Genomic DNA, 57,671 nt, shown 5'->3' on the forward strand with positions numbered 1-57,671 from the left:
GATCAGTCTCTCCAGAAAGGAGGTGTTCCAGCCACACCTTCCGGTACGGCTACCTTGTTACGACTTAGCCCCAGTCATCTGTTTTACCCTAGACCGCTCCTTGCGGTTACGGCCTTCAGGTACCCCAGACTTCCATGGCTTGACGGGCGGTGTGTACAAGGCCCGGGAACGTATTCACCGCGCCATGGCTGATGCGCGATTACTAGCGATTCCACCTTCATGAAGTCGGGTTGCAGACTCCAATCCGAACTGGGATCGGCTTTTGAGATTCGCTCGGCATTGCTGCCTCGCTGCCCTCTGTACCGACCATTGTAACACGTGTGTAGCCCTGGACATAAGGGCCGTGCTGATTTGACGTCATCCCCACCTTCCTCTCGGTTTACACCGGCAGTCTCGTTAGAGTCCCCGCCTTGACGCGCTGGTAACTAACAATAGGGGTTGCGCTCGTTATGGGACTTAACCCGACACCTCACGGCACGAGCTGACGACAACCATGCAGCACCTTGTACAAAGTCCCGAAGGAAATCAATCTTTCGACTGAATGCATCGTACATTTAAGCCCAGGTAAGGTTCCTCGCGTATCATCGAATTAAACCACATGTTCCACCGCTTGTGCGGGCCCCCGTCAATTCCTTTGAGTTTCAATCTTGCGATCGTACTCCCCAGGTGGCTCACTTATCGGTTTCCCTTAGCCGCTGACGATATATTGCCAACAGCGAGTGAGCATCGTTTACTGCGTGGACTACCAGGGTATCTAATCCTGTTCGCTACCCACGCTTTCGTGCTTCAGCGTCAGTGCTGGTTTGGTAAGCTGCCTTCGCAATTGGAGTTCTGTGTAATATCTATGCATTTCACCGCTACACTACACATTCCGCCTACCACATCCATACTCAAGTCTGACAGTTTCAAAGGCAATTCGATCGTTAAGCGACCGACTTTCACCTCTGACTTATCAGACAGCCTGAACACCCTTTAAACCTAATAAATCCGGATAACGCCTGCATCCTCCGTATTACCGCGGCTGCTGGCACGGAGTTAGCCGATGCTTATTCATGACATACTTGCAAATAACTACACGTAGCTATCTTTACTCTGTCACAAAAGAAGTTTACAATTCGTAGAACAGTCTTCCTTCACGCGGCTTGGCTGGTTCAGAGTTGCCTCCATTGACCAATATTCCTCACTGCTGCCTCCCGTAGGAGTCTGGTCCGTGTCTCAGTACCAGTGTGGGGGATCTTCCTTGCAGAACCCCTAACCATCATCGCCATGGTAAGCCGTTACCTTACCATCTAGCTAATGGTACGCATGCCCATCTGTATCCTCCGTAAATTTGATTATTCTACCATGCGATAAAATAATATTACGCAGTATTAATCCTCGTTTCCAAGGCCTATCCTCCTGATACAGGAAGGTTGCATACGCGTTACTCACCCGTGCGCCGGTCGTCAGCATTCCCGAAGGAACCTGTTACCCCTCGACTTGCATGTGTTAAGCCTGCCGCTAGCGTTCATCCTGAGCCAGGATCAAACTCTTCGTTGTAATTAAAATCTTAAAAAATTTCCTTTAAGACCGATCCTACCTTACAGGGTTTGCTACCTAATATTTTCAAAGATCATTTCCCGCTCCTTTCCCTTCAATTCCTTCTTTTGCGGGCTGCAAAGATAAAGCTAATTTATTCCGCTGACAACATTTTATTAAAGTTTTTTTAAAACTTTTTTTTACTGCCGCAGCCCCTCCTAATTCATCTAAACTCCAAGCTCTATCTCCTTCAAATATCTGCGCCTTTTCTATCAAAGCGGGTGCAAAAGTAGAAGATATATTTTTACATTCCAAATATTTTACGGAATAAAAATAACTTTTTTCAAAAAAAAAGAGGGACGCTCAATGGGCACCCCTCTTATGTGTCTGATTTAAAAATATTTATTTAAACTCCTCGTCAAATGCATTTTTCTTAAAATCTTTTTTTTCTTCTTTGAGATTTCTTCTTGCTTTTTCAATTCGGGCTTCCTTCCGAATTTCCTCGACGATTTTTTTTGGTATTCTAACTGAAACCCAATATTCGACATTATATTCTTTGAACTTATAAATCTCGAGATTTCTAAGCTTGGTGCTATTCAGTAAAACCTCAGCTTCATCAGTTGTTCCTGAAACCGTAACCCCGGCAACATTTTCGGCCAAATTTTTAATAGCCTTTTTTCGAGCCTCCTCTACATAATCATTCATATATTTTTCACCGGTCTGTTTAAAATGTGATCTGGGGGCTTTCTTTTTAAAACTCATTCCAACACCATAATAAAAATATTTATCTGAGGTTTTATCGGCCCATGGTGGTGTTTTTGAAATACCGGCAACAGTAAAAAGCACCAAGATTATTGTTAATATATTTTTCATATTCACGTATTATAGAATGCAATTTACATTAATTAAAGTAATACGACAAATAAATCACTTTGGTTTTAAAAAGTTTAACATACCTAATCGATTCTTAGTTTACCTTCCTCATATTGACGGAAATAATTGCTCAAATTCCGCAAAAAAAGACTAATGACTTTAACCGCTTCATGAGTTTCTTTGTTAATGTCTTTTTGTTTCATCTTCATTAGAACATAATAATAAAGGGCATTTAACGCAATATCAACTTCAGTGGTATAAGGTGACTTAAGCTTGTATTGAAACTCCAGGAGGTAGGGTTTAGCCTTTTCATAATCACTTTTATAAACTCCCAGGTCTTTTTGATTCATTAGCCAAAGATGCAAATCATTTACTTCTTCTGCCAGCGCGCGAAGAAAAGTCACATGGCCTTTTTCGTCTACATGATCTGCTTTCATTTGTTGCATTAAATCCTGGTACCAATTTCGTATCTCCGCTTTTTTCGGTTCATCAACTTTATACTGAGAAATTACTTTTTGTTCCAACTCATCAAGGTTAAATGAAACTGCTCTAATGGTATCTTCAATTTGATACATATAGAGCAAATACTCGATAATATTTTCTTCCCGTTTTTTCCTGGCTAAAAACATAGCGTTACTAAATATAAAAAGGGCTGTCTCCATTAGAGACAGCCCGTGATTGTCAATAATATTATTACTATTCCACTATTGATGTGAAAGTTGCGTCTTCTTTGTAGCGACGGAACTCTACATCTGTAGTAGCAGTTTGTTTAAGATCTGCATTTTTCTCGATTGCTGTACGAAGATTATTAAACAGCATATCTGAATCTTGCTTACGAGCACCAATTACAGCCTTAACATAATACAATAATGCGTTTTCTTTATTTTCAACTTTTTCAAGTATACCTAAAGCTGCGTCATACGCTTGCTCGTTTTGTGTTTCACTGTATTGCAACAGTTTTGCAAGAGCAAAGTTTACAGTTTGATATTTACTACTGGCATACATGTCGACTGCTTCTTCATAATTACCTTTTTTAGTAGCAATCAATGCCTGATTGTAGCTTGTTTCGTTACCACCAGCAGTAGCTGCCTTAAGGTATTCTTCAGCTTTTTCCATATCGCCTTGTGCAAGAGCTGCGGCTCCAAGATTGTTTAACACCTTACTATTATTAGGTTCAATTTCTTTTGCAGCTTCAAAACTTGCAGTTGCATCTGCATAATTACCATTCAGATGATTCACAACACCAAGGTTATTGTGGCCTCTCCAATCATCACTGTATTGTTCAGTTACTGTTGCAAAGATTTGCTTTTGCTCCTGAAGGTCATCAGTAAGTGTTGCGGCATAAAGAAGTTCTTCTACACTGAGTGTGTCTGGTTTCTCCATTGCAAATTTGGATATTTCTTCGTCAGACAGTCCAACAACAGCTACTTTCATACGGAATTCTGAACGACGCAATTGTGGTAGAACCTCATCTTTAAGTTCTTCAAATGCTGCTGAGATATTTTTGATTTCTTTCTCACGTACTTCAGGATCGTTGTACATAGAAAGCACTCTCAGGATAAGATCTTTGTCCTGCACATCTGATTTCTGAAGCTCTTTTTTGAAACCTTCCCAGTCTTCAGCAACAGATCTTGCATTATAGACATTTTTCTCGTCATCAATTTTAATATTGGCTTTTTTAACTGTATTACCAAGATACTTTTCTGTAACGTTTTTACGATCTTTTGAAAGTTCAGTATTTAGCTCAACTGTTCCGTCTGGAGAAGCATAAGCATCAATAGTGATGTTTTCAATGTTCATATTTTGTTTCTCAGCAACTTGCTTGATATAATCATTGAAAGTTTTGATTTCATCTTTACGCAATTCACGCCCACGGATATTGTAACGATTTATCAGGAACTGAATTTCTGCTTGTTTTGAGTCGTAAGTTACACGTTCGAAATTATTTGCAGCTTTAACAACTTTAGCATCACTAAAGTCAAGCAATGTGGCTGTAGCCATAACTCCAGGTGCAACTTCACGTTCCAGAACTACCATGCTCTCGTCTTTTACAGTAGCTGTTCCGCGTGCGATAAGTGTTGCCTGGCGCATTGCTGGGTCATATGCAATTTTATCAACGATTTCAAATGAGCCGCCACTTTCGAAAGGAATAACCTTATTGTTGGCTTCTACATCTTCACCTTGCAGTTTAATTGACTTGAATGCAACTTCCTGCCCATTATATTTCAGAACTGGTGTAATTTCCAATTGAGCTTTTTTCTGGAAAAATTTGGCAGGAAAAGAACCTGTTAGTTTGATTGCAATGCTATCTCCGTGCATTTCAACCGGACTTTTCTGTACATTTAAAGTAACCTGGTCAGCCATCTTCTGCATTTTCTCCAGCTCTTTACAGCCAGTAAAAAGCAGAATTGCCGCCATCACGATTGTTAAGTACTTGAAACTTGTTTTCATAGTTTTACAATAATTTTATGGATTTCTCATTTACTCTTACTTACAAAGCTACAAAGTTAAAATGTTTTTGAAAAAAAAAAAGGAAGTTTCTGTTTTTATTGTTACATATTTTTCTGAATATGAATAAGCTAAATGAAAATTAATTACTTGAGACGTTGCAAAACTCCTGACTCACAGCTGTAAAAAAGTCATCAAATGCGCTTAGTAGGCTGTTTTTCTCTTTCAACAACACTTCCTGTACGTATTCACTTTTTGCAGGTAATGAAGTATATCGGGGCATTCCGTTTAATGCTCTTACTAAGCCAGCGGGGCTACTATAAATTTCGGGCCAACGGTGTTTAACCCAAAAAGGCATCATCAGCTGTATTGGACGAGGCATTATATGAAACCATGCTAAAAGTGTTCTATTTACTTCATCTACATATTGCGACAAAGATTGATCGTGATACTTATCCCAATTACTTGCTAAAAAATGATCAAAAATCATGTCTGTTACTATCCCGGCATATTTCTTATAAGCAGGAGCAAAAACTTTATTGACATCAAGAACAATAGGATGATGGTCTGTAAAGTCATCTATACGTCTGTGAAGTCTAATACCTTTTTGTAAACCGGGAGCAAACTTCTCAAAATTGCGTCCTTTTACGGCATCACCAATAAAGTTACCGACTTTAATTTCATCATCATTGCCGGAGAGATAAAGATGTGCTAAATAATTCATAGATAAAGTAAAATATTAAACATAACCAAAAATTAGGAAATTTTGTTTAAACCGCTATATTTGCTTCGCAATTTTTAAAACTTAATTTATTCATAAAAAATAAAAAACGGAGGAATTGACTTATGGCAAAACGTAATGTCATTATCATTGGTGCTGCGGGTCGTGATTTTCACAACTTCAACACCTATTACAGAGACAACGATTCATTTAACGTTGTAGCTTTCACTGCAGCCCAAATTCCAGATATTGATGGCCGCAAATATCCGGCCGAATTAGCAGGCAGCCTTTATCCGGATGGAATCCCTATTCACGCAGAAGGAGATCTTGAAAAACTTATAGTAGATCTTAAAGCAGACGAGTGTGTATTTTCATACAGCGATGTACCTTATGAACATGTAATGCACATGGCTTCAAGGGTAAATGCAGCTGGTGCATCATTTTCCTTAATTGGTGGAAACGACACCATGATTAAGAGCACAAAACCCATGATTGCTGTTGGTGCTGTTCGCACAGGATGTGGTAAATCACAAACTTCGCGTCGCATCATTGAGTTATTAATGGAAGCAGGACTTAAAGTTGTAGCAATACGTCACCCAATGCCTTATGGTGATCTTGCAAAACAAAAAGTTCAACGTTTTGCTAAGATTGAAGACCTTGAAAAGCATGACTGCACAATTGAAGAGATGGAGGAATATGAACCTCATATCAGCCGAGGTAATGTAATTTATTCAGGTGTTGATTATGAGGCTATTGTAAGAGAAGCAGAAAAAGATCCTGATGGTTGTGACGTTATCCTATGGGATGGTGGTAACAATGATTTCCCATTCTACAAGCCAGACCTGATGGTAACTGTAGTTGACCCGCACCGTCCTGGTCATGAGCTGAGATATTACCCAGGAGAAACAACCCTGCGCTTGTCAGATGTTGTGGTAATCAACAAAATGGATAGTGCAGATGCTGACAACATTCAGATTGTTCGCGAAAACATTGCCAAAGTTGCTCCTGAAGCTATGGTAGTAGACGGTGCATCACCATTGACCATAGACAAACCAGAGATTATTCGTGGCAAAAAAGTTCTGGTTGTTGAAGACGGACCAACGCTAACACACGGCGAAATGAAAATTGGCGCAGGTACGGTTGCTGCACGCAAAGCGGGTGCTGCTGAAATGGTTGATCCCAGAGAATATGCTGTTGGAAGATTAAAAGATACTTTCCAGATTTACCCGGGCATTGGTAAATTACTACCTGCAATGGGTTACGGTGAAGAGCAGAAAAAAGACCTGGAAAAAACAATCAACAACACACCTTGTGATGCGGTTGTTATTGCTACTCCAATTGACTTAAGCCGTATTGTTAAAATTGACAAACCTACAGTAAAAGTAGGATACGACTTGCAGGAAATTGGCCAGCCTTCACTGGCACAACCTATTCAGGACTTCATTAAAAAACACAACCTGAAATAATATATTTATTAAACGTAAGAAAGGCTTCCAGAAATGGAAGCCTTTCTTGTTTTAATATACTTATGTATCTTAATTTCAACCTCTTACAACGACTTAATAAATAGCCGGCTCACAGATTGTCCATTTTGGTTAACCATTAAAATATATCTTCCCGGTAAAAGCTTTTCAACAGGGATGATGGCATGTTTACTATTTACCTTAAGTTGTTTTACTGGTCTTCCATCAATAGTGAATAACTTAATATTATTGATTAATTGATGCGACTCAACATGTAATACCCGGGTAGCGGGATTTGGATAAACCTTTCCCTTAAAAGAGGTGTTTTGTATTCCGCTTCCCCCTATTATCATAGCCAACCGCCAATTTACGGAATTTCCCTGATAATCGATAATATTGAAATTTACAAATGCGCTGTCTAAATCATCACGAAAGAAGTTAAAAAAGCTACTTGCTGTATCATTAATGCGGCTATAGTCGGGATCCCAACTCTCATTGAGAAACAGCCTTGCTCCCGGGCTTAACACAAAATCCAACAATTGATGAGCATCTTTTACCAATTGTAATTTTGCATATACGTCATTATTCTCGTAATCGATATGTGTATATAATTCGATGCTATTAGCAGAATCGATACTTGCTAATGGTTCATCTACCCAGCTGAATTGATAAAACTGCACTGAACTATCCTGAGAAGTAACTTTCACACGATAATTCCCCAGTTCATTTGTGGGCGTATCGAGATATTCAATCGTCTGGAATATATTCATGCCAGCAGCAAAATTATCCCAAACATGTGCTGAATCATGCATCATGTAATAAAAAACAGAATCTGGCAGGAAATCATCGATTCCAGCAAAAGATGAGAGTGCAGCATCAGCCATAATAGGTTCTACACCTACCTGACCATTACGGTACACATTATGAAGTTCTACTTGTGAATTTCCAGAAGCATCATTTACCGATGCAAAAACAAATTGCCCATTGGCCAATTTTGAATGGGTTTCTTTATCGGTACCAACTGGTATGATATTGAGTGAGTCGCTCTGTATATCGTAAATTGCCAATGCACCCTGGTTACTTCCTAACATTGATGGTAAAAACACTTTTCCATACTTTAGAGTACCATCTCCTACTCCGGTAAGTGTGTCAGAAATTATTAAAGCATTATTCTCAAATAATAAATTGCCTCCCTGACCTACTTTTTGAATTTTTGTAAGATTGTTTTCTTTGCTAGTGGGTGTTTCGTGCCACGCAAACATTACATTACCTTGCGGATCTTCACCCAGACATGATGGGTTGGTCTGATTCATTTGGTTGATAACAGAAAGATTCAATCCACCGGATGGGTAGCGCATATTGCCATTTACATTGATATGCTGGGTGAATACATCATTTAGGCCATTGCCATCCGGATCTCCATACCAGGTGATATAGATACCATTATCTGAGGCAGGGTGTAGTGCAAGTCTGCGGCCACTACCAATTCCGGAATTACTTGTGATTTCTAAAACAGAATCCCACACATTCTGCCCTGTTGTGTCAATTTGTTGCACCTGAATTTGCTTATCACCATATTGTCCATCCTGGTAAGTATAGACTAAATAGACAGTAGAATCTGTAGCAGGCATTAAATTGGGATTAAAAAGTCTGATATCCGTTTCAGCAATTGCCTTTCCATTTTCCCAAATTCTTTCTCCTGTAGCAGCCAACCATTGCATTCTGATTGAATAACCATTGGCACCCATCTGATTCCATGCAGCAACCACATCGCCATTAGGCATCAATGCTGTATTGGGAGAATATTCCGAATTGTAGTCTGCTGATACAATTAACTCTACTCCGGCATCGCCCCATAAGAACTCTCCCTGTGAATTGATCTTATATCCAAAAATATCTTTATCGGTTAATCCATTACGAGCATCATTAAAAAATACATAGGCGTTAACTCCATCGTTCATTAAGGAATAATCGCTGATCCATGAATCCTGCGGATAATCAGTCACAATCAAGGGGTTTGCCCATTGTGGTTCTCCCTTAGGATTGATATACTGCATGTACATTTTAAAATTTTGCGTTTCATCGTACCAGGTTACATAGTACCCACTATCACTGGCTGTAATTTGGGGATACAGATACGAAGCATTATCAAGTTGTTCACTGATAACCACTGGTGTCTCCTGGGAAAACTGAGCACATAATGTTCCACTTACTGCTAAAAATAGCAGCATAACATAAAATTTCTTCATAAAAAGTTGGTTTAAAAATTAAGTTCTTTCCGTAAAATTTGTAGTTCTTTATATCTACCTTCAAAGCCCGGTTTCTGCAATAAGGCAAACATATTGCGTTTATAGTCCTCTACTCCGGGTTGATTAAAAGGATTAACCTGAAGCATGAGCCCGCTTATGGCGCATGTAATCATAAAAAAGTAAAACAAGCCGCCAATATTATCTATTTCGTCGTTTTGAATTTTGAGCATAAGATTAGGCACCCCGCCACTGTTATGTGCCAGCATAGTGCCTTCCATTGCATTTTTGTTTACAAAACCCATTGTTTTCCCTTCGAGATAGTTCAAATTGTCAAGGTTTTCATCATCGTGGCCAATACTTTCATCTACTGCGTTTGTATTTTGAAATTTTACGACAGTTTCAAACAGATTCCTTTTTCCATCCTGAATGTACTGACCCATAGAGTGCAAGTCTGTTGTGAGATCGACACTTGCCGGGAAAACACCTTTTCCATCCTTACCTTCACTTTCGCCAAATAATTGTTTCCACCATTCGGCAACATAATGAAACTTATGATGATAATTCACCAACACTTCTGTTGTATTTCCATTTTGATAGAGCACATTTCTAATTGCTGCATAATCAAGCGCTATATTCTCATTCGTATCGCTCCATATTTGCTTTTCCATTTTACGTGCACCTTCGATTAGCTTATATACATCGAAGCCGGCAACAGCAATTGGCAATAAGCCAACCGGTGTAAACACTGAAAAACGGCCGCCTACATCATCGGGAATAACGAAAGACTGCAAATCATTGGCATCGGCGAGCTTACGAAGAGCACCTTTTGACTTATCTGTAATAGCAACTACGCGTTCCTTCAAAGCTGTTTCGCCAAAACGTGCAAGTAATTCGTTGCGTAAGTATCGAAATGCAATAGCAGGTTCCGTAGTTGTTCCAGATTTGGAAATAACGATAATACTCCATTTTTTATCTTTCAGATACTTTGAAAGTTCTGTCAAATATCCTGGCGACAAATGATGTCCCGCATATACGACTTCACAACCATCCTTATTGAAAGTTGACTTCTGCGATTCAATAACTGCGCGTGCCCCAAGGTAAGAACCACCAATACCTATTACAACAACTACATCACTGATTTTGCGAAGATTTCCTGCTACCTCATTTATTCTATCCAACTGCTCTGTTTTCAAAGTCGACGGCAAATCGACCCAGCCTAGAAAATCATTACCAGGACAGGTTTTATCCTGAATAGATTTCATAATGTCATCACCCATAGACCGATAACGTTCGTAATGATTTTGCACCATCAAATTCTTCACCAATGATTTTTCCAATGAAATTTGCATCTGCGTAATATTTATATTATTCATTTTTTAATATCGGGATAGTATTGTGGGTTACATTAAATTCCCCAAAAAGCACCTACAATTTACCGGTCCAAAATTAAGGATTGTTTACGGGTTAAGCAAAATTGAGATAAAATAATCTTTTTATATGTCGTATACGCAGCGACATCAATGAGGATACAAAATTCTAATTAATAATCCATTAAAACACAGAATCAACCTTTCAAGAAGGTTTCGAAACCAATATTCACATAATTAATAATTAAACCCATGATAAAATACTATTTTTGCAGCCCTAAACAAAAACCGAACAATGGCACATAGCCAAAATTCATACAAAAAAGTTGACGGAGAGGTGCTTGAAAAAGGCAAAAAGCTACCACTGGTCGAGTCTTTCTATAGTATTCAGGGAGAGGGGCACCACAGCGGGAAACCAGCATATTTTATCCGCGTAGGCGGCTGCGACATTGCTTGTCACTGGTGCGATTCAAAAGTAAGTTGGAATGCCGCTTTGCATCCTTTGGTTTCAGTAGAAGAAATTGTTGAACAAGTGCTTAAAACCCCAGCGCGTTCGGTAGTAGTTACAGGGGGTGAGCCTGCTATGTATCCGCTTGAACCACTGAGTAGACTAATTAGAGCTCATCAGATAAGCAATTTTCTTGAGAGTAGCGGCGCCTATGAAATTACGGGGCAATGGGACTGGATTTGTATAAGCCCTAAACATAACAAGCCCCCGTTAAAGCAAAATCTCGAAAGGGCAAACGAACTGAAAATTGTGATTTTCGATACTGAAGATTTTGTTTTTGCCGAAAAATGGAAAAATGAGGTACCTAAAACTTGTAAATTACTATTGCAACCGGAATACTCACAATTTAATCAAATGGCTCCACTAATGGTTGAATATGTAAAGACCCATCCGGAATGGAGTATTTCGCTACAGTCGCATAAATACCTGAATATTCCTTAAGTCAGAAGCGTTAGCTGCCCCTTAGATAAAAAACATTGCAACTCCGGCAACGGCTACAAATGCACCAATAACTTCCCGGGGAGTAACACGTTCCTTAAAAATAAATACTGAAGGTAAAATAATGATTACAGGCACTAAAGAAGTCAATGTTTGAGCAATACCGGCTGAAGTAAATTTAACCGCTACCAGTGATAGGGTTACGCCAAGAAAAGGCCCAAAGAATGCACCTCCTGATGTAAACAACATGCCTTTTTTATCTTTTAAAGCAGAAAACACACGGGCCCATCTTCGCATGAAGGTGAAAACAATCATAAAACCAATGGCACCTGCCATGACGCGTATATGTGTAGACGCAATTACATTATAATCCTCCATGCCTTTTTTGCTCAATACAAGGCCAACGGCCTGACCTGTGGCTCCGCCAAAAGCCAACAAAAGTCCCATAGGATTTTGAAACCAATCTTTCAACTTAGGTTTTTTTCCATTCTGTTCTCTGGCAGGCCGGTTTAACACCACCATCATAATGCCGCTTAGTGTAATCATCATACCAAGAAGTCCTTTGGTTGTCATGGCTTCGCCCAGAATAATCCATCCGGCAATGGCCGCAACAGGTGGTGCAAGGGCCATAACCAACATCGAAATACGGGCTCCCACTACCACGAACGCCTGAAAAAGTAATAAATCGCCAATTGTAAAACCAATTAAACCAGAAAGCGCGAGCCAGGTAATATTATAAGTAGTAGCATCGAGTGGTAGAAAATATCCGCGTGTAATCCACGTTACTGTTCCGAGAAGAAAAAATGCCATGAACAACCGGATAAGATTTACCGATAAGGAACCGATACGTTTTCCGGCTGCCTCAAAAAACATTGATGTAGCCGTCCAGCAAACGGCTGTAGCAATTCCGGCAATTTCCCCGTAATAATTTTCCATAAGCAATTAAAGATGCGCAAGATGGCAAAAAAAATATAAAATCAGGTAAAGAAATTCTGTTAAAGCTATTTATTATATGTATTTTCGTTATCATGGAAACTGGAGAGGATAGAATAAAAACAATTAAAGACAAACTAGCTGAAGCCCCCCTCTTTATTGGCACTCAAGGATACCAACTTGAGACCGTTATACGAGCATCGATGTTGGTTGAATACTCCGACGGACAAATAATTTTTGAAAAAGGTGATCGTGCCAATGGTTTTTTCATCATTTTAGAAGGGAAAGTAAAAATACACGCCAGACAAATAAAATACATAGAGCTGGGGCCAGGCAAGTATTTTGGTGAATATGCACTTATTGAAAACCAACCTCATTCATCAACAGTTACGGCCATCAACCATTGCAAGTGCCTTGTAATGCCACCTGACATTTTCAATAATTTACTGCAGCAAAGCCTGCCTTTTAGCAACAGGCTTTTACAAACACTTATCCACAGACTGCGATCCAAAGATAAGCTGGAAATATCGCTGACAGAGAAGAATGCAGAAATTAGCGAGCAGAATGAGAAAATCAGGGAACAGAATCAAAAAATCAGGGAGCAAAATGAGCGCATACAGGAGAGCATTGAGTATGCGGGCATGATACAATCGACCATGCTTCCCTCTACCAAACTTCTGGAGATGAAACTGGAAAACTATTTCCTGATATTTCACCCCCGCGAAAAGGTAAGCGGCGACTTTTACTGGTTTGCCCAGATTGAAAATAAATACTGTATAGCCATATCTGATTGTACAGGCCATGGCGTGCCGGGTAGCATGATCAGTATCCTTGGAATTTCTTTTTTAAACGAAATAATAAACCGGGTAGAGCAACCGGTTCCGGGAGAAATATTAACGCTACTTAACAATAAAATGCAAAATGCACTGAACCAGAATCATGAAAAATATCACTCTCACGATGGTATGGATATAGCACTTATTATTATTGATTTTGACAATATGGAGCTTTCTTTTTCCGGGGCGCAGAGCCCGATGTATTTGGTTCGGAACCATGAATTATCTGTATTTGACCCTGATAAAGTCAATGTAGGCACAGCTCCACACAACTATCACTTTACAACTCAGGACACTTTGCTTGACAGAGATGACATGCTATATTTTTTCACAGATGGCTTAGTTGACCAACTTGGTGGATATGAATATAAGCGATACGGTACTAGCAAGCTTAAAAAGCTACTTACGCAAATTGCTGAACAAAATACTCAAATTCAGCAACAGGCCATTTTAGATAGTTTCTGGGAATGGAAAGGAGAAAACAAACAGACCGACGATATTACTTTATTGGGGATTAAAGTATAAAAAAACTCCCGAAATAATTCCGGGAGTTTTTTTAATGTCTGATCTATTCAGACTATTATCGTTTTAAAATTTTACGGGTTTGCAATACACCTTCAGAGTTGACCAGTTTCACCATGTAAAGTCCATTGGCAAAATTACCCATACTAACCTGGTAATCTGTATCGGCTGAAACCTTGCGCACCTGCATAAGTTTACCCACAGCATCGTAGATTTCAATACGGGCATTTGGATCGACATTACCCTGATAGCGCACATTCAATGTGTTTTTTACCGGATTCGGGTAAAGCATAAATTCAGCCAATAATTTTTCTGATATACCAACAGGTGCAATACTATAATGCATATAAAAACTTAACATTTCTGCAGAATCGGGCATGGTGTGAAGGTTATATTTAATCAATGCATCGCCTGCATTACTCTGAGGCTCCAGGTCTGCATCAAAAATAATGGTTTCAGCCGCTGTAAGCGTAATCATATTACTTTCCATACTGTTAGGAGGATAGCAGTTCGTTCCAATGCAGAAATAAGTGCGCATACCTTCCGGCAAGGTTAAATCTTCGCGAGTTAACTGCAAATCTATATCTCCGGAAGATACATTCTCAATAATAAAATGACCTGCTATAACAAATTCATCGGCACTTCCATTTACATGAATGGTATCGCCATTGTTTACGAGTTCCTCAGAGTCACTAATCTGAAGCTCAAAAGACTGCGCATTCAGTGCGATTCCGGAAATCAAAAAGATAATTAAAAGGTAGATTTTTCTCATAGTTGTAAAATTTGGTTAGATAATAAATCGTATGTTATTCTGTAATAAGTTTGACTTGCTCTCCGGTATAAATCTCTTTGGTATTTTGATCAACAATAATGCCAACGACATAGAGATTTTCTACCTGCCAATCAGCATCTAAGGTGGTGTTAAAACCAAGCTCAGCCACACCATCGGTGAAATTCACCGTAGAACCGTTAATATTATTAATACATTTTCGAAGCACATGTCTGTGGTCGTATGGGTCGATATCTGTTCCGGCTTGCGGTCCAGGGATATGGTCTTCCAAAACAAAAGCATAAAACCTCAATGGGTTTTGCGCTTCTGCGCGCTCGGTAATTACAAACCGGGCCTCTAGCAAATTCTCTTGCAATTGAATATCGGGCGTAATAATAAAGTCCGTATAATCCGGAATTACACTACCAACCTCACCTTGCCAGGAAGTCGGGGCACCAGAAATAGCATCGTTTTCATTAAGGCTTGCGATTGAGGCCGCGGGCGTTGTGCTCAGTCCAAGATCGGTAAAGATTTTATCTCCAAAAGGAGTTCTAAAATCCGGTTCGCCAGGGTAAGGTTCTGCAAAAAAGCCGGCATGCACACTCAGAGTTATAACATGTCCATGATACACGGAATCGATTTCTTCTATGGCGGCATGGCCTGCCGGACAGTTTGTACAATGTATGCCTGTAAATTCAAAAATAACGGCTTTTTTTGTCAGCTCTGTCGCTTCGTCAATTTCAATTTGGTTGCCATAAGGTTCATTAACCTCATCGCACGAAAACATTGAGGACAAAGCAGCAAATAAAATTACATATATCAGTCGTATCATATCTTAACTTTATTTAAAACGTTGAAGTTAAGGTTACATAAGCACCGTAGGCTGATGGAACCTGACGGCAGACACCGCCAATACATACAATTCCCTCACGTTGCTTTCCAAAATTCAGCTGAACACGATTTCCTCCTTTATTATATCCCATACTCAGCGTATAATAGTGTACGCGTAAATCTTTATGATCATTACCATAATTGTATTGGTCCATAACAGAAAAAAACCAGTGAGGAGATATTGTATACTCGAGCATTACACTGTACCAGTCGCCGCGATCTTGTTCAGTCATTAATATTTGCTGTTCGAGCCTGATGGTATGGCGGCGTTTTATGCTATAACTCAAATCGAGTACACCTGTTTTGGCGTACACAGTGCCTCCCTTTCCTTCGATGAATTGCTGATTGTAGCTAACATATTGACCTATAAAGGTACCCTTAAATTTCCGTGAAAATTTACGCTCAATTATAAGGCTAAAATCATCATAAAGCAGCTCATCTGAAATGGCCAGGAACTTATCTTTATAGCCGAGGGTATCATTTTCAAGACCCGCTGTTTCTCGTTCAATATCGTGTACCCGTGAATAATTCAGTGTAATTAAAGTACCGTACTTCCCGCCAAGTGCTGTGTTCCGTTTTAGCCTGTAATAAAACTCGCCCTGCACTCCTGCTTCTCCGGTGAGCTGAGTGGCGTAAGGATACATAGCCGTGAGTGCATAGGCGTGATTTTTGGTTACAGCAGGCAAATAATTAATCAATAAGTTCTTATCCACTGCCTGATAATCTGATCGGAAGCTCATATTATCGACCCATTTACCACTGAGCATAGCACCAAATACTCCTTTAGACCATGTGCTATTAAGCAACAAAGCATCGCCGTCTTTATAAATCATACCGTTATCGGCCGATGGGTCATTGATCTTGTGCGCATATTCACCTTTCAAAGAGAACATGCCATGCTGAAAATTAAAACGGCCGGCAAAGGAGGCTACATTTTCAGGCAAATTGTATTGTACATTTTCGTCTTTCTGATATTTTGAAACCACACTACCACCTAAAACTAAACGTGTTTTAGCATACTTTAAAGTATCAAAAAGCTGGTTAATGTTTACCTCGCCGTCGAAACCCCTCACTATACCTTCACCTAAATCGAAGAATATTCTTTGCCTACCGTAAAGGCCTTTAAAATAGACACCTTTGTAGGGATTGTATTTTACGTGTATACCCTCAAAGGCATTATCGTAGTCAAGGTTTTTATCTTCCCATGCACGTAATACCAACCCATTGCCAAACTGATCGTAAAAATTCCCAACAGTAAACTCGAGCTCTTCATTTTTATATGACAAAAAACGGTAAGGGATTCCGGTGCCATCGTTGCCCTTATCAAAACCTTGTAGTGTATTCAAATAACCTTCGAAACGCATACCTGCGGTAAAATCACCATACTCATAACGAAAATTGGCATAACCGTTCATCAATGTTTTTTCAGGTGGCACCTCTGTACCAATTACACTATCTTTGAGATAATACCAGGCCTCCATGTTAAAATTACCGCTCAGGCGACCTTTGGGTTGTTCTTCTTTTTGTGATAAAGCCATTAGGGGAAATAACAATACCAGCGACAGCAAAAAAAACTTTCTCATAGCTTTCAAAAATTTATTCTCCGCTATTGGGGATTTCGGAGCATGAAGCTTATTTAGTATACGTATTATTTTTCTGTAATTTCGAGCAATTTGTCGTATAATTCATGCTCATCACCATCGACATAAGCTGTATGTTGCCATACAATTTTGCCATTACCGTCTATTAAAAAGGTGTGGGGTACATTGGCCACATTCATCGCTCGTTTAAATTCGCCGTTTTCATCAAGAAAAACATCAAACTGCCATCCACGGGCATTGACGTATGGAGCCACACGACCGGAGCTACGGGTGTCGTCGGTAGAGACGGCTATAATTTTGACTCCTGTTTCATCTTTCCAATCCATATAGTAATCATTGTAAGCATTTAGCTCTTTTACGCATGGCTTACACCATGTAGCCCAAAAACTAACAACGAGAGGTTTACCATCATTAGAAAAAGTTGAGGTATTTACAACCTGACCCGAGAGTTTTTTCACATCGGCAGAGGGCAGATTTTGCGCCGACAAGCTCAGTGTCATCAACACTAATGCAATCATTAAAATACTTCTCATAGCTGAATATTAACAAGTTAAACCAATTATAAAATTTCAGGGAGTAAACGGGTATACTCCACAAAAAAAGACCTCATAATCTTTTGCGAGGCAAGATACAAAAAACTTTAGTTCCATAAAATGAAACAAATAACTATTGCCTCATAATTGAAAATATGCTATTCATCTTTTTTTAAAATATTTTCATAAAATTTCCGATTTCCTCTGATAAAGAATTATTAACTTCATGACATGAAAAAATCAAAGTCAAAAAGCATCTGACATCATGAAACTGTCCAAAGAAGAACTCAGCTATTATAAACTTCTATCCCGCTCTTACCCCACAATCCAGGCAGCCAGCACAGAAATAATCAACTTGTCGGCAATACTCAATCTACCTAAAGGTACAGAACATTTTATGTCTGATATACATGGGGAATACGATTCGTTTATTCATATTGTGAACAATGCCTCCGGGGTGGTAAAACGCAAAATAAATGACGTTTTTGGGGATACGATTTCGCAAAGAGACAAATCAGAGTTGGCTACAATTATATTCTACCCCAAAGAAAAACTCAAAGTAATAGAACACAACCATGAGCATGAAATGAAGAATTGGTATAAAGTTACACTCTTCAGACTTGTGGAAGTATGCCGCAATGCATCAACAAAATACACACGTTCGAAAGTAAGAAAGGCCCTACCCAATGATTTTGCTTATGTTATTGAAGAATTATTGCATGAGCAGGAAAATGCCCCTAACAAACAGGAGTATTACAATGGGATTATTGATACAATCATACGCATCAACCGGGCAGACAACTTTGTGATGGCCATATCGGAACTTATTAAGCGGCTGGTAATTGACCATCTTCATATTGTAGGTGATATATTTGACCGTGGGCCAGAACCAGACCGAATTATAGATACCTTAATGACCTTTAAGAGTGTCGATATTCAGTGGGGCAATCACGACATATTATGGATGGGTTCTGCCATGGGTTGCACCGGTTGCATCTCTAATGTTTTACGAATATCGGCCCGATATGATAATTTATCGATTATTGAAGAAAACTATGGCATAAATCTGATGCCCCTGGCCACATTTGCCATGGAAACTTACGAAAATGATTCATGCGAGGTATTTGCCCCTAAAAGCGAGGCTTCAGCTGAAAATAGTCCCCAGCAGCAGCTAATGATAAGACAAATGCACAAGGCTATAAGCATTATTCAATTTAAAATTGAAGGAGCCATCGTTAAACGAAACCCCTGGTACCAAATGGAAGGCCGCCTGCTGCTCGATAAAATTGATTATAAATCGGGGACAATAAAAATTGGGAACAAAAGCTATCCGCTGAAGGACAATGCATGGCCCACAATCGATCCTGCTAAGCCCTATGAGCTAACGAGCGAAGAAAAAAAATTAATGGAGCGTTTGCAACACTCGTTTATAAACTCAGAGAAACTGCAAAAACATCTGCACTATTTATATGAAGTGGGAAACATGCATTTGGTATTCAACAATAACTTATTGTATCATGGTTGTATGCCGATGACCAGAAACGGCAACTTCCAGCGCATGAAAATTTTTGACAAGAGCTATAGCGGCAAAGCATTGGTTTTAAAACTTGAAAAAATAGTGCGCAAAGCATTTTCCAACCATTTAAAGAACACACCCAACTCCTATGAGCTGGACTTTTTGTGGTATTTATGGGCAGGACCGGTTTCGCCGCTATTTGGGAAGAAGAAAATGGCCACTTTTGAGCGGTATCTCCTGTCAGATAAGACCACACATCACGAGGAGAATAATCCATACTTTGCTTTGCGCGATGAAGAGGAAACGTGCAATAAAATTTTAAAAGATTTCGGAATCGATCCCGCACAAGGGCATATCGTGAATGGCCACACACCGGTTAAGCGTAAAAAAGGTGAAAATCCGGTAAAAGGTAACGGTAAACTTATCGTAATTGATGGTGGTTTGGCAAAGCCATATCAAAACATTACGGGAATAGCCGGATATACCCTAATTTACAATTCTTATGGCTTAACATTAGCTTCGCATAAACCATTTGAATCCAGAAAAAAAGCAATTGTGGAAAATGCCGACATATCAACCACCAAATTAATGCTCGAGCGCAATAATGTACGGAAAAGGGTTGGTGATACAGAGATAGGATTTGAACTGAAAGGGCAAATTCAGAATTTGGAAAGACTATTGGAAGCCTACCGCGAAGGCATAATAAAAGAACAGCCTAAGCGACTCTAATAAATTATTATACACTTAAACGCATTGCAAAAATAATATCAGTCTGGGAAACCCTGTGATTGGATAATTCCAGATTAACGAAATAAATTTGGTTCTGCATTCTCATATTTTAAGGTATTCACTTCTGTTTTCATACTTTTGGAGACCTGAAATAATTGACTTTTCATCAACTCTTCCACCAGTGTGTAAACCAAATCATTGTATTCATCTATTTCACCTGAGTAAATCAGGGTTACTTTTACTTGCCCATTTCGCTTAGGCTTTAAATACCATTGGGCTATAAATGGCATAATGCTCTCATGTTCAGTATCATAATTAATTGAATTATTCAGCTCCATGGTACAGGTAACAATACCTGAACGGCTATTTTGGCTGAATGCCACTTTTACAACAGCGTCTCTGTTAATAATATTATCTACTGTAATATTCAGGTAATAGTATCGCTCTGTTTCGCTGACTTTTTCAATTAACCTGGCTTTTTTAATATTGCTAACCATTTTCTTAAAGGCCTCTGCATCAAGCAAAAAACTAATGGCACTGTTCATATCAGCATTTAGTTTGAAAACCGTTTTTATATCATTAAGGCGGTGGGCACTCTCCCGCTCGTATACATTCACACCAGCCTCGCTTCTTGTTTTGTTCCATGAGTGCTGAGCCATGGCATTATGCGAAAAAACAAACAGGTTTGTTATAATGAGTAAGAAAGTTATAAAATGTGTTTTGCTAAATATTTTTTTTAGCATTTTACCTCCCGGATTAAACAATTAACATTAAACTCCACACATAAAATTCTATGGATGGCAGGATTATTTCTTATTTATTACGAAGAATAAAATTCGTTAAATTGTCCGCTTCTGGTCAAAATCTTCAAGATACTTACCTACACGATCGAGGAACATTCCTCCCAAAGCACCATCTACAACTCTGTGATCATAGCTCATTGCCAAAATCATAATGTGTCGAATACCAATGGTGTCTCCTGAAGGCGTTTCAATGACCGCTGGTTTCTTCTTAATTGCCCCCAAAGCCAAAACGGCCACTTCAGGTTGATTAATCACCGGTGTTCCGGTGATGTTATTGAAGGTTCCCACATTGGTCACAGTAAATGTGCCTCCCTGAATCTCATCGGGTTTCAACTTATTGCTGCGTGCACGCGAAGCCAAATCATTTACTGATCGCGCCAGTCCAACAAGGTTTTTCTCATCTGCTTGTTTGATCACCGGTACAATAAGATCGCCGGAAGGCAAGGCCGTTGCCATACCAATGTTAACCTGCTTATGACGTATTATTTTAGTACCGGAAACAGACACATTTATCATCGGATAATCTGCGATAGCTTTAAGAAGAGCTTCTATGAAAATTGGGGTATAAGTTAATTTTTCATTATGCTTTTCCTGGAAATCACTTTTGTGTTTATTTCTCCAGTTAACAATATTGGTCACATCAACCTCGACAAAAGACGTTACGTGCGGGCTTACCCTTTTACTTGTAACCATATGGTCGGCAATGAGTTTTCTCATGCGTCCCATTTCTGTAATTTCGTCTCCGGGGAGCGATGGTATTGATATTTCGGGTGCAGGTACTGCATTACCAACACTTTTAGTTTGTGGTTCAGAAGCTGGTTGCTTTGTTTGTTTTTGTACTTTAGGATTGTTTAACCAGTTCAGCACATCGTCTTTTGTCACTCTACCATGCAGTCCTGTTCCTTTGATTTGTTCTAATTGATCAAAGCTTATATTCTCTGCTTTGGCAATACTCTTAACCAAAGGCGAAAAAAACGAAGCACTACCCAATGATTCGGATTCACTGGTTTCAGTTCTATCGTCCGATGTTTGCATTTCAGCTTCTGCCTGCTCTTTTGGCTCATCCTGCACCGATGTTTGTTTGGGCTTTGCCGATTTTGAATCATCCGTATCGTCTTCTGTTAAAATAAACGACTCGTCTACATCTTCAGCAGATTCTGCTTCAATAACTGCTATGAGATCGCCAACTTTTGGCACATCATTTTCGCTAAAAAGCTGACGGGAAAGTTTACCTGAAACCGGCGCCGGTATTTCACTATCTACTTTATCGGTTGCAATTTCTACTATGGGATCGTCTTCTTCTACTTGTTCTCCAACCTGTTTCAGCCACTGGGTTATCGTAGCCTCAATAACTCCCTCACCCATAGCGGGTAACAAAACTTTTACTTTTACCATAACGTTGCGCGAAATAAATTTTTTACTCTAAATCACTTGTAATACAATTCAGCTTCCTAAATGTTTCCATAAACGAAAAACAATGGCTAAATCATTGACAAGTCGATAGTCCTTGGCATAAATCATATTGACACGCTGAATCAAATCGGCGGACAAGTTCTGTTTTGCGTGTAACATGCCAGGGTGCACAACACCGCTTTTTATATTTGGCAATTCGTGAAGTCGCTCTGTTTGCCCAAAACCTACCCAGCTCTTTTTGCCCAAAAGCACAGACCAGGCATTTCTGAATAATCCACCTTTTTGCCTAACTGTAAAAAATAAAACCGGATATAGAATAATTAGCAACAGCGCAAGCGCAATATCAAATGTGCGTTTAAAACGTTGGTTCGAGGGTTTATTAATAGCATTTACCTCAATGCTGTATACATCATCGAGCGAATGTATTGTACTACTGCCAATTACTGCGATACCATCTGGTGAAACAATTTTAAAACGAAGGCGTGGGTCACCAAGTTTAATCATGAGCCGGATGATGTTTCTGGCAGGTAAATGTTGTGCACTGAAAATAACTTCAGCAACGTTATTTACTTTAACTACCTTTTCTATATTTTCAAGATTACCGAGTGCTTTTTCATCAGGATGATCGGCGACAGACACAAAGCCTATTACATTGGTTTTTATATTGTTGGAAAAAATCTTTTGTACACGTTCAACATCGCCAGCTTCGCCCACTACAATAGTGTTGACGGCTTGTGTTTTACTGGCTGGTTCACCTTCAATTTTTCGATGAATATACCTCAATGCCGGAACTGTAATAGTAGCCCAAACACCGCCCAAGAGAAGCATCACGCGGGAAAACCGGTAATTTTCGGGAAGCAAAGCATACACAATTAAAAGTAATAAAAGCCCCCATCCAACTCCTTTCAATATATCGAAAAACTTATATGGTTTGTCGTATCCTCCGCTATAAAGCAGGGCTATTATCCATATTAACACATAAAATGGAACCACAATAGTTAAATAATTGTCGGGGAACCAATTAGTAACTCCAAACTGGTATTTTTCCCAAAGCGGTGTAAGCAGCCAAAAACCGCCCCACAAAACTAAAAAATCAAGAACCGGCATAAAAAGTCGTTTGAGCAAACGCTTAAAAATAGCCAATCCGGCGCTGAGCATTATAGCCATTCGTATCATGAAAGAAAATACAGAAGCATACCTACGCGCAAAGTGTTTTTGCGTAAATATGATCATGGCATTGTAAAAAACTACAACATAGTTTATACTTTCTTTTTTGGTACTTTCGCCCTTATAATGAATTATGGTTGTGCCCGGAAAGTAATAATTCTTATAACCGGCCTTAGTGATGCGGTAACTCCAGTCGATATCTTCTCCATACATAAAAAAAGTTTCATCGAGCCCGCCAATTTTATCCACTACTTTTTTTCTAACCAACATAAATGCTCCTGAAAGCACATCGACCTCGTTAACTTTATCTTTGTCCAGATATTTAAGATGATATCGACCAAATTTTCGTGAATAAGGAAAAAGCGATGACAATCCGGCAACTTTATAGAAAGCGACCATAGGCGTGGGTAATCCCCTTTTTGATTCGGGTAAAAATTCCCCATTGCCATCTATCATTTTTACGCCCAAGCCACCAGCATCCGGATGGCTATCCATAAACTCGATAACTTTTACAAAGGTATCCTCTTCCACCACAGTATCCGGATTCAGCAGCAACACATAAGCTCCGTTTGCCTGCTTTATAGCCTGGTTATTGGCTCTGGAGAATCCTAAATTCTCCTTGTTCTCAATTAGTTTTACCCAGGGAAAATCATTATGAACCATCGACACGGATCCATCGACCGAATTGTTGTCAACCACAAAAACCTCAGCAGCTGTTTTTGCCATAGCATTTTCGACTGACTGCAAACATTGGCGCAGAAAGTGCCTGACATTGTAGTTGACAATTATAACCGATAGCTTCATTAAAAGATATTGTTAAAAGAGCAGTAAAAACACAAAAATAAAAAAAGCCGGCAATGAATGCCAGCTTTATATTGAAAACTTTATTTCTTAGTGTCTGAGTACCCACACCTGAACATCCTGATTTTTCATGCGTCTGTATTCGTTAAAGGCCTTTTGCCGGTCCACATAACTATTGTATGAAACCCTGTAGAAACCGCGTCGTTCCATGAATACTTCAGAATTATACCCTTCGCTGTTCAATTTTTGAACAAACATGTCGGCATATTTTTTATTTTTAAAACTACCGGCTACCAGGTAATATTTTTTCTGATTCTTTTGCCTTTTTACTTCTTCTGCTTTACGCATACTTTCCTGGCGTGCATTTGCAATGCTATCTTGTTTGGCCTGTGCCAATCGAATAGAATCCATTCTCGCTTGTTTGGCTTTAATTGCTGCACTATCAACTGCGACTTCTTTTGGTTCGTCTTTACCAAAAATAGAGCCGCCAAACCAACCTTGCACAGTACCCCAGTTTAGATAGGCAATCACTGCGCCTGCTCCCAGCACAACAACGATGGCCGCTGTAATAATTATAACTGAAGAATTATCTGACTTTTTGGGTGATTGTTTTGCGGCGGGTGGCTTTTTACCTGGCGGGACGCTGGCACCACCACTGGCGGTTTTCTGTTTAGCCCCTGTATTTTTTTTCGATTCGGGTGCACCAGCTTTTACCTGAGTTTTTGATTCTTTTTTATCGCTAAACTTCTCGTTTATTGTTTTTTCTTCACTACCCACTGCTGCTTTTTTTCCAGCTCCATCATCTTTTTTCTCAGCTTTCGTATCTTCTGGTTTTTTTGGGGCTGTTTTTTCTTTTTCGTCAAGCTTTACAGATGTTGCAGATGTTGCAGATGCAGCCGATTTTTCTGCTTCCGGCTTTTCCTCACCTGCTTTAAATCTAACAGAACCCCGGGTATCTTTATATAAATATCCCAGATCTGCAATTTTGTATGGTTTGTTGGCTTTTAATTCTTTTAGGATATCATCGACAAAAGCCTTAACCTTTTTTTGAGCCTCCTCCTTAACAATGCTCTCTTTTTTTGCAATATGGTTAATGAGTAAACCATCATTATATTTAAGAAAATCATTGAAAGAGACTTGTTTTTCAGTACTCCCAGGGGAAGATTTCACCATAAATGCACCAAAATCCGGTACAATTACCCTGGTATTGCTTTTCAGTAATTCAGCTATGTATTTATCTATCATGACGAAAAAGTTTTCTGACAATTTGGACTAATATATTCAATTTTTTTTATTTCAGCAACAAAGATTGTTTTTTTATTTTCTCCACTATTTAAATACTATACGTTTTATTAGCATATTAAATTCGTGTTCAAAATTCGGTGTAAAAAAATTATCACCTAACTTTTCCCTAATTTCTTTAATGCTCATCCATTGGCCCCCGGCTAATTCTTTTGAATTTGGAGATGGGTTTTGACTTGTTGTTAATGCAAAAACATATACAAATTCTCTTTCCACATTGCTTTCCCATTTATATGAAAATAAAAACTTTGCATCTTCTATTTCAATATTCAGCTCTTCCTTGCTCTCTCGCTGTAGCGCCTTTTGGGGTGTTTCCTTAAAAGACACATGTCCACCGACTGAAGTATCCCATTTACCGGGTTGTATATCTTTATGCATGGGCCTTTTCTGCACAAATAGCTGCCCCTTGTTGTTGAAAACATGTAAATGCACAACAGGATGCAAAACTTTGGACCCATTATGAACCTGCGATCTGGTGGCTTTTCCAACGACCTTGCCTTGCTGATTTAGTACGGGTAGCCACTCAATATTTTGGGCCATCCATCGCTGGCGTATAAGCTCTACAAGGAACCATACCCCTGCAATAATATAAAATAGCCCGCCACTAATAAACGCCCAGGCCTCTTTTGACAGAAAAAATGCACTATAAAAGACAAGCACAGTGTGACCCAAAAATAACCAAAATAATACACGTGTTTGATTACGTAAATGCCTGAGCTGCTCATTGTCAAAATCCTTATCGGGCATATAGCGCCGAGCCATTCCCAACATAATATTTTTGGGAGAATAGGCACTAAGTCCGATAATTACAACTAAAATTGATTGAATAATTCCGGGCTTAAGTTTAAAAAAAATCTCGTCGTGCAAAAGAATGCTAACTCCACCAAAGGCTGCCAGAAGTATGGTATCGAACAATACAAATGTATCGGCTTTTTTATTGCGAACCCATGTAAAAACAAAAACAACCAATCCTGTTATAAGTGCAAGAATGATAGCATTTGTGGTACCCGCAAATTCATCAGCTAAAATAAAAACGAGCAAAGGCAGTAAGCCCGGTAGCAGAATTGTTAAATATTTGAATTTGTTTTGCAAAACTACTCGGCAATTATATCGTCGTATTGCAGCGGAATATTCAGTTCCATTCCTTCTCTAAGACGATCGGCATTATCTAGTTTATTGGCTTTTAGAATATCTTTTACAGGAGTATGATATTTTTCTGCTATGGAGCTCAGTATTTCACCCTTTTCAACTTTATGAACAGCTTTTACAGGAATCCTTACCCGCTGACCTAAGCGCAAGCGTTTTGCCTGAACATTGTTTACCCTCTCCAGCATTTGAACGGTAACATTAAACCTAATACCTAAGCGGTAAAAATTATCGCCTTTTTGGATTTTATAGGGTATAAACTCGGGTTTAATGCCCTGGGGTTCTTCAATTTTTTTTTCTAATTGTTCCTTGCGGGCAGGTTTTATGGTGTCTTTCGGCTGGGTATCGGCCACACTCTCCTTCGGTTGGACTTCTTTTGTAACATTTTCATGATTAAAAGCAATCTCACTGATACCATACAACAATGCTATCAGTCCAATTACACCAATGACGATCCAGACTACCTTTGGGACACCTTTTCTACCTTCTACTATTTCTGTTTTTTCTCCGGCCTCAGGGGCATATGGCACCTTGTGCGGATCGAATACATGCATAAGTGTCAGGGTAATATTATCCTTGCCACCTGCCTGATCGGCCTTTTGTGCCAAATTTGTAGCCATGAAATCGACCGAGGCATCCGGATCATTGACTACCTCTGCAATCTGACTTTCTGTTAGTTCTTTAAAAAGCCCGTCTGATGTAAGCAGCAGTGCATCTCCCTCTTCCATTGAAAGGGGCTGTTTACATACTGAAAAGTTCACATCTTTCTGAAAGCCTAAAGCTCTATCGACGATATAGTAACCCGGGTCGGATTCTAAATTATCCTGAGTTATTTTATTTTGAGACAGAGCTGTATGTGCTTTGGTATGATCGCGGGTAAGCCTGTATATTGTATTGTCTCTTACAATATAGAACCTCACATTACCAATGTAGGCGTAATATACGAGTTCATCCAAAACAAGCACAATACCACAACTGGCACCCATCCCTTTGAACCGCTCATTTTTTTGAATATGATCGTATAACTGAAAATTTGCCAATGTAAGGGCATTGGTCAGAGCTTTTTGCGGATTTTTGAATTGTGTGTTTCGAAATTGCCTTTTAATAGACTCAATGGCCATTTTTGAGGCAATGGCTCCGCCTCCTTCTTTTCCATTTATACCATCGCAGATTGCAAATCCATAACCTCCTGGTATTTGAAACTCAGCATAGGCATCCTGATTATGCTTGGCCTGGCTTCCTATCAGGCTGATTGATTTATATTTAATGGTAAGACTGTGCTCTTTACCCATACTTTATGCAATTTTCACAAATTTAAAGCTAAAAATGAAACATACCTAAAATTACACCACTAATTATCCTTGAACTAAAAGAAATTGTAAATTTATTGATTACTTATCAAATAACATCAAATAATTTAACATAAATTATGTTTATGCATAGCAACTTAATGAATCACCGTGACAGTGCCCCGCACTACTTTCTCTTTTTTCCCGGGAAACCTGTATCTTGCAACGTATAAATATCCTCCTGACATTACAAAGTCACCTTTATACCTTCCACGCCACCCAGTATTGATGTCATCGGTTTCAAATATCAATTCGCCCCACTTATTGTAGATTTTTAAGTTGAAACTTTCTGGTAGCGATCTTTGCGGTATTGCCTTAAAAACACCATCCATGCCGGGTTCACCGGCTATTATGGCGTTTGGCCACAACAAATCATCCAGTATTTCAATCTCCACAGGGTTTGACCTTACCGTAATGGAATCACCAACGTTAGCCTCAATGTAATATTTTACTTTTGAATCATTCAAGGTTAATTCGAATATGCTATAATCGTCGTATACCATTGGAATTGGGCCGGGATCAAAAACATCAACCGTCTCTTCCACTTCCCGATACAGGTTATATGTAGCATCTGCTTTTTTGAGGCCGTTGGCTTCTAATCTGATATAATCTTCATTATCTCTTGCGGCTAAAACTATGCTGTTCAGGGTATCGGAACGGACGGAATTCAACCCGCAAGCATTATAGGCAGCCACATAATAGTAAATAATATTTTCGCCAACCCCTACGTCACTGTAGGTTAGATTTTCATTTTGCACATTATCGTAAGTGGATACAGTATCATAATTACCATAAATTTGTTGGGAGCTCATTAATTCAATATGATTCGTTACTTGTTCATCAAGCTTTATTGTTCCGGTATTGGAAAAAGAATGAGAAGTATGCAGTGACTCAATATAGGGTTTACCGGGATTAGCTGGTGTGGTAATTTTCTTAGTTACAGGATTAGAAGACGATGTAAAATCAACTGTTTCGGCAGATAAACGAAACCAATATGTTTCTTCACGTTTAAGGTTCTGAAATGTATATGAATTGCCTGTAGCTGATGCTGTCAGGAAATCGGATTCCGATATTGCTTTTATTGTATATTCCGGTTCTAAAATACCTGAAGGGGCTTCGTCGCTGTAATAATCGTTCCAGAAAAGTTTCACAATAGCCAAACAGGAATCATAGGTTAAAACCCTTAACCTAAAATTTCGCGAGAATTGATCTTCTATCTTCGATTTTAAAAACTCCCCATCTACAATTGTAAATGCTACCAGACCATATCCTTGTATATCATTGGCTGGGTCGGAAGAAAAGTCCATATAGAATGTAGCAGTTGCGTCATTTATGGTATCAGGATTGGCATAACCAGATCCGGGAATTACGTCTCTTACAATAAAGCCGCTTGAATCTATATCATACCCTGTCCAGTCATATAGTTCCCAGCCTAACACACAGTGGTATGTGCCATTTGGTGCAGTGTCGACAGAAATAGAATCTATTATCGGAGGCTCAATAATAATTTGAGCTTCCATTTCATTATTACCAAAAACCACAGCCACTAAAAAAAATACTATCAGTTTTATTTTTAACATACTTCGTACAAAAATCAATTCTTTCACTAGAAAAAAACGCTTATTAAAAATATATATAATTTTATTCTTAAAAATAAGCCTCAAAATTATTCAGGGCTTCTTCGTATTCTTTAATTAAATTTTGCATGATTTTTTTCACCGGCTGAATGGAAGATATCATCGAAGCTGATTGGCCTATTTCCAGTTCACCATCTACCATATTGCCTTCAAAGATTCCTTTTCTCGCGCGGCCTTTACCTAATAATTCCACAAGCGATTCTTTGGTTGCCCCAGCATTCTCTTGTTCCATAACTTTGTTACAAAACTCATTTTTAAGCATGCGTACCGGAGCAAGTTTTTTCAGGGCCAGTATGGTATCACCTTCCCGTGCGCTAATAACTTTTTCTTTAAAGCTATCGCTGGCTGAAGATTCTTCACTGGCAGCAAACAAACTTCCTATCTGCACCCCATCGGCACCCAAACTCTGAACAGCCAATATAGCGCGACCTGTGGCAATACCACCAGCCGCAATTACAGGAATATTTATACTTTTTTTGATGAGTTCTACCAATGTTAGCGTAGTTGTTTCTTCTTTGCCATTATGCCCTCCTGCTTCGAAACCTTCAGCAACTAAGGCATCTACTCCGGCCTCTTCACTTTTTACAGCAAATTTTGCACTTGAGACAACATGTACAACCCTGATTCCATTTTCTTTCAAAAGGCTTGTAAATTTCTTGGGGCTGCCGGCAGAAGTGAACACAACAGGTACTTTTTCCTTCAGAACAATATCAATAAATTCCTCAGCATAAGAATATAGCAGCGGAATATTTACACCAAAATTTGTAACACCATTTTCTTTTATTCTTCGTATATGCTCAATAAGCACTTCAGGACGCATTGAACCTGCACCAATCAATCCCAAACCACCAGCCTTTGACACAGCTGCGGCAAGACGCCAGCCACTGCACCAAACCATTCCGCCCTGAATGACAGGATATTTAATATTAAGCAACTTAGTTAGTGGATTCATAAAACAACTGTTAATGAAAATATAGAACTAAAAAAAACTTTCGATCTCCACCATAAATAATTGCTCTTTTTTATTTAGCAACTATATTTGTAAATTACAAAATTGGAGCCCTGACGAAAATAAAGAAAAAGGCTCAATTTAAACAGAAAATTTATACATATGAAAAAAATAATAATTGCCCTATTGGTTTTATCAGTTTTCGCGGGATGTAATAACAAGAATGATAAAACAGAAGGTTTTCCACCGTATAAAATAACTGAATTCAGCACCGATAGTACTGTAGAAGCAATTACATACGAGGAATACCTGAAAGAAAAACGAAAAATAGATAAATACAATAAAATTATTCTAAAGGAAGAGTATACAAAAAAACAGCAAGAAGGCACGGGCATAAAGGCATTTACCGATTTAGCGCGCAAAAAGAAACTACACTACGAATTCAATTACCTGGGTATAAAAATTTCAGAAGAAGAACAATTTAATTTTATACAAGGGAAAAATATTCACTCTGCCATAAAAAGAAACCCTATTTTTAAAAATCCACAAACAGGCAAATTTGACAAAGCCAGAGTACAGCCATTTATCGATAAAATAAGTCAAAACAAAAATGATGAACCATACTTTGTTTGGAAATATCAATTGAATCAGATTACCGAAAATTTATTAAAAGACAAATACGAATCTCTTCTAAGCTCGAGTTTTTTCCCTACTGACATTTACGCCAATTGGATAAAGGAGCTAAATAAAAAGGAAGCGGCCATACATTTAGCAGCTTTGCCCTACACCAACTTCAATGATTCTGTGGTATTAACCGAGGAAGATTATAAGACTTACTATGAAAAACATAAAAGTAATTATAAAATATACGAGCAACGCTATTTAAAAGCAGCATACATACCTACCCAAATACATAAACACTTCCATGAAAAAGAATATAAAACATTTGACAGACTCCTGAAATCAGAAGAATCTTTTGAAAAAATTGCAAGTATGACACCATATCTTAAAAGATACTCTTCTTATTACTATGAAAACACCATTCCGCAAGAATTAAAATCATTTTTCGAAAATGGTAAACCCGGTGATATATATGGACCTTATTTTGCCAACAATTCATACAGGGCAATAAAGTTCGTAAGCATTAAAACAATTCCTGATAAAGCCTGGGCTCATCATATACTACTAAAACAATCAAACGAAGCTGAAGCCAAAAATATTAAACAACAAATAGAAAATCAGATAAGCAAAGACAAGCCTTTTATTGATATAGCCAAACAGTTATCTAACAAAAATCCCGATAAATATGAATGGGGCGATACAGAATGGTTTAGATATGCGAAAATGGCACAAGATTTTAGCGATAGCACCTTTGGGAATACTCCGGGAGAAATTGTATTAGCCAAAACCCAGTATGGCTGGCATATTATAAATATTAAAAAACACGATAAGAAAAGAAAAAGATACTTCTTTACAGGACTATACAGACCCCTCACTGCATCAAAAGAAGATATGGAGGCTACCTTGCAGGAAGCAACAACGTTTGCTCATTCTATTGAAAACCCCGAAAATTTTGAAGATAAAGCCGCAAATAATAATTATATAATTGAAGAATACGAAGCACATGCTTTTAATGTACAAGTTAATGAGTTAAATAATAGCAAAAAAGTTTATAACTGGGCTTTTAATGCACAGGAAGGAGCTATTTCAGATGGTTATAAAATAGGCAACAAGATTTATGTATTTAAAATCGAATCCATCGGTGGACCTGGCACGTTGCCACTTCATGCAGCAAAACACACCATTGAATATTATGTGCGCCGGGGAAAAACTAAAGAATACATAAAAAATAAGTACAACCTGATGAAGTTAAATAAAAAACCCATAGAAGAATCTACAGAAAAACTTAACATGGAGGAGTTTAACATCACGGGTATTAATTTCAATCAAAGCACTTTAGCCAATGTAGGTTCAGAACCCAAAGCAATAGGACTTGCAGTAACACTTTCGCAAGGAGAACAAACAAAATTATTATTTGGAAGTGAGCATTTGTTTTCACTGAGAAAGCTAAGTGAGCAAAATAAAAAATCAATTAGAAATCCGATGATAAAAAAGAAGCAGGTTTGGCAAACCCAGTTAAATAACGGAAAATACAACCTGGTTTTTGATATAAATGACCGAATGTCTGTAAACTTCGCTCGCAAACAAGATAGCTACTTTTTACTACCAAAATATAAAGACACCCTCACCGATAATCCTGAACTAAGTGCCCAAATGTTCAGGGCAGAGCAAGCCTTCAGAAACCAAAATTATGTTGATGCACTAAATGGAACAAAAGACTACAAAGGATTTAAGGAGCTCACCAAAAGTAAACCATCTAAGCAAAGACGAATTGCAGCTCTTTATGCCGGGTTAAGCGCTCTACAGTTAAAAAAATATGACCAGACGCTCCGTTACCTGAAATCTATAAACTTAAACGATCGATTCTTTTCGGTAATAGCGCTGGGAGCACAAGGTGATGCTTTATCGCAACAAGGAAAATATGCAGAAGCATTAAAAAAATATAAAGAAGCTATTAGCATCAGAGCAAACTTTATGTTGGCCCCAAGGTATATTCTTAAAATGACTGCCATTTATATAAAAAAGAAGGAATATGACCAGGCATTAAAATACTTAAAAATCATTAACGAGCAATACCCACAATCAATTGTAAGCAGGAACATTGAAAAATATATCGGTCATGTGGAATACTTTGCTAAAAAAACGAGCATTCTGGCAAATCATTAAATTCACAAATATTAACATTTTACACATTTTAATAACAAAAATTTGTATATTAATTACTAGCGTGTTATATTTGGAATAATTTACTAACAACTAAAAACCAAAATTATGATTTGTAAATTACCATTAAAAAATGCTGAAGATCAGGCATTGGTCGATGATGTGGTATATGAATACCTGGTAAATCATCCCTACCTGACTAAAATTAAATTCCTTGAAAACCTCCGTCGCCATAGTCGCGGTTATGCATTTTTCCAAAAAAACTGGAAGCAATCAGATGGTTCATATAAAAATGAAACAATCTATTTGCAAAAAGTAGTAGCCGAAAAATTTATTGAGAAACCAGACCAGGAGCGACGTTACTGGGTACGATTTATTAACGGAAATCCACTTGACTGCCGCATCAAGAACCTTGAATGGTCAACCCTTTCGAATGTAGTTCGCAACACAAGCAAAACCGACAACCAATTTGGTTATCGTGGCGTGGTAAAAAACTCGAACAAATACCAGGCTATTATATACGTAAACCGCAAAGCAATTAACCTTGGTTCTTTTGAAACACCCGAAGAAGCAGCACTGGCTTATAACAAGAAATCAATCGAGCTATTTGGTGTTACAAAAAGTTTAAATAAAATTAAAACAAAGAAAAAGTAATATACGATGAGGTTAATATTGATAATTTTACTGGCTTTAACGCTCAGCATAAGCTGCAAAGAAGAAAAAAATTCAATGAAAGATGATGTGAAAGAGCTGGTAGAACTTGAAAAACAAATCGTAGATTTAACCGTTAAGCACAAAACAACAGAAAATCCTGAATTAAATCAAAAAGTAGATTCCTTAACAACCATACTACAGAAGCGTAGTATTGAGCTTCAGGTGAAATACAAAAAGCTTAACCATACAAAAGATTTTCAGGAAGCTTACCAGGAAGTGAAAAAAGAAGTTTTTAAAAAGTAATAATATACTTCTATCGGAAAAAAACCTGTGGCTATCCACAGGTTTTTTTATTTGTACTAAGCCAGTATTTGACACTATTGAAATAAATATTAAAAATTCATAATAAATTTTACCTTTGTATATAGCAGCACTTTTACGAGCTCATAGAGCTTAAACTAAAATAACCTATGAGAAAAATTATATTCATATTGCTGATACTCATCACCAGTCTGGCAGCCACAGCCCAACGTCCGTCAAGAGAGTTTAAAAAACTATTCCTTGAAGGTTATAGTGAATTGCAATACGGAGCCTATGCACAAGCCATAAAATACTTTGAGGAAATAGAAAAAAAAGGTGAGCTAAACGCCAATATTAACTTCAATATTGGCCTTTGTTACCTCAACCTGCTTGGTGATAAATCAAGAGCAATACCTTATTTGGAGAAGGCCATCACAGACATTTCAGACAACTATAAAGAAGGATCTTACCGGGAACTACAGGCACCAGCTGAGGCCCTGTTTTATCTGGCCAAAGCCTACAGAATTAATGTTCAGCTGGATAAAGCCATGCAATATTACACTGAATACAAAAAACAGTTAGATGATGATGATATTTACTACCATGAATATGTTGATTTACAAATTCAAACCTGTAAAAATGCCAAAGAGCTTATCAGTTCTCCCATACCTATAAAAAAAACAAACCTGGGACCCGTAATAAATGATAGTGATGATAATTTTAATCCGGTAATCACTCCTGATGGTAAAACAATGATATACACAACATTGCAGCGCATCTACGACCGTGATTTGGAACAAGAAACCTTTTACGAAATCATCAATTACACTACCAGGAAAGAAAACGGGGAATGGGCAGAGCCTGAAGACATCACTAACAAAATAAATTCAGACGGATATCTGGCTACTGTAGGCATATCTGCAGATGGTACCCAACTGTACTTTTTCCGCGATGATTACGGTGATGGCAACCTCTACAAAGCAGAAAAAAAAGGATATCGGTTTACTGAAGTAGAAGAGCTCGACAATGACATCAATTCCCGTGACTGGGAATCACACATTTATCCGGCATCAGATGGTAAAACATTCTATTTTGTCAGCACCATGAAAGGAGGTAAAGGGGGAAGAGATATTTATGTTATTGAAAAAGACAACAGGGGCAAATGGAAAGACCCGGTAAACCTTGGCAGAGCAATTAACACCCCATTTGACGAAGACGCTCCGGTAATATCGGAAGATGGCAAGACCCTCTATTTTTGTTCAGAAGCCCATAACAGCATGGGTGGATACGATATTTTTTACTCAAAAAAGAATGCACTGGGCGAATGGACAACTCCGCTCAACATAGGCTATCCAATAAATACCACAGACGACGATATCTTCTTTATGCCATATCAAAATGGAAAATACGCCCTGTATGCACACCGGGATCCGGATGATACTTTTGGAAGAAAAGATATTTATAAATACCAGTTAAAATTCGACGACGACGAAGAAATACCCGAAACAGAAGCGCCTCAATTGGCTGAAAAAACAGATAAACCCACGCAAACAAAAGAAACACAACAAGAAGAAATCGCAGAAACAACTGAAGAAGCTGCTGCTGAAGAACCACAGGAACCAGTTGCTGAACAACCCGAAAATGAACCCGTACCAACAGAGCAACCTAATGAAACAACAGAAACAGCACAGTATAAAGAACCTGAAGATGAGCAACCCCAATACTCAAATTTCGATATACGGGGAATTATTCTATTACAGGATAATAAACAAGTAGACTCAGATTTCAATGTCAGCGTTAAAAATCAAAATTCCAATGCTATAGTAGGTTCAGCCAGGGCAAATAAAGATGGCACTTATTCACTGACCGTGCCGGCTGGTGACTATATAGTGACTTACTCAGGCCCGGGATACAAAATACACCAAAGATCGGTAAGTATTCCACCAGATTACGGGCTCCCTAAGGTAACACTCGATGTAGAGCTAACACCCAAACCCGTTGCCCGTGGAGAATACGTTCTTATGCGTGGTGTGCTATTCGATTATAACAGCACACAACTATCAAGAGAGGCCAGAATAAAATTAGAAAAACTTTACAAAGTAATGGACCAAAATCCGGCTCTGTACATAGAGGTAACCGGGTTTTCAGACCCTTCAGGTAACGCAGGATACAACCAAAGCCTTGCAGCCCGGAGAGCTAGAAATGTCATTAACTACCTTGTTGATAAAGGCATATCAAGAGATCGATTTGTTGCCAAATCGCAAGGTGAAAGCCAACCACTTGTTAGCCCCAACAACCCAAACCCTGAAGCACAACGCTACAACAGACGCGTAGAGATTAACATACTAAAAACCGGCGACACCAAAATCACTTTTGAAGAGTTTAAGGTACCTGAACACCTCAAATTTGGAGACAAAGCAATACAAATGCAGTATACAATCATGCTTACAGATTCACCTAAACCACTTTCTCCAAATGATTTCAAAAGCGTAGAACAACAAGGTATTTCTAATGTTTGGATTTTCCCATCTGCACAAGGATACTTCTATACAATTGGAAAATATGGCTCAAGGGCAAAAGCATCTGAATTGGTAAACAAAGCAGTAGACATGGGATTCCCCGATGCCCGCATTATTAATTACCGGGAACTGGAGAAGAAAAAGCATAGAGGGAATATCGCATCGATAAAGCGTATTGAAAAAACCAATCAAAAAAATGGGAAATACACCATCCAACTACTTGCACTTAAAATACCCGTGGATACAAATTACTTTAAAAATATTGAGGGTGTTAAAAGGATAAAGGGACCGGATGGAATTTACCGATATATATGGGGGCAATACATTTATAAGACGGCCATCAAAAAACGAAAAGAACTTATAGAAAATGGTTATAGTGGTGCATTTGTTATGAACCTGGACTATTACAATAAATAAGATGGAACAGAAATTACTCGAAAACGAAAAAATATTATTGCGTGCGGTTGAACCGGGCGATGCTGACATAATATATGAATGGGAAAATAACACAGATAATTGGCCGGTTTCCAACACCCTGGTGCCATTTTCTCATCATACCATTCGTAAATATGCAGAATCAGCCTCGCAAGATATTTTCGAAAACCGGCAACTACGTCTGATGATAATAGACAAAATAAGCAACAAACCCGTTGGAGCCATTGACTTATTTGATTACGACCCTTTTCATCAACGGGCAGGCGTAGGTATACTAATAAACGACATGGAAGATCGGGGTAAGGGCTATGCTACAAAGTCCATTAAACTCGTAAAAAACTATGTTTTTGATTACCTCCATCTGAAGCAATTGTATTGCAACATTGGAGCCGATAACGAAAAAAGCCTTGGCCTTTTCAAAAAACTCGGATTTGAAGTGTGCGGAATAAAAAAAGCATGGTTGCGTACATTAAATGGTTGGATAGACGAATACACTCTTCAATGCATCAATAGCGAAGCATAATGAGGTATTGAACTCAGAGCTGATGTAGTTTCATGCTCAAAATCAATATAAAAAGCATAGTGTTTTATACCGTTGGTAATCATCAGGTACGGTGCTTTTAAAGTTGTATTGTACCGGCCGGCCTGATCTACTGTTTTTTGTGTAAGTTTCACGTCGGGGGCCTTACATTCAACTACTATTGCAGGCTTACCCGATTTGGCATAAACAACAATATCGCACCTTCGCTCCATCCTATTGAATCTAATAGGCATTTCCACAGCAATAAGCGCAGCCGGCACACCTTGTTGATTAATTAGAAAATGCAGCGTATTCTGTCTGACCCATTCTTCCGGAGTATATGAGAGCCAGCACTTACGCACCACATCAAATATTTCGTGGACATCACCGTGCTGGCGAATTTTTATATCAGCCTGAGGGAAATTTAATATTTCGTACATTCAAAAGCTACTTCTCAATATTTTTTGTGAAACTTTTAAGCAATAAATATCCTGATATACCTGCAACAAACGATCCCGCAAGTATACCTATCTTGGCATTATTGAGCAACGCCAGATCCGAATAAGCCAGGTTGCTTATAAATAGAGACATAGTAAAACCAACAGCTCCAAGCATAGCGGTTCCAAAAATCATTTTCATATTTACTCTTGAAGGCAAATTGCCAATTTTAAACCTTACCATTAACCAGGTAAAACCAGTAATACCGAGCACCTTGCCAGCTATAAGCGCAATAATTATTGAAAGTGAAACACCCGAAAAAACACTCACTTCGCCTGCCGTAAGCACAATACCAGCATTGGCAAAAGCAAAAACAGGCATCACTACATATGTAACGAACGGGTGTAATAAATGCTCAAGCGACTGCAAAGGACTCTGCACTCTGGATATAGAATTCTCCATATTATCAATGACTTCCAGCTGCACATTACTCAAAGTCATTTTTTCTGTGCACGCAGTACGACAAAACCGGTCTATCTGAGCTTTGCTCTCATTGACAAAATCATCGAATTTTAATTTACGGTTTACAGGTATGGAAAAGGCTACCAGCACTCCGGCAAGCGTGGGATGAATACCTGATTTCAGGAATAAAAACCAAATTATATGTCCAATAAGCACATACCAAATAACCGATCGTACATTGAAAAGGTTAGATATGAGCAACAATAGGTAAAATCCCATACTCAACAGCGCCATGTCCCACAAGATATCCTGACTGTAGAATAATGCTATAACCATTACAGCTCCAATATCATCTACAATTGCAAATGCCACAAGAAACACCTTAAGCGCTAAAGGAACCCGCTTTCCAATCAAGGTCAAAATACCTATTGAGAAGGCAATATCTGTAGCCATTGGAATACCCCAGCCATCGGCGGCTGGCGTTCCGCCTTGCAAAAGGAAAAATATGAAAGCCGGCACAACCATTCCTCCTATTGCTGCTCCAATGGGCAGTGCAGCTTTTGAAGGAGATGACAATTCACCAGCCATAAGCTCCCTTTTAATTTCCAATCCAACCAGGAAGAAGAACAACGCCATCAGCCCATCGTTAATCCAATGATGTAAGGATTTCTCCAGTAAAAAATCTCCTGCCCCAATTGCAAGTGGATATTCTAAAATCTCAAAATAAATATTTCGCAAAGGAGTATTTGCCCATACCAAAGCAATTACAGTTGCCGCTATAAGCATAATTCCACCTGAGGATTCAATTTTAAAGAATCGATAAAAAGGATTCATTATATCCCTGACAGTATCTTTTGTTTTATCTATAACCATAGTCACTAGTTAAAAATGAATCTATATAACCATCACCGCAAATAAATTGTTTGCTAAAAAAATGAAATCTTACAAATCAAATGTAATGTTCTTTGCTTCAACGCCGGACAAAGCATTTAGGTCTTCCTCAAGTTTCAACATTTCATCGGCTTCCCCGGTAAGCTCAAGAATAATTAATCCGTGCGGAGCACATTTATCGTCGGTTGCCTCATGCATACCTAAACGTGTTTTAATGCTGCATCCGTATTCGGTAAGAATTTCCTGTACTTGTGTAGCTACGTTTTGGCGTTCCTTAATAAGCACGCCCATCAGGCGAATTTGATTTTCATTCATAGTTGTGTTTTTTCAGGTCTTAAATATACTGTAAAGCGACTTCTTTTAGAAATTTTTCTTCTAAAACACGAGCTATACGTTTTACAACTGTACGGCGAATCTCAAGTTCTACGGGCAAGGTGGGGTCCTGGTGTGCAATATTTATCTTTGTTCCAATAATTATATTAATCTCATCAGACTCGAGTAACATTTTCACAATACGGTCTGCCGGCCCTTTGCCCAATTTTGTACTATTCTTATACTCATTGAGTATATTATAGGCTTTGCTTAAGGTAAGAATACCCTCGGTGATTAAATCCACTCCCTGCATAGAACTAACAGGAGGTAAATCAGGATCATGAAATTCAAATTCGTCGACAATCTCACGACCCAATTCTCTGGCAATGATTTCGGCAGTAGTAGCACCACAAACTATTTTTTTACCTTCGAATTGATGAACACTCATGGCGAGTTCTATGTCGCGGTTTTTCTCAAAAGGTGGCCCGGTAGAGATAAGCAGTTTTCGCGGTTCTCTAAAATATATCGCGGCACAACTTGTATCATCTTTTGACTCATAATTATCGTTCATTACAGCCATATTTAGCACCTTCTGAGCCAGTTTCCGGGCTGAAATATATGGTGTTTTCTGTACTGTTCGCACCACAAAATCGGTAGTGTCCTCTATGCCCCATCCAAAAGGATATTTATGTGAACCGAGGCCGGATTGAATAATACCGTCTGACCAAAAGATTATACGATCTTCTTTTTTGGGGCGAAACTTTACTGCTCTGAGTTCTTTACCTTTATTTTGCTCACTTTCCATTACAATATTTTCCCATCCTGGATCATAAAACCTTGTGCCCCTCATAATTATACAGTGCGGATTATCATATTCCAGGATGCTAACTTCACCGGAATCATCAACATCGATAATTGTGAATGTGGAATAACTAATTTTGCGCACACTACACACAGGCAGCGTATTCATAATTATCTCAGCAGTTGTCTGATAATCTTTATGTTCCCTGGTAAAGTTAACTGCCATGGTTGCAGTCAAAGTAGCAAGCATATTAGCCTTTACCCCATGCCCCATTCCATCAGACAAAACAGCAATAGTACGGCGCTCCTCACGAAGGCGTTTCGATATAAACACATCACCACAAATGCGCTCTCCTTCGTGGTTACGCTGCTGACAATTTACTTCCGTATAAAATGCACTCATAAACTATCGCCTTTTGTCTTTTTGATATGATTCAATAATAGAATTGAGCATGCGTTCTGTTTCAGAAGCACCTTCTCCTAACAGAAACCCGATTTTCTGTACCATGCTCAAATTCCGGTCTATTACTTCCGAAACGCGGCTAATAACCTCTTCTCTTTGTACTTCCGGCACGTACATATCCCTAAATACTGCGCCGGCAATGTGGTGCTTTTTTATTGGGAAAACTGAAACATTAAGCAATTTATCATTCAAATAAATGTCTTTATTCTCAACACTTTTATTATTCTCCAGCACATAATTAAAAAAGTTCTTAACCGATGGCGGTACTAAATTTTCAAGACCTGCTCCCACCAACCCTGGCACTACTTCGCTGATTTCTCTTACATCATCGCCAAGCAACTTGATAAAGGAATCGTTAGAAAGCACAATCTTCTGCTGATTATCTACGATAATTATACCGGCCTTAAGTTTGTTGAACATCTCATTTGTGGTGGTGGACAATTCTTGCAACTTTTCTTTTTCCTTTTGTGCTGTAACCTCCGATTCTTTCAGGGCATTTTTTGTATTAGCTAACTTTTCATTGGTCAATTTCAATTTTTTAATATAATCCTTTTTGTTTTCAATGGCGTAAGTATGGCACATGTCCATTCGAGCCAGACCATTACAAACGGCAATGGCAAACTCACGACACGAGTTATAGCCACATGCTCCACAACCTGCCTGACTCTCAGAACCATCTTTGCCCAACTTTTTTAGCACTTCCTGAATTTGTTCCTCTGGAGGTGGATCGGTGCGCATATCCCGATTTATAAATTCTCTCGAATAATTGAGTTTTTCGTAATTCTTTACATTTTTCTCCCATTCTCCTTTATCCCAATTTTTCAACCGCTTTTTTGTGTAGTTAATTACCAACGATCGTCTTAGAAATTTTTGCCCCCCTATGGATGTACCAGGGCCCATAATACAACTGCCATCGCAGTGGAATAAATCAAGATGTTGCTTTAAAGTCGTAAATTGTTCAAATTCATTCAGTGCATCTATAACATTTTCACTGCCATTGGTCGAAATCAAACGACCGGTAAGTAGATCTTCGTTAATATCAACAGCCTGAAACATACCACGGCTAATTGGGAAAAGAGAACCTTTTCCTCCAATCGGGGGATCGAAATCGGCATATTCTACATTGGTTTCGTTAATGCCCGCCTCCTTAAACATTTGCCTAATCTCTTCGAAAGTAAGCACTGCATCAATGCGGCTATCACCTTCGAACCGCATAGCCTCATCTTTTGCAGCTATGCATGGACCAATATATACAATACGCACATCCTGGCCATATTTCTCCCTGACTACTTTGGTTGTAGCAACCATGGGCGAAACCAACGGGGCCATATTATCATTCAGGTCGGGATGATACTTTTCCACATAATTAACCACTGCCGGACAGTTGGCTGTGATGAAATACTTACCTTTAAAATTATCGAATAATTTGCGGTACTCCATACCGATAAGGTCCGAACCAAATGATACTTCGCATACTCTGGAAAAGCCTAATGCCTTTATCATGCCCACAAAACTGCGATAATTGGAGATATCGCTAAATTCTCCTGAGACACTTGGCGCACAGGTCGCTATTACTTCTTCGTCGGATTTGAGTAATCCCCGAACGGTTTTCTTACCATCAAGATATTCAATAGCATCGTATGAGCAAACACGCACACAACTCCCGCAAGCGATGCACCTATCCGGTAATATTTTGGCATGTCCATCAGTAATTTTTATAGCATCAGCCGGGCATACTTTTATACACGCATAGCAAAGCTTGCATTTATCTTTTATTGTCTTAACTATTTGCATAATATTAATTTCATCCGTTTATAATTTTGATTTCAATGGTCGGATACCCTGCCCCGCAGAAGGCGGGGGAGCTCACCATGATGAATCAAATGCCCACCACATAGTGTTTTTAGCTTCATTATAATCATGCGAGTGCGCCACCCTTCGGTCGCCGAAGGCTTGCCGCAGGTGAAACGCTGAAGCTTTAGGCGGCACGCGGTGTGTGTTAAAAATTTTTATCATGGCTCGGTTCATCCGTTATTCTTTCTAATAATAACCATCAAATTCATCACTCAAAATATCAATTACATTCAAATAGTCAACATTTTCGTAAATACGCTTATCAATTTTGAGGATGGGCGCTTTTTCACAATGACCAAAGCAATGGCCCCCATGAAAAAAAACATAATCGTCCAATTTATGATCTTTTATGAATTTCTGAATGACCTGAAGTGTTCTCTTATTGCCTCTGGCAAAACAAGAACTCCCCAAACAGATTATAATTTCTTTCTTTTCCAACATACTTATACTTATTGGTATTATAAGTAAATATGCAATATTTTTCCCGCAAAAAAAATGATATTTATCGCATTGCAAGATAAAGGATTTTGGAAGTAAGTTATTAAGGGATTAAGCAAATAATTTTTAATCTTCGGGTGTTGCTTATCGTAAAACAAATTTAGCAAAAATATGCGGCTATTTCTTTGCCTTAATACCGTGAATGGCGCTCTTCCGAAAAAATGAAAACTCACCAAAAAAAACCGGGTAATCAGGTAAAATACACCAAATCTGGAAGTATTATTTGCACATGCCGCTTAAACTGTTTTGCAATCCATTGCATTGTTTCAGGGGAGTAAAAACACACATGGGTAAGATCATTTTTGTAATGCCAGGTTGTAAATTCAATATCGTTGGTGCGAAGTTTCGTCATTATGGCTAACACACCATCTTCTTTGAGGATGGAAAACAGGCGTTCAAAATCCTTACCCGGTTGATGCATATGCTCCACCACTTCTGTGGCTGTAATAAAATCATATTGCTGCTTCAAAACCTTTTGGTTTGGCGCAAAAAAAGGATCATAAATTTGCATTTTAAATCCTCTTTCCTTAAAAAGTTTGGCCAAAACCGGATTGGGGCCACTGCCAAAATCTAACCCCAAAGCATCTTTATTTATGCAAGACAGCATTGGCTCAATAATTCGACTCAGAAAATTCACATATCCCTCATCCTCTATTGTATTTTCATGGGCATTATATCGTGCTTGTTCCTCAGAACTATCAGGCCAAAATACGGGCTCTGCAAAAACCAGGTCACATAGTCTACAGTGACGATAGCGCTTGTTTTTATCCTCAGCAAAAAACCTGATATCCGGACTTTCGCACAACGGACAAAGCATAAGACTATTTGGATTTACTGAACCAACTTTTAACATCAGCTTTAATGAACTGCCAGCCGAATCCTTTAATTTCTTTTGAAGTTTTGTAAAGTTTCTGGTCAATAACCTCAACAAGCACAAAAAGCTCAGCCATGGTAATAAACATATCTTTCAGGTCGAAAGTATAAAAGGGCCGTATGGTGATATAATCGAGTGACCCACCATGGAAAATATTGTCAATCATATTGGCCAATGCCCCTATTAGAAAAAGGTGAACAAATCCCTTGTTCCAAAAGCTAATTGGGCGCTGAGTGGTATAAAAACGCCAATATTCAAACAGAAGGAACGCCAATACAAAGACAAATATCACATGAGGCAGCGTTTGTACATTTTCTAAACCAAGCAAAACCCATAAATAGCTACCGGCAGTGTTATGTGACGGATCAAAATAAAAAACCGGATCAATAATCGGTATACTTATATTTTGCCAATCAAGCCCAAAAAGATATATCTTAATTGCCTGATCGAAGCCAAGCAAGAATATTATCCATATCCAACTAATTCGACGGTCAGCTTTATATAACTTTTCTCCTGCTGTCATCAGAGCCCCAACAACTCCAAGCACGAGAGCTGGCACACTAAAATATAACACTGCCAGCGAAGCATTCTTCACTCCGTAAGCAATGGTAAAAATCAGCATAGCTACGATCCAGGCTGCTGCAAAAATGCCAAAGTTTCTTAGATATCGCATTGTGAAATAATTTAGATACAAAAATAATCATTCCGTCGAAACCTTAAGAAATACAGTAAAAATATATTCCACTAAATTTGCTTAAATTGCTTTAACTTTTTGAATAAATTAGTGTTATATTTTACAAAATGTATTATATTAAAACATATATTATGAAACGAAAATGTAGAAATTTTAGTTTCTTCATTTTCAGAAAGCTAAAAATTATAAACAGATGAAACAAGCATGATTAAAATAATTATTAAACACACACGAGCAATGATTATTTTCATCATGCGGTTCCATCTGACCATTGAAAATTAAAAATAAACAGATGAAAAAAGACTCAAAAGATATTTTAGTACCAATTGACTTCGAAAAAGCATCTTTAAATGCATTGAAATTTGCTACAAAATTCGCGAAAGAAAACAATAGTCGTATCACTATTGTGAATGTGCTGGAGACGCCCGGCATATTAGCCGATTTTTTTGCATCCAGCGATCAAATTGTTAAATTGGTAAACCAGATAAAGGATAAACTTGACAAGATAGCAAGTGACATAAAAAAAGAAAATCCTGGGCTGGAAATATCCACGAGGGTTGAGCGAGGAAAAGCCTATAAAAAAATTCTTGAAATAATAAATGAAATCGAGCCCCGTATGGTTGTTTTGGGTGAAAACCATCAAGGTAAAAACCAGGAACAAAATCTGGGCACAAGCGTCTATCAAATCACGTTACAGTCCTCAGCACCTGTTTTAACTTTAAAAGGCGACCGGACAGAAATCGGCAAAAAAATTGTTGTCCCCCTGGATCTCACGAAAAGCACAGGCAAAAAACTATTCAGTGCAATCGTTTATGGCCTGAACTATCATGCTGAGATACATCTCGTATCAGCCTTGATTGGAGGGATAGATGCGAAACAAAGCCGCATATACAAAAAAATGAAAGATGCCGAACGTACAATTACAGAAAACAATGTAAAATGTACCACCGCATTATTCAAGCGCACAGAAACACTTCCATATAAACGAGTATTAGAATATGCTACCAAGGTTAATGCAGAAATGATACTAATTATGACACATCAGGAAGGGTACACATACGACAATTACATTGGAGCTTTCGCACATCATATTATCAATGAGTCCGATGTGCCGGTTCTCAGTTTAACCTCATCGGCAACCGACAAAAGCTTATCGTCCATAACCGACAAAAGCATATCTTCCCTATTTACTACATTAGTGGACCCGGCAGGCGTTTTGTCGCAGAAGAAAAAATAGAACCTCCAAAATTCTCCATTATCTGGTAATCACCAATACTAAAAAACATGACCCGTGTTTTAAAGCACGGGTTATATTTTGGTTAAGTAAACCATCAAACACCCCTCTTGTAAACTAATTTCCAAGAACTTACCTTAGGACCAATAAAAAACAACCCCTTTTACAAAAAATATTTGATAAAAACATTATCTATTTTTTTAACCTTTTTCAGCTACCTTCGTCTTTAGGACAAATTGATTAAAAAATTGGAGCAAAAACTCACATCGCAGGAGCAACTAATAAAACAGTGTAAAAAAGGCAATTCACTGGCACAGTATCAACTTTACGACCAATACGTAAATGCCATGTTTAATATCGCCTATAGAATTACGGGCAACAAGCCTGATGCTGAAGACGCGCTCCAGGAAGCTTTTGCAAAAGCATTTCGAAAAATAGGTTCTTTTAAAGGAAATTCCACACCGGGAGCATGGCTGAAACAAATTGTTGTAAATCAATGCCTAAGCGACCTCAGAAAAAGAAAAACGTATTTTGAGCCGCTGAATACAGAAAAGGAAAATTACCATCCGGAAGAAGATGATCTTTCAATTGATGAAAAGGTGCCGATACAGGAAGTGATGGGTGCAATAGAAACATTACCCGACGGAGCAAGAGTAGTTTTCACACTCAAAGCCATTGAAGAATATAAATTTAAAGAGATAGCAGAGATGCTAAACCAATCTGAAAGCAACTGCAAAGTACAGTATCACAGATCGAAAAAATTACTTGTTGAAAAACTGAAAGGGCTTCTTCAATCTTAAAACCTGAACACAATGAACATTGAAGACTACATAAATAAAAACAAAAATAAGCTCGATAGCAAACAGCCTGATAAGGCGCAAATTTGGGCAGGGATAACTAACATTCAGGCAAAGAGAAAGCTTAGACGCATAAGAATTACTCAATGGGTGGCAGCCTCAGTCGTAATTTTAATGGTAACCGGCATACTGCTTCGCCATGAGATTGTAATGCAGCAACACATAGAAAGCCTGTCGCAAATTAACGCTGAGCTGGCACAAAAAGAAAAAAGTTACCAACATCAAATAAATCAAAAGTGGAGTCAGTTTAAGAGCATGCCTACTCACTCCTCTCCTATGCAAACCGTACTTACAAATGAGCTTAAAGAGCTCGACACCCTTTATCAGCAGGGGTTAAAAGACCTAAAAAACAATCCGGATAACGACCGTGCAGTAATGATACTGCTCCAGACCTACGAAAAGCGCTTACGTATTATTGAAAAACTCATTTACGAACGCCACAAACAAATTAGACATGAAAAAAGAAACGAAAATATTGAGCTTTAAAACCCTGATTACATGGGCACTATCCCTTGCCTTAATCACAGGTTTGTCTTTCCAGATTAATGCAGCTACCATTTCATCTGAAATACCCGAGCCAGAATACAAAGCAAAAACACCAAAAGAGAAAACCATTCAGGCGGAGTTATCACTTGACTTCAGGCCAATGGTCGAAATAGAACTTTTTGAACATGATGCAATTATATATCCCTCCAAAAACAATAAGATACGCATCGAGATAGCCTATATAGCCAAAGGTTTAGATGATAATGAAGCTCAAATGCTTGAGAAAGCAATGAAGCAGAACCTCATTGAAAAAGATGGAAAAAAAGTAAAACTCTCAACCCGGTTTTATGAGCATTACTCGCAATTCTCCCTTGGACCACTATGGGGCAAAATATACATGCATCTGGGAAATGATAAAAAAATATCTATTGACGAATTCAAGTTCACAAAAGTAGAAATTTACTTACCTCAAGATATGGACCTGAATATTGACGCAAAATTTAACTCGCTAAAGCAGAAACAATCCGTTAACGGCAACGTAACCATAAACGGATACGACATGGAATATTCAGTACCCGCAATAACCGGAACCCTTGAAATTGATGGAAAATATTCAAACTTCCATATTCCGGAATCCGGAAATACAAAGCTCGAGCTATTTGAATGCAAATTTCAATCAGATAAACTTGGCAATCTTGAGGTAGAATCAAAATATTCAAACCTGCGACTAAATAAAACGCAATCTATAACTATCACGGCATACGAGGGTTCACTAAAAATCAATGAATTCACCGGGGGTAGCATCAATACCAAATATTGTGAAATAGACCTGGGAAATTGTAAAAACATTACAGCTGAACTCTATGAAGGACATCTAAACATTGACCATGCAGAGAAAGTGCAACTCAACGGCAAGTATATTGACTCACGAATAGAACAAATCCAGGTACTGGAGATGAAAGATGGGTATGAAAACGATTTTACGATTAATAAAATCGATCAACTGAGCTCAAAAAATGGCAAATACTGTGAATTTGAAATTGGCACACTCAAAAAATCCGTAAAACTAATCTCCTCCTTTGAAGATGACTTATTGATTGATCGTGTCAAAAAATCATTCCAGTCAATTGAAACCAGCGGGAAATATATGGTTATAAAACTGGGTATAGAAGAAGAAGCAAATTATATATTTCAGGGAGATATTCAATACTACAACTTCGATCTCAAACAATCGGATTTTTCAAATATCATCCATAAAGAAAACGACTCAAAACTTACCTACAAATACCAGCGAGGCAAAGATGATAAGCCTTCAAAAAATGTTTCGATTAGTGGCTATGAGGTAGATTTAAAAATTGACCACTTATAACCAGCATAAACATTTTCATTAAAAAGATCTTCTGAAAAATATAAGTTCAGGGCTATTATATTTTTCAGCGGTCTTTTTTGCCCGAAATGCCTGATTTTCCGAGGAATCAGAAATAAACTATTTCTTTATCATTATCAGTGCCAGGATATTGAATATTTCGAGACGGCCCAATAGCATATTAATTGTTAAAACTAACTTGCCCATGGCAGGAATTTCGGAAAAATTACCCAAAGAACTAACGTCACCAAAACCCGGGCCAACATTCCCAATGGTAGCAATCGAGGCTGAAAAAGCCGTCATTCCATCTATATCCAGGGCTGTCAAAATAATTGTGGTTATAAAAAATACAGCAATATACAACACAATAAACACTAATGTTTGCTGCTCTAATTTCTCATCTATTTTTTTCCCGTCAAATTTTGAAATAAAAATTCCATTTGGATGTTTTAGCAACTTAATTTGCTTTCCAACTAATTTAAAAAACATATAAACCCGGTCGAATTTTAACCCACCAGAAGTAGATCCCGACATTGCGCACTGGATTGTAAAATAAATTAATACTATTTGAGTAAATATTGGCCAATGAGCAGTATCTTCAGTTGCAAAGCCTGTTGTTGTACCCAAAGAGACTACCTGAAAAGATGCATATCTTAAAGAAGTCCAAAAGTCGTAGTTCCCGGACATATAAAGCTTTAGGGTGACTAAAGAAATACCAATAATAAGTACAAGTAAGAAAGTTTTAACAAGAGAGGAACGAAAGAGGTTTTCTTTTTTGAGCATAATCGTCCCAAAAATCAAACCAAAATGGATACCGCTTAATATCATGAATACTATCACAATTGCCTCAATACCAACACTATTGAAAGCTGCAATACTCAAATTTTTCGTTGAAAACCCCCCCGTTGCAATAGTAGCAAATGAGTGATTAATAGCGTCAAAAAAACTCATTCCAAACAGCATTAATCCTATAGTTTCAAAAAGCGTTAAACTTATATAAACAATCGCAAGAATTTGTGCTATTCTTCGGGCTTTAAAACGAAAATTCATTTTCGATATACTGGATATCTCGGAATTATAAATTGTAATTCTCTGTCCTTTCGATTGAGGTAATATGAGCAATACAAATAATATGATTCCAATACCTCCTATCCAATGAGTAGATGAGCGCCAAAATAATATACCCTTTGGTAAACTTTCTATATCGTTAATTATAGTTGACCCTGTTGTTGTAAAACCAGAAACACTCTCGAACCAGGCATTAATCAAACTAAACTCGCCTCCCCACATTAAATAAGGCAACATACCCACAACACAAGTTATTAACCAACCAAAAACAACAATTACTAACCCCTCGTTAAAATTTATATGGTCTGTTCGTTCTACAAAAAGCAAAGGGAATATCCCGAAAACTCCGCAAATTAAGGCACTGAACAAAAAGGATATTGTTGAAGATTCATGTAGAAAAAATGAAATCAAAAAAGAAATAAAAAGAAAAAAACCATTTAGCAACAACACAAACCCCAAATGCTTAATAATAATTTCCGTTTTCATCTGCTTATAGTTTTGGCTTTAATGGGTGGTACCTGACCTGACAATAAATTGGGATGCACCTCGCCATGATAAATTAAATATAGTCCAGGTCGTCCTTGTAACTCCGTTGTAACCATGTACGTCAGTTTCAAAATTTTTGTCATGGCTCAATTCATTTTTTCAGGTTATTGGGATTAACAGCCAATCGTTTTAACAAATCATTGATAGCTGTTTCCAGCTTTTTAATTTCGTCATTTGAAGTAATGTTACTTTGTAATTTTAAATCACCACCTCGACAATTATCTACAGCTTCTGCTATATCCGATATAGGATTGACAAAATATCTGGTAATAAAAAAATTAAGAACGACTGAAAATATTAATGCAGCAATAATCGAAACAATACCGGGCATAATAGCTCGTTTTGATTTTTCCTTAAGTTTCGATGCTTGTTCAAACATGCTTGACTGATTAAGTGACATTAATTCATTGACCCTGCGTTTAGTATCTGAAAACTTTTTATGAATATCATTTTTGTACCACGAAACATTCCCTTGCTTTTCAGTACCAACAACAGGACGTTCCCAACTCGACTTATATATTGCATATGCCATTTGAATCTGTTTAATATACCGTGCTTCGTTATGCTCAGTCAAATTGTTTTTTGCAGTTTCAAAAGCTGATAAAAACAGACTATCGGCGGATTTCAGAATCTTTCTGCCTTCATTCCACTCTCCTAGAATAAGCATCAAAACTCCACTATCTTCTCTTTCCAAGGCCTCTATCATTTTTTTGGAGGCTTCAATCGATTTGTAATTATCCTGAATCAGCCCATGAACTGAATTGCTAAGCCATCTAAAAGAAACAATAGAAATTGTACCTGCAATTGCTAACATCAATGTCAGCAACATAAAACTTGCAAAAATTTTAATCTTCAATGTTCTTTTCATTTCATTGATCTTTAATAAAAGAATAATTCCTCCTCAGACGGAAAGCAACCAACTACTAGTCATAAACTAAGAACTAAAATCTAACTTCTCTTCTACCAGTTTAAAGAGGCTGTTTATCACGCCATTAATAGTTCCTACAAAATCTCAATACTTGAGGTATAATTTATACCAGAAAACGCTTAAAAAAGAATAAAGCCAATGAAACATTTTTAACTTCATTTGACATAGTAATTTTAATATAGCAGTTCCTGCCAGCAATTCTTTTGTTGCCCATAAACATATGGCTATAGGCAAGTAGGGACTAAAAACAGCATCACACCAAACCTCTTGCACAAAGCGGGTATATATTTTTTATCCAGCCAGCCAATTGGTTAATAAAGATATGACCCAATAACTTCACAAAAATAAAAAGAAAACCCGGGCAAATATCTTTTTTCTTTTAAATACACAGCAAAACTATTCCCCTATAATTTTCACCAAAATGCGCTTGCGTCGCATACCATCAAATTCTCCATAAAAAATGGCTTCCCAGGGTCCAAAATCCAGTTTCCCTTCAGTAATGGCTACTACTACCTCACGTCCCATAACAGTTCGCTTGAGATGCGCATCGGCATTGTCTTCTGCGCCATTATGATCATACTGGTCGTAAGGTTTTTCCGGAGCAAGCTTCTCAAGCCAGCGCTCGTAATCGGCATGCAGCCCGGGCTCATTGTCGTTGATGAATACACTGGCTGTAATGTGCATAGCGTTAACCAGCACAAAACCTTCTTTTACACCACTTTCGCGCACACACTCCTGGATATCAGGCGTAATGTGGATCATTTCTCTTCTTTTCGAGGTATTAAACCAAAGTTCTTTACGGTATGATTTCATAGAATTTTCGTTTTTTCGATTTGAAATCATAAATTTAAAACAAACACGGCTACTATCCAATTGATTTACGTTAAGACCACTTTAAACAACATCTTTATATTAATAGATTTACTCCTTTTTGATGCAAACCAGGCAAAATAAAATCTGTGAATAAAAGAATAGATTGCAAAAAGATTCCTGGCTAAAGCCCTAAAAAGTAATGAGTTTCAACCAGCGCCATAAATGGCGGAGTAACTTATGCATAAGTAAAACTTCGGATAGCCATGAACTACTCTAAAACAATTGATCCGTAAAAACCAGGATTAAGCAATTCGCTACAGGTCTTTCAGAGATTAAAATTATTCGTTACTAATGAACGATATTGTTTGTTAGTATCGAATATTATCGTACATTTGTAATAAACTAAAATAAAATGCTGTTACAAAATCAAATCGCAGAGGTAGTTGAAGACCAACAATCTTTATTCAGGACAAAAGAAATTGGTCTTGAGCGGGAAATACTACGCCATATTCCAAATTTTGAAAACCACGTACTCATAGTTTCCGGAATCAGGCGTTGCGGCAAAAGCACGTTGCTGAGGCAACTCTTCAGCCAAACTTATAAGCATGCTATTTATTTGAACTTTGAAGATGTAAGGCTGTCTGGTTTTGATATTGATGATTTTTCACGATTAAGCAAAATCATTGATAAAAAGAAAGTAAAAACACTGTTTTTTGATGAAATACAAGTCGTTAAAAACTGGGAGCTTTTTGTCAGACAAAAACTGGAAGAACAATATAGAATCATCATAACCGGCTCAAATGCATCATTGCTAAGTCGCGAATTAGGCACAAAATTAACCGGCAGGCATATCAGCATAGAATTATTTCCATTTTCTTTTAAAGAATTCAATGCGTTCCTGAACACCGACAACTACAAAAAAACAATTGATGAATACCTTACTAAGGGCGGGTTTCCCGAAGTTATTAAGCGGAAAGAAAATCAACTTTTGAATCAACTGCTAACTGACATTTTACAGCGAGACGTGGCCGTTCGATATAATATCAGAGACATAACAAGGCTACGTCAACTTGCTGTTTATTTAATTTCCAATATTGGCAAACCCTTCTCAGGCAAAAAGCTGACAGAATCATTCGAGCTGAAATCGAATAGCACTACACTGGAGTACATCTCCCACATGGAGCAGGCATATCTTATACAACTCGTGCCAATGTTTAGCTATTCATTAAAAACCCAGGCACGAAATCCAAAAAAAGTGTACACCATCGATATCGGTCTCTTTTCCCAGAACAGCATTGTATTTTCCGATGAAAATGGACGCCGCCTGGAAAACATTGTTTACCTACACCTCAGGCGCAAATATGAGCAGATTTATTACTTCAAAGAAAAAGGAGAATGCGATTTTGTGACCATCAAAAACGGAAAAGCCGAAGAGTTGGTACAGGTTTGTTGGGAAGTAAATGACATCAATCAAAAACGCGAAATAAACGGACTGCTTGAAGCTATGGAATATTTCCAAAAGGATTATGGTACAATAATTACATACAATCAATCAGATAAAATTGCGATAAAAAACAAAACCATTGAATTTATACCGGCTCATAAATATCTTAGCGAATAACAATTTCAAAATATAGTGCGATTTATAATCTCCATACTATTCCTTACCGTGGTGCTGCTTCAGTGCAAAACATCACAGCAACCTATTGTTGATCAACAGGAAACAGCGGTTGTTGATACGATGCAAAATGACACCATTTCCATTGAACTTCGCGAACCCAAAGATACATTGGCTAAAGACACTGCACCTCCGAAACCTACGCCCAGACTTACTTACAAACAACTGCAATTAAAAAAGCTCGATGAAGAAATATCGTTTTTTAGCCAACTGGAAAACGAAAAGGAAATCAACCTGAAATATCCGGGAAAATTATTGCGAAAGGGCGATTCAGGTATTGCTATCATCCCCATTAAAAGGAAATTAAAGTTACTGGGTTTATTGAAACAGGATAGCCTTACAATTCATTTCGACAGTGCCATGGAAGCTGCCACCATAAGGTTTCAGCAAATGCACAACATCAACGCCGATGGTCTGCCGGGCCGGAACACTTTTCGTTTCTTAAGCTGGCCCATTTCAAAATACATTCAAACCCTTGAAAGTTATCGCGAAAAAATAAACCAGCAAACTGATTCACTGCCGCCAAGGCGCATAGAAATCAACATTCCCGAATACAAGCTACGTTTTTTCGACCACGACACCCTCGTGCAAATATTCGATGTGATTGTGGGTAAATACAAAAACCAAACACCGCTTTTAACCTCCCAAATAGACTATTTGGTATTTAATCCGTGCTGGACAGTGCCACACAGAATTGCAGTAAAACACATGCTCCCCCGAATGAAAAACGACAGCTTGTACCTGGATAAGCGCAACATGTTTGTTACACGCAATGGTGAAATTGTAGACCACCATGAAATAGATTTTACAGCGTGCACAAAAGATGATTTCCCCTATAAAATTTACCAAAATACCAGTCGGTGGAATGCCCTGGGTAAGGTCAAATTTATGTTCGACAACCCGTATAATGTCTACCTGCACGATACGCCATCAAAATACCTCTTCCGGAAAGATTTTCGCACATTCAGCAGTGGTTGCATCAGGGTAAACCATGCCATGAAACTTGCTCAATTAATGTTAGATGCAGATCAAAACAACGCCATTATTAAAAACAAGCTGGCAAAAGGTTTTCCGGTAAAAGTATACCTGAACGCCCCCATTCCCATCATCATCAAATACCAAACCGCCAGGTATAATGAACATTTAAACATGGTCCAATTTTTTTATGATTGTTATGGGATGGATTAAGATTTTCGGAATCTCCATTTGAAATGTAGATAGAAACTACAAAATATCCATTTGCAATGGATGATGCACTGTGTAAAGCTCCATTCGGAATGGATATTTTATCGTAAAAGTTTGTATTGGATAAAGAATTACTATAATTATTAAAATACATAAGATTCAACTTAACGCAAGAACGAATTGGTTGCGAAACACATTCAAGTTAAAAAGAAAAAGTACGTGGCTCTCCTTTACCGGTTCCATTCAAGTTGATTTGAATTCCGAGGGAAACTGAATACTGCTTTGAATTGAAATTAACTGTTTCAAACTCTCTTTTAGCTCCTAAATATCCTCTGACTTGTGGCGAAATGGCAATATAATCGTTCAAATAAAAATCGTAAGCCAGGCGAGCCGAAAACCCCCAAACCATTTGCTTACTTTCTAGCTCAACCTCTTCATTCTCCCAGGTTTCAACTTCTCCTGGCCCAATAAGCCGCCATCCGCTGGACGTAACATTGTCGGACTGGTTTAGCAGAAAAGAATAATGTGTCCCGAGATTAAAATCGATCCGGTTAAAAAACTTCAAATTAAGAAAATAAATACCCAGGGCCAGCGCAGACTTCTCAATGGCACCAGCTTTAGTTATAGAGCCTCCTAAACCACCTTCTTCAATCTTAAAGTCGCCACCATATTCTAAGTAACCTAATGTAAACCGCATAGAGTACCAATCGAAACGTACATTATCAATACCTAAAACAATATCAACACCTTCCTGTGGCGTATATTCCGAAGCATAATGTGGCGTATTTTGATCTTCTCTGTCGTAAAAACTATTGCGCAAAATTCCGGAGCTTAGCTCAATATTTTGAGCATACAGACCAGAACTTGCTAATACAAGCAACAGAAATATTTTCGTAGGCATGGTAATAGCTGTTTATATTTTGATTGATAAATATAACAAAAAACAACCAGAAAAGCGACTGTCTGAAAAGTTAATTCAGAAATGCCATTCCGGACAAGGACGTTTTGAAACCTTTTCAGAAACCCACATTCTAAAGTTTTTTGGTTGAGAAGTAAATAATTTAACTTTACTGAAAAAGTACTATCAATTTTATTCATCAAAAAACATAGCAAGCCTATGTTTAAATAGTCACCAAACGACAAACAATATTTTTATGAAAGTTAGATTCATATTCGCATGGTATGACATTTGGGTAGGCGCATTTTGGGATCGAAAAAAACAATGGCTTTATGTTTTGCCATTGCCAATGGTGGGGGTTATATTGAAATTCAACCCCAGACAGAAAAAAACTTCAGAAAAAAAACCGGGGCACAAATAATCATTGCGCCCCGAAAGCAGGTGCTGGTGTCAAGTCAAACTTACAAAATATCCGCTTTTATCCGTTCGATCTTTTCTTTCAGTTCTTCAATGCCTTCGTCATACTCCCGGTGCGACTTCAGCTCGCCGGTTACGCCAAAATAGAACTTTATTTTGGGCTCAGTACCTGAAGGACGCGCACTGATTTTGCTGCCGTCTTCCAGGAAGAATTGCAGCACGTTGCTTTTAGGCAGACCAATATTTTTTGTGACACCGGCTGTTAAATCGCGGTATTCATCTTTCATGTAATCGATTACAGCAGTCACTTCTTTGCGGTGAATTTTTTTAGGTGGATTTTCGCGAAGGTTTTCCATCATGGCTTTAATTTCATCGGCGCCGGCCTTGCCTTTTTTAACGATCGAAATGAGGTTTTCATAATACAAACCGTACTCCATATAAATATCGAGCAACATTTCAAACGCCGACTTACCCTGATCGTTGGCCCAGGCCACAGCTTCGGCAATAAGTGCACACGACATCACAGCATCTTTATCGCGCACAAATTCCCCGGCCAGGTATCCGTAACTCTCTTCTCCCCCGCCAATAAAGGTTTCTTCACCTTCTTTCTGTCCAATAATATCGGCAATATATTTGAAGCCTGTAAGTACATTGTGACACTTCACGCCATAATGTGCCGCAATTTTTGGTAGCAATTCGGTTGTTACAATGGTCTTTACAATATACTGCTTACCATCTAACTTATTATTTTCTTTCCATTTATGTAAAAGATAATTGATAAGTAAAACAGCGGCCTGGTTTCCGTTAAGCAGCTCAAATTTGTCATTCAGGTTTTTCACCGCAATACCCACCCGGTCGGCATCGGGATCGGTAGCCATTACCAGCTCGGCATCTAATTCTTTTGCCTTATTGAGTGCCATTTCCAGTGCTGCAGGTTCTTCGGGATTGGGCGATTTCACGGTTGGGAAGTTCCCATCTGTTACATCCTGTTCAGGAATGTTTATTACATTCTCAAAACCATAAGCTTTAAGCGCCATGGGAACCAACTTCACGGCAGTACCATGAATAGGTGTAAAAACAATCTTCATGTTTTTATTACGCTCGATCACTTCTGGTGATAATGAGAGGGTTTTCAGTTTATCGATATATTTTTTATCGATTTCATCGCCGATGGTTTCGATCAGCTCTGCGTTTTTGTCGAACTTAATTTCGCT

The 57,671-nt window shown here is 38.3% G+C and carries 49 protein-coding genes, 1 rRNA gene and 1 pseudogene (1 of these 51 running past the window's edge); 15 read left to right on the plus strand and 36 right to left on the minus strand.

The genetic code is table 11. The features are described from left to right. Positions 1 to 15 precede the first annotated feature (15 nt). The 6 genes from ACTB0Y_RS08305 to ACTB0Y_RS08330 all read right to left on the minus strand — a co-directional run bounded on the left by ACTB0Y_RS08305 (position 16) and on the right by ACTB0Y_RS08330 (position 5,563). A 16S ribosomal RNA gene (locus ACTB0Y_RS08305) occupies positions 16 to 1,539 on the minus strand. 66 nt (positions 1,540 to 1,605) lie between these two features. After that, positions 1,606 to 1,833, minus strand: coding sequence for a hypothetical protein (locus ACTB0Y_RS08310; RefSeq protein WP_463206352.1), 228 nt, complete (start codon positions 1,831 to 1,833; stop codon positions 1,606 to 1,608). 87 nt (positions 1,834 to 1,920) lie between these two features. Continuing rightward, positions 1,921 to 2,391: a hypothetical protein gene (locus tag ACTB0Y_RS08315; protein WP_463206353.1), complete on the minus strand. Its 471-nt coding sequence runs from the start codon at positions 2,389 to 2,391 to the stop codon at positions 1,921 to 1,923. Positions 2,392 to 2,474: 83 nt separating this feature from the next. After that, a complete protein-coding gene (locus ACTB0Y_RS08320; RefSeq protein WP_463206354.1) occupies positions 2,475 to 3,020 on the minus strand; it encodes a DUF4924 family protein in 546 nt (181 codons plus the stop codon). 67 nt (positions 3,021 to 3,087) lie between these two features. Then, entirely contained in the window at positions 3,088 to 4,842 is a 1,755-nt protein-coding gene (locus ACTB0Y_RS08325; protein ID WP_463206355.1) for a tetratricopeptide repeat protein, read from the minus strand. A 139-nt stretch (positions 4,843 to 4,981) separates the two neighbouring features. After that, positions 4,982 to 5,563: an acyl carrier protein phosphodiesterase gene (locus tag ACTB0Y_RS08330; protein WP_463206356.1), complete on the minus strand. Its 582-nt coding sequence runs from the start codon at positions 5,561 to 5,563 to the stop codon at positions 4,982 to 4,984. 122 nt (positions 5,564 to 5,685) lie between these two features. Between ACTB0Y_RS08330 and ACTB0Y_RS08335 the strand changes: the two genes are divergently transcribed. Beyond that, the gene (locus ACTB0Y_RS08335; protein ID WP_463206357.1) at positions 5,686 to 7,026 is read left to right on the plus strand and encodes a cyclic 2,3-diphosphoglycerate synthase; all 1,341 of its coding nucleotides are present in this window, start codon (positions 5,686 to 5,688) and stop codon (positions 7,024 to 7,026) included. Positions 7,027 to 7,109: 83 nt separating this feature from the next. On the opposite strand, the gene ACTB0Y_RS08340 is transcribed toward ACTB0Y_RS08335, so the two are convergent. Together ACTB0Y_RS08340 and ACTB0Y_RS08345 are read right to left on the minus strand one after the other, a co-directional pair. After that, positions 7,110 to 9,272, minus strand: a complete 2,163-nt coding sequence (locus ACTB0Y_RS08340) for a T9SS type A sorting domain-containing protein (protein WP_463206358.1) — start codon at positions 9,270 to 9,272, stop codon at positions 7,110 to 7,112. A gap of 11 nt (positions 9,273 to 9,283) precedes the next feature. After that, complete coding sequence (locus tag ACTB0Y_RS08345) at positions 9,284 to 10,645, minus strand: glucose-6-phosphate isomerase (RefSeq protein WP_463206359.1); 1,362 nt, start codon at positions 10,643 to 10,645, stop codon at positions 9,284 to 9,286. A gap of 289 nt (positions 10,646 to 10,934) precedes the next feature. Here ACTB0Y_RS08345 and ACTB0Y_RS08350 point away from each other — a divergent pair, with 289 nt between their 5' ends. After that, complete coding sequence (locus tag ACTB0Y_RS08350; protein WP_463206360.1) at positions 10,935 to 11,588, plus strand: 7-carboxy-7-deazaguanine synthase QueE; 654 nt, start codon at positions 10,935 to 10,937, stop codon at positions 11,586 to 11,588. 21 nt (positions 11,589 to 11,609) lie between these two features. Here the strand turns inward: ACTB0Y_RS08350 and ACTB0Y_RS08355 are convergent, their stop codons facing one another. Beyond that, on the minus strand, positions 11,610 to 12,521 hold the full coding sequence (locus ACTB0Y_RS08355) for a DMT family transporter (RefSeq protein ID WP_463206361.1): 912 nt from the start codon (positions 12,519 to 12,521) through the stop codon (positions 11,610 to 11,612). Between the two features lie 92 nt (positions 12,522 to 12,613). On the opposite strand from ACTB0Y_RS08355, the gene ACTB0Y_RS08360 reads away from it, so the two are divergent. After that, positions 12,614 to 13,879, plus strand: a complete 1,266-nt coding sequence (locus ACTB0Y_RS08360) for a SpoIIE family protein phosphatase (RefSeq protein ID WP_463206362.1) — start codon at positions 12,614 to 12,616, stop codon at positions 13,877 to 13,879. Between the two features lie 55 nt (positions 13,880 to 13,934). Here the strand turns inward: ACTB0Y_RS08360 and ACTB0Y_RS08365 are convergent, their stop codons facing one another. From ACTB0Y_RS08365 to ACTB0Y_RS08380, 4 genes are all read right to left on the minus strand, one after another. Beyond that, a complete protein-coding gene (locus tag ACTB0Y_RS08365) occupies positions 13,935 to 14,648 on the minus strand; it encodes a T9SS type A sorting domain-containing protein (RefSeq protein ID WP_463206363.1) in 714 nt (237 codons plus the stop codon). A gap of 34 nt (positions 14,649 to 14,682) precedes the next feature. Beyond that, positions 14,683 to 15,477 carry an Omp28-related outer membrane protein gene (locus ACTB0Y_RS08370; RefSeq protein WP_463206364.1) on the minus strand — a complete coding sequence of 265 codons (795 nt, stop codon included), beginning with the start codon at positions 15,475 to 15,477 and terminating at the stop codon, positions 14,683 to 14,685. A gap of 13 nt (positions 15,478 to 15,490) precedes the next feature. Continuing rightward, positions 15,491 to 17,119: a DUF6029 family protein gene (locus tag ACTB0Y_RS08375; RefSeq protein WP_463206365.1), complete on the minus strand. Its 1,629-nt coding sequence runs from the start codon at positions 17,117 to 17,119 to the stop codon at positions 15,491 to 15,493. Positions 17,120 to 17,184: 65 nt separating this feature from the next. Next, complete coding sequence (locus tag ACTB0Y_RS08380; protein ID WP_463206366.1) at positions 17,185 to 17,670, minus strand: peroxiredoxin family protein; 486 nt, start codon at positions 17,668 to 17,670, stop codon at positions 17,185 to 17,187. Between the two features lie 265 nt (positions 17,671 to 17,935). Here ACTB0Y_RS08380 and ACTB0Y_RS08385 point away from each other — a divergent pair, with 265 nt between their 5' ends. Then, positions 17,936 to 19,915, plus strand: a complete 1,980-nt coding sequence (locus ACTB0Y_RS08385) for a fructose-bisphosphatase class III (protein ID WP_463206367.1) — start codon at positions 17,936 to 17,938, stop codon at positions 19,913 to 19,915. A gap of 74 nt (positions 19,916 to 19,989) precedes the next feature. Here ACTB0Y_RS08385 and ACTB0Y_RS08390 read toward each other — a convergent pair whose 3' ends face one another. The 9 genes and pseudogenes from ACTB0Y_RS08390 to ACTB0Y_RS08430 all read right to left on the minus strand — a co-directional run bounded on the left by ACTB0Y_RS08390 (position 19,990) and on the right by ACTB0Y_RS08430 (position 30,485). Then, on the minus strand, positions 19,990 to 20,658 hold the full coding sequence (locus tag ACTB0Y_RS08390; RefSeq protein ID WP_463206368.1) for an SRPBCC family protein: 669 nt from the start codon (positions 20,656 to 20,658) through the stop codon (positions 19,990 to 19,992). Positions 20,659 to 20,754: 96 nt separating this feature from the next. Beyond that, on the minus strand, positions 20,755 to 22,113 hold the full coding sequence (locus ACTB0Y_RS08395; RefSeq protein ID WP_463206369.1) for a dihydrolipoamide acetyltransferase family protein: 1,359 nt from the start codon (positions 22,111 to 22,113) through the stop codon (positions 20,755 to 20,757). Positions 22,114 to 22,161: 48 nt separating this feature from the next. Next, positions 22,162 to 24,102: a glycosyltransferase gene (locus ACTB0Y_RS08400; protein WP_463206370.1), complete on the minus strand. Its 1,941-nt coding sequence runs from the start codon at positions 24,100 to 24,102 to the stop codon at positions 22,162 to 22,164. A gap of 87 nt (positions 24,103 to 24,189) precedes the next feature. Continuing rightward, complete coding sequence (locus ACTB0Y_RS08405) at positions 24,190 to 25,344, minus strand: SPOR domain-containing protein (RefSeq protein ID WP_463206371.1); 1,155 nt, start codon at positions 25,342 to 25,344, stop codon at positions 24,190 to 24,192. Positions 25,345 to 25,428: 84 nt separating this feature from the next. Beyond that, a complete protein-coding gene (locus tag ACTB0Y_RS08410; protein ID WP_463206401.1) occupies positions 25,429 to 25,941 on the minus strand; it encodes an NUDIX hydrolase in 513 nt (170 codons plus the stop codon). Positions 25,942 to 26,025: 84 nt separating this feature from the next. Further along, positions 26,026 to 26,493, minus strand: a pseudogene (locus ACTB0Y_RS08415) (septation protein IspZ); the annotation flags it as partial. 2 nt (positions 26,494 to 26,495) lie between these two features. Beyond that, on the minus strand, positions 26,496 to 27,839 hold the full coding sequence (locus tag ACTB0Y_RS08420) for a LysM peptidoglycan-binding domain-containing protein (protein ID WP_463206372.1): 1,344 nt from the start codon (positions 27,837 to 27,839) through the stop codon (positions 26,496 to 26,498). 155 nt (positions 27,840 to 27,994) lie between these two features. After that, on the minus strand, positions 27,995 to 29,476 hold the full coding sequence (locus tag ACTB0Y_RS08425) for a T9SS type B sorting domain-containing protein (protein ID WP_463206373.1): 1,482 nt from the start codon (positions 29,474 to 29,476) through the stop codon (positions 27,995 to 27,997). 67 nt (positions 29,477 to 29,543) lie between these two features. After that, the gene (locus ACTB0Y_RS08430) at positions 29,544 to 30,485 is read right to left on the minus strand and encodes an NAD(P)H-dependent flavin oxidoreductase (RefSeq protein WP_463206374.1); all 942 of its coding nucleotides are present in this window, start codon (positions 30,483 to 30,485) and stop codon (positions 29,544 to 29,546) included. Positions 30,486 to 30,644: 159 nt separating this feature from the next. Here ACTB0Y_RS08430 and ACTB0Y_RS08435 point away from each other — a divergent pair, with 159 nt between their 5' ends. From ACTB0Y_RS08435 to ACTB0Y_RS08455, 5 genes are all read left to right on the plus strand, one after another. Then, positions 30,645 to 33,269: a peptidylprolyl isomerase gene (locus tag ACTB0Y_RS08435; protein WP_463206375.1), complete on the plus strand. Its 2,625-nt coding sequence runs from the start codon at positions 30,645 to 30,647 to the stop codon at positions 33,267 to 33,269. Positions 33,270 to 33,374: 105 nt separating this feature from the next. Further along, positions 33,375 to 33,920 (plus strand): HNH endonuclease, encoded by a 546-nt coding sequence (locus tag ACTB0Y_RS08440; protein ID WP_463206376.1) that lies wholly within the window; start codon positions 33,375 to 33,377, stop codon positions 33,918 to 33,920. Between the two features lie 6 nt (positions 33,921 to 33,926). Further along, positions 33,927 to 34,223 carry a hypothetical protein gene (locus tag ACTB0Y_RS08445; protein WP_463206377.1) on the plus strand — a complete coding sequence of 99 codons (297 nt, stop codon included), beginning with the start codon at positions 33,927 to 33,929 and terminating at the stop codon, positions 34,221 to 34,223. Positions 34,224 to 34,390: 167 nt separating this feature from the next. Continuing rightward, a complete protein-coding gene (locus ACTB0Y_RS08450) occupies positions 34,391 to 37,156 on the plus strand; it encodes an OmpA family protein (protein ID WP_463206378.1) in 2,766 nt (921 codons plus the stop codon). Position 37,157: 1 nt separating this feature from the next. Beyond that, positions 37,158 to 37,697, plus strand: coding sequence for a GNAT family N-acetyltransferase (locus ACTB0Y_RS08455; RefSeq protein ID WP_463206379.1), 540 nt, complete (start codon positions 37,158 to 37,160; stop codon positions 37,695 to 37,697). Here the strand turns inward: ACTB0Y_RS08455 and ACTB0Y_RS08460 are convergent. The 8 genes from ACTB0Y_RS08460 to ACTB0Y_RS08495 form a co-directional block, all read right to left on the minus strand. Then, a complete protein-coding gene (locus tag ACTB0Y_RS08460) occupies positions 37,673 to 38,134 on the minus strand; it encodes a type I restriction enzyme HsdR N-terminal domain-containing protein (RefSeq protein ID WP_463206380.1) in 462 nt (153 codons plus the stop codon). The two genes, ACTB0Y_RS08455 and ACTB0Y_RS08460, sit on opposite strands and share 25 nt — an antisense overlap. A gap of 7 nt (positions 38,135 to 38,141) precedes the next feature. Further along, positions 38,142 to 39,467 (minus strand): Na+/H+ antiporter NhaA, encoded by a 1,326-nt coding sequence (gene nhaA / locus ACTB0Y_RS08465; protein WP_463206381.1) that lies wholly within the window; start codon positions 39,465 to 39,467, stop codon positions 38,142 to 38,144. A 69-nt stretch (positions 39,468 to 39,536) separates the two neighbouring features. Then, positions 39,537 to 39,800: a CPF_0552 family protein gene (locus ACTB0Y_RS08470; RefSeq protein ID WP_463206382.1), complete on the minus strand. Its 264-nt coding sequence runs from the start codon at positions 39,798 to 39,800 to the stop codon at positions 39,537 to 39,539. Positions 39,801 to 39,819: 19 nt separating this feature from the next. Further along, positions 39,820 to 41,001, minus strand: a complete 1,182-nt coding sequence (locus ACTB0Y_RS08475) for a SpoIIE family protein phosphatase (protein WP_463206383.1) — start codon at positions 40,999 to 41,001, stop codon at positions 39,820 to 39,822. A gap of 3 nt (positions 41,002 to 41,004) precedes the next feature. Beyond that, entirely contained in the window at positions 41,005 to 42,855 is a 1,851-nt protein-coding gene (locus tag ACTB0Y_RS08480) for a [Fe-Fe] hydrogenase large subunit C-terminal domain-containing protein (RefSeq protein ID WP_463206384.1), read from the minus strand. 246 nt (positions 42,856 to 43,101) lie between these two features. Further along, positions 43,102 to 43,356 (minus strand): NAD(P)H-dependent oxidoreductase subunit E, encoded by a 255-nt coding sequence (locus tag ACTB0Y_RS08485; protein ID WP_463206385.1) that lies wholly within the window; start codon positions 43,354 to 43,356, stop codon positions 43,102 to 43,104. A 247-nt stretch (positions 43,357 to 43,603) separates the two neighbouring features. Next, complete coding sequence (locus ACTB0Y_RS08490) at positions 43,604 to 44,230, minus strand: class I SAM-dependent methyltransferase (RefSeq protein ID WP_463206386.1); 627 nt, start codon at positions 44,228 to 44,230, stop codon at positions 43,604 to 43,606. A 4-nt stretch (positions 44,231 to 44,234) separates the two neighbouring features. Next, positions 44,235 to 44,960: a signal peptidase II gene (locus tag ACTB0Y_RS08495; RefSeq protein ID WP_463206387.1), complete on the minus strand. Its 726-nt coding sequence runs from the start codon at positions 44,958 to 44,960 to the stop codon at positions 44,235 to 44,237. 313 nt (positions 44,961 to 45,273) lie between these two features. On the opposite strand from ACTB0Y_RS08495, the gene ACTB0Y_RS08500 reads away from it, so the two are divergent. From ACTB0Y_RS08500 to ACTB0Y_RS08515, 4 genes are all read left to right on the plus strand, one after another. Next, positions 45,274 to 46,218 (plus strand): universal stress protein, encoded by a 945-nt coding sequence (locus ACTB0Y_RS08500; protein WP_463206388.1) that lies wholly within the window; start codon positions 45,274 to 45,276, stop codon positions 46,216 to 46,218. A gap of 245 nt (positions 46,219 to 46,463) precedes the next feature. Beyond that, a complete protein-coding gene (locus tag ACTB0Y_RS08505; RefSeq protein ID WP_463206389.1) occupies positions 46,464 to 47,015 on the plus strand; it encodes an RNA polymerase sigma factor in 552 nt (183 codons plus the stop codon). A gap of 12 nt (positions 47,016 to 47,027) precedes the next feature. After that, positions 47,028 to 47,558: a hypothetical protein gene (locus tag ACTB0Y_RS08510; RefSeq protein WP_463206390.1), complete on the plus strand. Its 531-nt coding sequence runs from the start codon at positions 47,028 to 47,030 to the stop codon at positions 47,556 to 47,558. Beyond that, the gene (locus ACTB0Y_RS08515; RefSeq protein ID WP_463206391.1) at positions 47,527 to 48,927 is read left to right on the plus strand and encodes a hypothetical protein; all 1,401 of its coding nucleotides are present in this window, start codon (positions 47,527 to 47,529) and stop codon (positions 48,925 to 48,927) included. The genes ACTB0Y_RS08510 and ACTB0Y_RS08515 overlap by 32 nt, the downstream gene beginning before the upstream one ends. Positions 48,928 to 49,044: 117 nt before the next feature. Here the strand turns inward: ACTB0Y_RS08515 and ACTB0Y_RS08520 are convergent, their stop codons facing one another. The 4 genes from ACTB0Y_RS08520 to ACTB0Y_RS08535 all read right to left on the minus strand — a co-directional run bounded on the left by ACTB0Y_RS08520 (position 49,045) and on the right by ACTB0Y_RS08535 (position 52,279). Next, positions 49,045 to 50,478, minus strand: coding sequence for a TrkH family potassium uptake protein (locus ACTB0Y_RS08520; RefSeq protein ID WP_463206392.1), 1,434 nt, complete (start codon positions 50,476 to 50,478; stop codon positions 49,045 to 49,047). Further along, complete coding sequence (locus ACTB0Y_RS08525; RefSeq protein WP_463206393.1) at positions 50,475 to 50,621, minus strand: hypothetical protein; 147 nt, start codon at positions 50,619 to 50,621, stop codon at positions 50,475 to 50,477. Before ACTB0Y_RS08525 ends, ACTB0Y_RS08520 begins: the two co-directional genes overlap by 4 nt. 8 nt (positions 50,622 to 50,629) lie before the next feature. Further along, the gene (locus ACTB0Y_RS08530) at positions 50,630 to 51,406 is read right to left on the minus strand and encodes a HAMP domain-containing protein (protein WP_463206394.1); all 777 of its coding nucleotides are present in this window, start codon (positions 51,404 to 51,406) and stop codon (positions 50,630 to 50,632) included. Between the two features lie 456 nt (positions 51,407 to 51,862). Continuing rightward, entirely contained in the window at positions 51,863 to 52,279 is a 417-nt protein-coding gene (locus ACTB0Y_RS08535; RefSeq protein ID WP_057952387.1) for a secondary thiamine-phosphate synthase enzyme YjbQ, read from the minus strand. A 412-nt stretch (positions 52,280 to 52,691) separates the two neighbouring features. Between ACTB0Y_RS08535 and ACTB0Y_RS08540 the strand changes: the two genes are divergently transcribed. Both ACTB0Y_RS08540 and ACTB0Y_RS08545 read left to right on the plus strand, forming a co-directional pair. After that, positions 52,692 to 53,900, plus strand: coding sequence for an ATP-binding protein (locus tag ACTB0Y_RS08540; protein WP_463206395.1), 1,209 nt, complete (start codon positions 52,692 to 52,694; stop codon positions 53,898 to 53,900). Positions 53,901 to 53,915: 15 nt separating this feature from the next. Further along, positions 53,916 to 55,145 (plus strand): L,D-transpeptidase family protein, encoded by a 1,230-nt coding sequence (locus ACTB0Y_RS08545; RefSeq protein WP_463206397.1) that lies wholly within the window; start codon positions 53,916 to 53,918, stop codon positions 55,143 to 55,145. Between the two features lie 199 nt (positions 55,146 to 55,344). Here ACTB0Y_RS08545 and ACTB0Y_RS08550 read toward each other — a convergent pair whose 3' ends face one another. After that, positions 55,345 to 56,043, minus strand: a complete 699-nt coding sequence (locus ACTB0Y_RS08550; RefSeq protein ID WP_463206398.1) for a hypothetical protein — start codon at positions 56,041 to 56,043, stop codon at positions 55,345 to 55,347. 458 nt (positions 56,044 to 56,501) lie between these two features. Beyond that, positions 56,502 to 57,671, minus strand: partial view of a phospho-sugar mutase gene (locus tag ACTB0Y_RS08555; protein WP_463206399.1) — the 3' portion only. 564 nt of this gene lie beyond the right edge of the window; only the last 1,170 of its 1,734 coding nucleotides appear in the window; the start codon falls outside the window, past its right edge — the gene reads right to left on this strand; it ends in the stop codon at positions 56,502 to 56,504.

The sequence above is a fragment of the Salinivirga sp. genome (assembly GCF_055145285.1).

Excerpts from the sequence above, each read along its gene's own strand:
- ACTB0Y_RS08375 (WP_463206365.1), bottom strand. The coding sequence starts at position 17,119 with ATGAGAAAGTTTTTTTTGCTGTCGCTGGTATTGTTATTTCCCCTAATG.
- ACTB0Y_RS08440 (WP_463206376.1), top strand. The coding sequence starts at position 33,375 with ATGATTTGTAAATTACCATTAAAAAATGCTGAAGATCAGGCATTGGTC.
- ACTB0Y_RS08365 (WP_463206363.1), bottom strand. The coding sequence starts at position 14,648 with ATGAGAAAAATCTACCTTTTAATTATCTTTTTGATTTCCGGAATCGCA.
- ACTB0Y_RS08385 (WP_463206367.1), top strand. The coding sequence starts at position 17,936 with ATGAAACTGTCCAAAGAAGAACTCAGCTATTATAAACTTCTATCCCGC.
- ACTB0Y_RS08510 (WP_463206390.1), top strand. The coding sequence starts at position 47,028 with ATGAACATTGAAGACTACATAAATAAAAACAAAAATAAGCTCGATAGC.
- ACTB0Y_RS08410 (WP_463206401.1), bottom strand. The coding sequence starts at position 25,941 with ATGGCCCAAAATATTGAGTGGCTACCCGTACTAAATCAGCAAGGCAAG.
- ACTB0Y_RS08515 (WP_463206391.1), top strand. The coding sequence starts at position 47,527 with ATGAAAAAAGAAACGAAAATATTGAGCTTTAAAACCCTGATTACATGG.
- ACTB0Y_RS08430 (WP_463206374.1), bottom strand. The coding sequence starts at position 30,485 with ATGAATCCACTAACTAAGTTGCTTAATATTAAATATCCTGTCATTCAG.
- ACTB0Y_RS08320 (WP_463206354.1), bottom strand. The coding sequence starts at position 3,020 with ATGTTTTTAGCCAGGAAAAAACGGGAAGAAAATATTATCGAGTATTTG.
- ACTB0Y_RS08490 (WP_463206386.1), bottom strand. The coding sequence starts at position 44,230 with ATGCTTTGTCCGTTGTGCGAAAGTCCGGATATCAGGTTTTTTGCTGAG.
- ACTB0Y_RS08395 (WP_463206369.1), bottom strand. The coding sequence starts at position 22,113 with ATGGTAAAAGTAAAAGTTTTGTTACCCGCTATGGGTGAGGGAGTTATT.
- ACTB0Y_RS08500 (WP_463206388.1), top strand. The coding sequence starts at position 45,274 with ATGAAAAAAGACTCAAAAGATATTTTAGTACCAATTGACTTCGAAAAA.
- ACTB0Y_RS08315 (WP_463206353.1), bottom strand. The coding sequence starts at position 2,391 with ATGAAAAATATATTAACAATAATCTTGGTGCTTTTTACTGTTGCCGGT.
- ACTB0Y_RS08340 (WP_463206358.1), bottom strand. The coding sequence starts at position 9,272 with ATGAAGAAATTTTATGTTATGCTGCTATTTTTAGCAGTAAGTGGAACA.
- ACTB0Y_RS08370 (WP_463206364.1), bottom strand. The coding sequence starts at position 15,477 with ATGATACGACTGATATATGTAATTTTATTTGCTGCTTTGTCCTCAATG.
- ACTB0Y_RS08330 (WP_463206356.1), bottom strand. The coding sequence starts at position 5,563 with ATGAATTATTTAGCACATCTTTATCTCTCCGGCAATGATGATGAAATT.
- ACTB0Y_RS08485 (WP_463206385.1), bottom strand. The coding sequence starts at position 43,356 with ATGTTGGAAAAGAAAGAAATTATAATCTGTTTGGGGAGTTCTTGTTTT.
- nhaA (WP_463206381.1), bottom strand. The coding sequence starts at position 39,467 with ATGGTTATAGATAAAACAAAAGATACTGTCAGGGATATAATGAATCCT.
- ACTB0Y_RS08460 (WP_463206380.1), bottom strand. The coding sequence starts at position 38,134 with ATGTACGAAATATTAAATTTCCCTCAGGCTGATATAAAAATTCGCCAG.
- ACTB0Y_RS08400 (WP_463206370.1), bottom strand. The coding sequence starts at position 24,102 with ATGAAGCTATCGGTTATAATTGTCAACTACAATGTCAGGCACTTTCTG.
- ACTB0Y_RS08540 (WP_463206395.1), top strand. The coding sequence starts at position 52,692 with ATGCTGTTACAAAATCAAATCGCAGAGGTAGTTGAAGACCAACAATCT.
- ACTB0Y_RS08350 (WP_463206360.1), top strand. The coding sequence starts at position 10,935 with ATGGCACATAGCCAAAATTCATACAAAAAAGTTGACGGAGAGGTGCTT.
- ACTB0Y_RS08420 (WP_463206372.1), bottom strand. The coding sequence starts at position 27,839 with ATGGGTAAAGAGCACAGTCTTACCATTAAATATAAATCAATCAGCCTG.
- ACTB0Y_RS08435 (WP_463206375.1), top strand. The coding sequence starts at position 30,645 with ATGAAAAAAATAATAATTGCCCTATTGGTTTTATCAGTTTTCGCGGGA.
- ACTB0Y_RS08345 (WP_463206359.1), bottom strand. The coding sequence starts at position 10,645 with ATGAATAATATAAATATTACGCAGATGCAAATTTCATTGGAAAAATCA.
- ACTB0Y_RS08550 (WP_463206398.1), bottom strand. The coding sequence starts at position 56,043 with ATGCCTACGAAAATATTTCTGTTGCTTGTATTAGCAAGTTCTGGTCTG.
- ACTB0Y_RS08445 (WP_463206377.1), top strand. The coding sequence starts at position 33,927 with ATGAGGTTAATATTGATAATTTTACTGGCTTTAACGCTCAGCATAAGC.
- ACTB0Y_RS08495 (WP_463206387.1), bottom strand. The coding sequence starts at position 44,960 with ATGCGATATCTAAGAAACTTTGGCATTTTTGCAGCAGCCTGGATCGTA.
- ACTB0Y_RS08355 (WP_463206361.1), bottom strand. The coding sequence starts at position 12,521 with ATGGAAAATTATTACGGGGAAATTGCCGGAATTGCTACAGCCGTTTGC.
- ACTB0Y_RS08480 (WP_463206384.1), bottom strand. The coding sequence starts at position 42,855 with ATGCAAATAGTTAAGACAATAAAAGATAAATGCAAGCTTTGCTATGCG.
- ACTB0Y_RS08335 (WP_463206357.1), top strand. The coding sequence starts at position 5,686 with ATGGCAAAACGTAATGTCATTATCATTGGTGCTGCGGGTCGTGATTTT.
- ACTB0Y_RS08360 (WP_463206362.1), top strand. The coding sequence starts at position 12,614 with ATGGAAACTGGAGAGGATAGAATAAAAACAATTAAAGACAAACTAGCT.
- ACTB0Y_RS08535 (WP_057952387.1), bottom strand. The coding sequence starts at position 52,279 with ATGAAATCATACCGTAAAGAACTTTGGTTTAATACCTCGAAAAGAAGA.
- ACTB0Y_RS08455 (WP_463206379.1), top strand. The coding sequence starts at position 37,158 with ATGGAACAGAAATTACTCGAAAACGAAAAAATATTATTGCGTGCGGTT.
- ACTB0Y_RS08470 (WP_463206382.1), bottom strand. The coding sequence starts at position 39,800 with ATGAATGAAAATCAAATTCGCCTGATGGGCGTGCTTATTAAGGAACGC.
- ACTB0Y_RS08405 (WP_463206371.1), bottom strand. The coding sequence starts at position 25,344 with ATGATAGATAAATACATAGCTGAATTACTGAAAAGCAATACCAGGGTA.
- ACTB0Y_RS08520 (WP_463206392.1), bottom strand. The coding sequence starts at position 50,478 with ATGAAAACGGAAATTATTATTAAGCATTTGGGGTTTGTGTTGTTGCTA.
- ACTB0Y_RS08525 (WP_463206393.1), bottom strand. The coding sequence starts at position 50,621 with ATGACAAAAATTTTGAAACTGACGTACATGGTTACAACGGAGTTACAA.
- ACTB0Y_RS08425 (WP_463206373.1), bottom strand. The coding sequence starts at position 29,476 with ATGTTAAAAATAAAACTGATAGTATTTTTTTTAGTGGCTGTGGTTTTT.
- ACTB0Y_RS08325 (WP_463206355.1), bottom strand. The coding sequence starts at position 4,842 with ATGAAAACAAGTTTCAAGTACTTAACAATCGTGATGGCGGCAATTCTG.
- ACTB0Y_RS08475 (WP_463206383.1), bottom strand. The coding sequence starts at position 41,001 with ATGAGTGCATTTTATACGGAAGTAAATTGTCAGCAGCGTAACCACGAA.
- ACTB0Y_RS08390 (WP_463206368.1), bottom strand. The coding sequence starts at position 20,658 with ATGCTAAAAAAAATATTTAGCAAAACACATTTTATAACTTTCTTACTC.
- ACTB0Y_RS08530 (WP_463206394.1), bottom strand. The coding sequence starts at position 51,406 with ATGAAAAGAACATTGAAGATTAAAATTTTTGCAAGTTTTATGTTGCTG.
- ACTB0Y_RS08380 (WP_463206366.1), bottom strand. The coding sequence starts at position 17,670 with ATGAGAAGTATTTTAATGATTGCATTAGTGTTGATGACACTGAGCTTG.
- ACTB0Y_RS08450 (WP_463206378.1), top strand. The coding sequence starts at position 34,391 with ATGAGAAAAATTATATTCATATTGCTGATACTCATCACCAGTCTGGCA.